Below are 57,671 nucleotides of genomic sequence, written 5' to 3' on the forward strand. Positions count from 1 at the left end.
TAAAAAACAAAAGCCCCGAAGTGGGCGAAATCCTGCCTAAAAAGAATTATTTATTTCATATCGAAGTAAACCCGATTGCCATTTTATTTTTTGGATTGATGAAATCAAATTAAAAGCGTTTTCAGTCCGAAAAGTTGATGTCAACACTTATAAATGACTGTTGATTTCTGTAATTTCATTTAGGGATTATAACTGAATGAATAGAGAGTAATTAACAATGTCGAAGGTTAAATGGGTGGGCATGCTTTTAGGTCTCCTGGGTTTTTGTCTGCCTCTGTTAGTAACGTTTCCGGGTCTATCGCTTGCCGGTCATTTTGCGATGAGTATCTTTTTACTGGCCGCCATTTTCTGGATGTTTGAAACTATTCCCATCTACTCAACCTCCATTCTTGTAATTTTGAGTCAGGTTGTTTTTTTGAGTTCACAGGGATTTATCGACTATTCCGGCACCATATATTCACCTCTGGATTACACGGAATTTTTGTCCACACTTGCGGATCCGATCATTATTCTATTCTTAGGCGGGTTTGTACTGGCTGATGCATCCGTGAAGTACGATTTTGATAAAAGTATGACACGATACCTGCTTCGGCCGTTTGGTTCTCAAACCAAATTTATAATGCTTGGCCTCATGATTGTAACCGGGTTCCTGTCCGCATTTATGAGCAACACCGCTACCACCGCTATGATGATTACCGTTATTCTGCCGATTATTGCAAAAATGGAACCGGGCGACCCGGCACGAATCGGGATTGCGCTGAGCATTCCTTTTGCAGCAAATATCGGGGGCATGGCAACACCCATCGGCACGCCGCCAAACGCCGTGGTCATCGCAGCCCTGAATAACCAGGGAATGAATGTAGAATTCAGCAGTTGGATGATCTATGCGGCCCCGCTTGCCATTGTCATGCTTTTTATCACGTGGCAAATATTAATCCGGTTGTATCCGCCGGCGATGGATGCAATATCCCTCAACCTGGAAGGAAAATTGAAAACCTCGCGGGATGCACTGATTCTTTACGGAACCTTTGCGGTAACGGTTCTTCTGTGGGTAACCGAAAGCTTCCACGGAATAAAGAGCGCAATTGTTGCCCTGATACCCGTTACGGTTTTAACGCTCACATCAACATTCCGGAAAGAGGATATTCGAAAACTTCCCTGGGAGGTTTTATGGCTGATTGCTGGTGGAATTTCGTTGGGAATTTCCATGAAAGAAACCGGCCTTGCTGAATGGATGGTTAGCGCAATATCCTGGGATCAGTTCGGGTACCTGGCTCTTCTCGCAGTGTTCGCCTTAGTGGCTTTGGCGATGTCGAACTTTCTGTCAAATACAGTTACTGCGTCTCTGTTGATTCCGCTTGCCATTACACTGGTCACTTCCGGTATATTGCAGGGAACGGCCGGAATGATGATGATTGGTTTAGTGATTGCACTTGGCTCAAGCTTTGCCATGATTCTGCCGATCTCAACGCCGCCGAACGCCATTGCCGTAAGCACAGGTATGCTAAAAACAAAAAATATGATAACGGCCGGGTTGATTGTAGGACTGATTGGACTTGGTTTTATACTGCTCTTGTCTATGATTTATTGGCCTTATCTGATGTAAAATGGAGAAAACTATGGAAGAAAAAATCTACATATTGGTTGTTGAAGATGAGCCCGAAGTACTGGATGCCATCGTACGGGATATATCGGATTTTGAATCGCACTTTGTGATAGAGATGGCCGATACGGCGGAAGAAGCCCGGGAGATTATTCAATCCATTTTAAAAGAGGGAGATCAGATCGGGTTGATATTGTGCGATCACGTTTTGCCGGGAGATAATGGTGTTGAACTGCTTGTGGAGATGCAGCATGCACCAGAAACCGAATCAACCCAAAAAGTGCTCATTACAGGTCAGGCCGGACTGGATGAAACCGTTCGTGCAGTGAACGAGGCTGATCTGAAACATTACATCGCCAAACCGTGGGAGAAAGAGAAACTGGTTGAAATTGTTAGAAATCAGTTAACTGATTATGTGCTTGAACATGTGTCTAACCCCATGCAGTATATGGCAGTATTAGATGGCGAAAAAATTGCCGAACAGATCAGAAAGGGAAAAAGTGTAACGGACAAATAGATCTTCTCATGAGTTTTAAATTAAGTAAACGATGGATCGAGGATAAAAAGCTCGTCACAAATCTCATACAAAGAGTATTTGATGAAACCGGAGAGTCGGAAAAATTTGTTCATAAAATCGACAAGGGGGTCACTCTTTTCGAAGAAGGGGATGTTCTGAATGATATTTACATCCTGCTGGATGGTGTTGTTGAGTTGTACAAGAAAAAGCCACATACAGGGGTAAACTTCCCTGTCATTCGCCTGGAATATGGGTCACTGATCGGTATTATTGCGTTTACTACGGGAAAGCCATCCCTTACTACAGCCATAACATCGGAACCTTCAACGGTCCTCAAAATTCCCGAACCAGAGATACGGTTATTGCTGAAACGTGATGAGCGGATGAAGGAGTACATTGACGAAATCATCCTGGCAAATCTGTCTGAGCGTTTTAAAAGCAATATCAGTCTGCAGATAAAGCTGGATTCTGTCAATAATAAATTGCGGGAAGAGAGGAACGAACTCAAAAAAGCATACCAGGAGTTAAAAGAAGCTCAGGACCGGCTGATCTACCAGGAAAAAATGGCTACACTGGGGCAGTTGGTGGCGGGGTTTGCGCACGAGGTGAATAATCCCACGGCATCTCTTCTGCGGTCAACAGAAACACTGGAAGATCGAATTTCTGAGTTGATTAACCGCGGTGATCAGGATCCCGAAAATCAGGAATTTGTCCGTAAAATTTACGAGGCCGGTAAAAAATCCGGTTATCCTGATACAGCTACCCTTCGTGAACGATCGAGGGAATTGAGAGCATATTTTCCTGAAGTGAAGGCTTCACAACTTCGTTTGTTAGCTCAGCTTCCCGCAGATCTTGTCCCTGATTTTCAATCTGAAAAAATAACCAATACAGACGATCTGGAATTTTATCTTCACTATTTCGAACTGGGAAAGATGTTCCAGAATATAGAATCGGCGGGAAATCGTATTTCGGGTTTGGTAAAAAGCCTGAAGAGTTACAGCCGAACGGATACTGATCAACAGTGGGAGCTGATCGACATTCGGGAGGGTATCCACGATACGCTGCAACTAACGAGTAATCGAATCAAATACTATGATATTCAGATCCACCTGGATGAAGTTCCAAAAATTCGGGCAAATCCAGCGGCACTGAACCAGGTTTGGACAAACATTATTCTGAATGCTGCTGATTCTATGGGAAAAAATGGTTCACTGGTTATTGAATGCAATTCTGATCATGAACAGATTCAGGTTACTATCCGGGATTCAGGTCCCGGTATTCCCGAAGAGATTATCGACAAAATTTTTGATTCCAATTTCTCGACAAAAAAATCGGATCTGAAATTTGGTCTCGGACTGGGGCTTTCCATTTCTAAAGATATCATCCAACAACATGGGGGTACCATTTCTGCTGAAAATGCGCCTGAAGGGGGAGCTGTTTTTACGGTTATTCTGCCTGTGGAATAAGTCATCAGATGAAGGTTTCAAGTAGAAATTGTGCAATTATCAACTATACTCACTCAATGACCACGCTCTTTATCGCAAAGAAATAGGACACACAAAACTTTTAAATGATCATTTTTTCTGCGATAATAGATCTCACTCAGCTAAAAAAAATGGACAAATATGAAATCAAATAACCTATTTTTCTTTTCAATCTCAGTTCTTGTTGTTTTACTGTTGGGCTCTTGTGCTCAAACCGAATCAAACGAATCACTTTTTGAGGACGGTCCGGAGTTGATAACCACGGGGTATCAGTTTACGGAGGGACCGTACTGGCACCCGGACGGATACCTGATCTTTAGTGACATACCGGCGAACACCGTTTATAAGTGGACTCCCGGCAGTCCCGATACTGAGGTATATATCGATTCCTCCGGGAATTCAAACGGGATTACCGCCATGCCGGACGGGACGTTAATTTTAGCGCAACATGCAGGTAAAGTATCAATGGTAAACGAGAATATGGAACTGGTACCCCTTGCTGAAGAGTATAATGGAATGCGGCTCAACAGTCCGAATGATGCAGTGGTCCGTTCTGATGGATTGATCTACTTTACCGACCCCACTTTTGGTGTGTCTGACGAAGATCAAGAGCTGGATATCACAGGTGTTTATCGTATTAATTCGGATACCACCCTAACACTGCTTTATGAAGAGATTGCCCTTCCGAATGGTATTGCATTCTCACCGGATGAATCCTACCTCTATGTCGCTGATTCAGAAAACGGACAAATAACCCGGTTTGATCTGCTTGAGAATGGAGATGTCGAAAATCCAACTGAATTTGCAAATATCGGGGCTATGACCGATATGGGCGGTGCTGACGGAATGACGGTTGATGCAGATGGCCGTCTCTATACAACCGGCCCAAACGGATTGATTGTGTTCGATTCGCAAGGAAACCAGCTTGAACAGATCGAATTTGATCAACAGGTTACAAATGTGACGTTTGGCGGTGCGGATGGCAATGAACTGTTTATTACTTCTATGGATGACGTATATAGAGTTCGTGTGAATAAATAAACTTTATTTACCCGTCTGACCGCTTGGAGCAGTGTACCTGTTTAGCGGTTAAAACTTACGGAGCGGTCTGACGGGTTTGAAAAGAGGGTTCGTGCGATGTTTTTTAGAATGGAAATTCCTTTCAAAAAGTTATGATATTTTAGAAATGTGATAATGTTTGTTCATCCTTTATCTTTCGTAAATGCTCAACACAAATCTTCTGATAGATAAATTTCCCTCAATCATATTGGTAATTCTTTTGGTGGGTTTATCCGCTTGCAAGAAGAAAGACCTGGGGCCGGCCGAGGTTTCGGATAATTACGTTCAGGAGGTTAAAGCTTGGAAGCAGGATCGGGTGGAGAGTCTCAAATCTCCCACCGGATGGCTTCGGCTTGATGGGATGTTTTGGCTCGATGAGGGAGAAAACAGCTTTGGCAGCGGAGAGAATCAGGATATTCAATTCCCGGAAAGTACCATTCCCGAAATGGCAGGCACCCTTACCTATGAAAATGGCCGGGTTTTGATGAATGCAGCTAAAGATGTACCCATTATGCATGAAGGTGAACCGGTCTCTGAAATGGTTTTGTATGATGGAGAAAATCAAAACACACCCCATGTTGAGTATGGAAGCCTGGAGTGGTTTGTAATTGTAAGAGAAGATTTGGTGGGTATTCGGCTTTTCAATAAAGACAATGAAAAGGCAGACCAGTTTACAGGATTTGATTCCTATCCCATTGATGAGAAATGGAACCGGCGTGCTCGATTCATTCCCAATCCCGAGGGTTCTGCAATGTCCATCGTAAATGTTTTGGGGCAGCAGCTTGACGTTGCATCGCCGGGCGTATTAGAGTTCAGTATTGACGGAAAAATTTATACTCTTGATGCGATTGACAGTGACGACGACATGTTTTTGATTGTGGGGGATCAAACGAATAAAACCGAAACGTACCAGGCCGGCCGATATATTTACGTTGATTTTCCGGAAGAGGGATCTCAATATACCAACATCGATTTTAATAAAATCTACAATCCACCTTGTGCATTTAATGTATTTACTACCTGCCAGCTCCCGCCGCCTCAAAATCAGCTGGACGTAGCCATTAAAGCCGGTGAAAAACGAGCCGAAAACTGGCAGGGCCTTCATTAATAGTTACAATCTGCCAGAAGTCAGCATCACTACTGGTGAACAGTGACCGGTGGGGGAAAGTTAATTGCTTGATATTTGTTGTTATAAAATCAAGATTATCACTTCAATCTGTGATATGCAGAAATAGAAACCCATCAAATTGCGATACTTATATATGTAAACTATATTGGAAAAAAAGGTATTAACATGTGGAAAAAATTAAAATCTTACATTCGATTTTGGAAGAAGAAACCCGAATATCACATGGAAGGGGCTGCTTATGGAGGATTAAGAATTGATATAGACAAGTACTATCAAGACGAATCAAATAGAAAAAAATTGGAAGAGATTAATAATTCTGCCTTCGGGAATATGTTTGATGAGAAAGGGAATAAAAAACAGGAGTTGCAAGAATCCTCATCTACTGTCTAAAATAAATGCTAACCTTAGATATATTTCTCATACCTGTACTTGGAGGATTTATATTTGTCAAGTATTCCTACTTAACACGGTTTAGGGCTATTAGGGATAACGGTTATGTGATACTTTTCAAGTCAGCAATTTTTGGATATTTCTTTTTTGGGATTGGATTCGTTTTCTGGAGAGCAGCTATTCTTGATAATAATACCAACCCAAGAATTTATGAATGGCTAAATGATTTGCATGCATTTTTTCTCAATCCTGAAATTGTTCCGGCTCTTATTTCTTTATTAATTGCAGGATTCGTTTTGGTTGCTCTAAATTGGGCTATAGATGAAGATGAAATGAAAAAGGTAGTAATAAGACGGGACGATGATGCATTAGAGATGACAATTCTTAAAGTATTCGAAGAGGAGAAAAATCTTCTTGTTACTCTTAATAATGGCAAAGTGTATATTGGAAAAGTAACAGATACCTATTTTAGAATTAATGATGAGATTCGTTCAGTACTGATAAATCCTCTTTCAAGTGGCTTTCGTGATCCATCAGATCATAAAATAAAACTCAATACATATTACGGGACTATATATAAACAAATTTTAGAAAACCCCGATAATTTTGATACTAAAATATCTGATTTTTCAGTAGCTATTCGATATGATAATATTGTAACAGTAAGTCCATTTGATCCGAATGTATATGCAATGTTTAGGGAGTCAGGGAATTAAGAAGGTGTGGTTTATGTAATTATTTTTTAATTAACTTTTTCTATGCTATCTCAAATATACCATCAAAGTCGGTAAGAAGAGACCCGTGGAGGAGATGGAGAGAGTTTACTTTCATTGAGTTTCCGTGTTGTACAAAAGTGCCGTCAATTCCTTACATTTCGGGATTGAGACTGAGACATAAACCGTGGAGTCTCAATCATCTATTGACAACTTGAAATTGAATTGAATCCCCACTTTGGATATGAATAAGCTGCAAGATTATATAGACGCTAATAAAGAGAAGTTTAGAGAAGAACTTTTTGATCTGCTTCGAATCCCCAGTATAAGTACCTCCTCAAAAAACAAAGATGACGTTAAGAAAGCTGCACAGTTTCTTGTCAACCAGCTTAAAGAGATCGGGCTGGATGATGTAACCATACACGAAACGAAGGGCCATCCAATAATTACCGCTGAAAGGTGTCCCCATGAGGATCAGCCCACTGTTTTGGTGTACGGACATTACGATGTACAACCATCTGATCCGGATGAAATGTGGAATTCACCCCCGTTTGAGCCAACTGTAAAAGAGGGTCGTGTTTATGCACGAGGTGCCAGTGATGACAAGGGACAATCCTTTACTCATATCAAAGCAGTTGAAGCCTACATGAAAACAGGGACAGAATTGCCGGTCAATGTTAAATTCATTTTGGAAGGTGAGGAAGAGATTGGCTCGCCACACTTAATTCCATTTATAAAGGATCATAAAGGCCTGCTCTCTTGCGATATGGTTTTGATTTCGGATACGGCCATGTTTGGAGAGGATCAACCCTCAATTACCTATGGATTGAGAGGTCTTGCCTATTTAGAGATCGAAGTGACCGGTCCATACAGAGACCTGCATTCGGGAGTGTATGGCGGGGCTGTTCAAAATCCGGCTAACCTGTTGTGTGAAATGATTGCAAAGCTGAAAAACAGCGATGGGAAAATTAGTATACCGGGTTTTTATGATGATGTTGAACCATTGACCGATGAAGAGCGCGAGGTTATCCATGAACTTCCGTTTGATGAAGAAGAATTTAAAAAAAGTCTCAGCCTCAATGAGGTGGATGGCGAAGAGGGGTACAGTTCACACGAAAGAGCTACAGTTCGCCCCTCATTGGATGTAAACGGCTTGTGGAGTGGTTACCAGGGTGAAGGCGCAAAGACCGTTTTACCTTCAAATGCCGGTGCTAAAGTGAGCATGCGTTTGGTACCAAACCAGGATCCCAAGAAGGTAGCAAAGCAATTTACTGAATACATACACTCTCTCACCCCCAATACGGTAGAAGTGGAGGTGATGGAGCATCACGGCGGGCATCCCATTGTAATTGACCTGGACTTTTACGGGTTGAAGGCCGCTGCAAAAGCGTTTGAAGATGTATATCAAAAAGAGGTGCTTTTCTCAAGAGAAGGCGGTTCAATTCCAATCGTGGCTGACTTTAAAAAGGTATTGGGAGTCAATTCTATATTGATGGGTTTTGGCCTCACAAAAGATGCCCTGCATTCACCAAATGAAAGTTTTTCTCTGAAAGATTTCCATCGCGGTATTAAAACCTCGGCGAGATTTTTTGAGATTCTGCCGGATTTTGTGGAGTGAAGAATTTCCCTCTCTTGAATGGAGTCCGCCTTTAGGTGGAAGGGATGTTCTCGTGATCAAAGTAACATGTTTTGAGTTCATACATGACCCAATGAAATGTTTGCCCATCCTTTTTTCAAAGGAAAATGGACACAAGTGACGCTTCGCTTAACACTTGCGCCAGTCAGGGGAAGAATTTCCCCATTCCAAGGGAGAGATTCCACCTTCGTCGCGCAAGTTATCTCGAAGAGATCCCTCACGGGGCAAACTTGCGCAAGGTTTAGATTTCAGAAGTTACCCCGAAATTTTTACTTAATAATCCATAAACCAAATAGTATCAACAAATTGTAGAATTTTACAAGTGGAAACTGGAAAAAAGAGAACGAATGTGCTTTGATACAACATAAACAGCCCTACAGCATTTCTTTCCTGATACTTTTGTACCAGCAAAAGTATCCAAAACCTCCCGGCTGTGAAGAATCTGTGGCGGCTGATTGTTCAGCGCGGCACCCTTCGAATGGTCCATTTCGTTTGTAAGTAGAATCAAGTGTATCACCGGTAACGAAGGCTGCCACAGCGCTTTACAATCCAGCCTGTTCCCACAGATTCTTCAAGGCCGAATGTATTGGAGACCTATGATCGATCCTCAGGTGTTTCGGGAATAGCGGGAAAGCCGTTGGAAACGGTAAAAAAAGAAGTGAATACAAATACACAGTCTAAAACTATAGACCGTGAACATCTCTATTCCCGATGCGTTTTTCGTCACCTGGTCTTCGAAGCTTTAGCGTAGTAGTCCTTTTTTCGCATTAAAAAAGAGACTACCACAAAACGTGATATATTTCGGATGAACAATGACGAGCAGAGCACTTGGGATTAGGTTCTATAGGATGGAGTAAAAATGGGGTAAGTCCTCTTAGATTTGCCTTGACAATAAAAAAAGCCTGTTCCGTCAATTCAGAACAGGCTTTCTTATTCGATCTAAACAAAAAAGTTAATTAGATGACTCAACCAAACCGCTTTCAAGATCGAATGATTTTCCATGTACGTTTTGTTCGAGAATTTTTTGAGGTTCATTCTTCTCATCTACAATAACCACAGTCGGTTTGTGATTTTTTGCTTCCTCAGGCTCCATCTGTGCAAATGAAATTACAATAATTCGGTCATTTACTTGTGTCAGGCGTGCGGCTGCACCGTTCATGCAGCAAATTCGGCTGCCTCTCTCGCCGGGAATCGTGTACGTTTCCAACCTGGAACCATTCGTGATATTAACCACTGAGACCTTTTCGTATGGAAGAATGTTTGCCATATCCAACAGATCTTCATCAATCGTGATGCTGCCCTCGTACATGAGGTTGGCCTCAGTGACCTTCATCTGGTGTAATTTGGATTTAAACATCGAAAGTTTCATATCAAAAAATCTTAAAATTCAAGCAGAATGTTATCTATCAGCCGGGTATCTCCTATCCATACGGCACCGGCTATGATGTATTGTTCATTTTTTGTTAACGTTTCTGCCGGAGTCAACGTTTTTTTATCAAAGACATTAAGATAATCAATTTCTAAACCTTTTGCTTCCAGTTCACTCTTCTGGTGTTCCAGTAAAAGCTTTGGAGTGCTCACTCCTTCAGCAATCTGCTTTTCGATATATTGAAGACTTCGGTATAAACTCGGAGCTTTTTGTCGTTCCTCTTTGCTCAGGTAGGCATTTCTGCTGCTTAATGCCAGGCCGTCATTAGCCCGAATAATCGGGCCCATTACCAGTTTAACCCCGTGATTAAATTCCGTAACCATCTGCTGAAGAATAATAAACTGTTGAATATCCTTCTGCCCGAATACAGCAAAATCCGGCTCAATGATATTGAACAACTTATTGACAACCAACAGTATTCCTTCAAAAAAACCGGGTCGAGATCCGCCGTCGATATACTTGTTCAATTCATCTATCTCAATTCTGAGGTACTGTGTATCGCCGTACATAACCTGATCCGTAGGTGTAAATACCGCTGAGACCCCCAGTTCCTGGCACTTTTTTAAATCAGTATCCAGTTCGCGCGGGTATTCCTCAAAATCTTCATCCGGTCCGAACTGTTCGGGATTCACATAGATAGATACAATCACTTCATCTGCTTTTTCCTGGGCCAGCTTCATCAGGGAAAGGTGACCCTCGTGAAGGGAACCCATAGTGGGCACAAATCCAATTGTTTTTCCATCTGTCTTTCTTTCTTTGATGAATGATCTTATTGAATCAATTTCTGAGAATACGTCCATAAACTTTTCTTATTTCTGCGGAAATCTATTATAAAACCTATGAATTTGGAAGGGTAAAAGCGATGTAGTAATCTCCTGATTTGGTTCCCAGTTTTCCTCCTCCGCAGGCAATCACCACGTACTGTTTGCCATCTACAGAATAGACACTGGGTGTGGCATAACCCGCAACCGGTAGTTTGTATTCCCATAAAAGTTCGCCGGTTTCTTTATCAAACGCACGAATTTTTTCATCAAGCGTAGCTGCAATAAATAGCACGCCGCCTGCTGTTACAACCGGGCCTCCATAATTTTCAGTTCCCGTGGTTGGTATTCCCTCCTCAGCCAATTTCGGATATTCACCAAAGGGAATTTTCCACATATATTCACCCGTATTCAAATTGATGGCATTCAGAGTACCCCAGGGAGGGCTGCTGGCCGGATATCCCTCAGGTGTTCGAAATTTATTGTAACCGGTCATTACGTATGGAGATGATTCTGATTCGCTTGTTAACTCCTGTTTGTCTGAGCTGCTCAAATCCACATCAAAATGAGTTTCGTTGAGTAGAAAGTTGACAACCGATTGTTTTCTTTCCTCCGAGAGGTGATTAAATCCGGGCATCATCCGCCGGCCGGTGTTAATCAGTTCAAGTATTTCTTCCGGGCTGTAGAGATCTTCGACACCGATCAGGGTTGGATTATTTCCCGTTCCTTCCCGGTCAGGCCCGTGGCATGCAATGCAGTAACTCATATAGGTACTCTCGCCAAAAGCGATGGAACTTTCGGCTGAACCGGGCGCTTGGGCTTCTGCCGGAACCATCGTGAGGGTCCACGGAACTTCATTACTGTTTACATATAGAATACCGGTTTCAGGGTCGAACGCACTTCCGCCCCATTCAGCCCCGCCGTCATACCCGGGAACCATCAGGGTTCCTTCAAGTGAGGGCGGCTCATACATGTGGGCTCTTTTAAGAGTTTGTAGTTGATTTTTCAGATCCTCTTGGATTTCTTCAGAGACGTAAGGATTTATGGCCGAATCTGGCAGATGCTGCCGGGTAATTGGTTCAGGAATGGTTGGCCTTGGCTGAGTGGGCCAGACTTCTTCGCCTTCCAGGTTCGTTTCTGCGGGAACAGGAACTTCTTCGATGGGAAAAAGCGGCTCTCCGGTTTCACGATCAAAAAGGAAGATATATCCTGTTTTTGTGGTTTGAGATACGGCATCAATCTCTTCGCCATTATGAGTGACGGTAACCAGGTTGGGCGCAGATGGCAGATCACGATCCCATAAATCGTGATGTACGGTTTGATAATGCCAAATTCGTTCACCTGTAGCTGCATCCAGCGCCAGTAGTGAGTTGGCAAACAGGTTCGAGCCCTTTCGGTTTCCTCCGTAGAAATCCGGGGAAGCAGAGCCGGTGGGAATGTAAACAATTCCTCGTTCCTCATCTAAAGCCATACCCGCCCAGCTATTAGCGCCACCTATTTTTTTCCAAGCATCGGGATCTTCCCAGGTATCGTAACCAAACTCCCCGGGATGCGGAATCGTGTGAAATGTCCACTCCAGTTCGCCAGTTCGAATGTTAAAGGCGCGAATATCACCGGGAGCTGCATCGTCTCCTTCTGATACGCGTGAGCCTATGATGATCAGATCCTCATAAACAATTCCCGGTGAGGTGGTTACCACGTAAAGATCTTCAGCCCGTCCCTGGAATCCGGCTTTCAGGCTGGCTTTTCCATTCTCACCAAATGATTTTACCCGTTCGCCATTGGCAGCATTCAGTGCATAAAGATCGGGACCGGCTGTAAAAAGAATGCGTTTATCGTTGCCACTCTCCCAAAAAGAAACACCACGGTTCACATTCAGCCAGGTTTGAATTTCAAGCGTATCTGGAAAGGGATTGAAGCGCCACTGTTGTTCCCCGGTTGAAGCATCCAGTGCAACAACATTCAATCGGGGAGTGGTGGAGTAGAGAGTTCCGTCGATAATGAGCGGATTGGCCTGGATTTGAGAATTTGCAACCGTATCTGCATCACCGCTGCGATAGGCCCAGGCAACTTCAAGCTGACTCACATTTTCGCGGTTAATCTGATCGAGCCGGGAATACTGACTGCTGTATTTATCACCCAGAGAAACTTTCCAGTCTTCTGAAGCACCGATTTCGTCGAATTCTGAGCTGCACGAAATTAACAAAAATGAGAAGACAAGCAGAACCAGAAAACTTAGTTGAGATGGCGCAAGCGTCCTCGCTTGTGCCACAGCGTCATCACCGGCACAAGCGGGACGCTTGCGCCATTCCTTGTTATGTTTCGTAATTAAGGCCATTAAGAGTAGTATTTAAATAGCCCGGTCGGTATCGAAGTTTTCGAGCAGATCTTTTACCCGGCTCATAAATGCACCGCCGTGGGCTCCGTCAATAATTCGGTGGTCGTAACTCATGGAGAGATACATCTTGTGGCGGATGGCAATTACATCTCCCTGGTCGGTTTCGAGAACCACGGGTCGTTTCTCAATCACACCGGTTCCTAAAATAGCAACTTGTGGCTGATTGATAATGGGGGTTCCCATCAGGTTGCCAACACTTCCATAATTTGTGAGTGTAATGGTTCCGCCTACGAGATCATCAGGATTCAGATCTCTGTTTCGTGCTTTATTGGCAAGATCGTGAACGGACTTTGCAATACCGGCCAGGTTTTTGTTTTGAGCCTGTTTTATCACAGGAACAATCAAACCGCCTTTGCCGCCTTCGCCCAGTGCAACCGCAATCCCAAAGTTGATATCTTTTTTGAGATGTATTTCATCGCCGTCAACCGAACTGTTAATCAGTGGGAACTCACCGATTGCCTGGATAAAAGCTTCAATAAAGATCGGAGTGTAGGTGAGTTTTACACCGGTTTGATCGTAAAACTTCTTTTTGTTGGCTTCGCGCCATTTCACAATCTTGCTAACATCAACATCGCTAAAAGTGGTAACATGGGCCGAGGTTTGCTTGGAACGCACCATGTGATCGGCTATCACTTTGCGCATGCGGTCCATTTTTATAATTTCAACATTCTCTTGTGGTCGATGCACATCCAATTCTCCGGCCGAAATTTTTCCTTTCTCCCCGGCTTTTTCGGCTGCTTTAGCAATTTTTTCTTTTCCTTTTGCGGCAGAGGGTGATTCAATCTTACCGGCTTTTTTATCCTCCACGTAAGCGAGGATATCCTCTTTTGAGACCCGCCCGTCTTTACCACTTCCTTCGATAGATTCAAGCTCTTCCTGGCTAATGCCTTCCTCACTCGCTATAGATCGTACAAGTGGCGAGTAGAACCTGCCGTCGGATCCTTTTCGCTGTGGTTTCGAAGCAGTGTCTTCAGTCGCTTCTCCCGACTTTTTAGCCGTACCATTACTGGCGGATGCTTTTTTAGATCTTTTCGCATCTTCGCTTTCATCTTTCTTCGCTGATGATTTTGAAGCACCCGATGGTTTGCCGGTGGTAATGATTGCAATCGTTTGCCCGACTTCAACGGTATCGCCCTCTTCAACTAAAATTTCTGCAAGATATCCTTCTGAGGGAGATGGAACTTCGGTATCCACTTTGTCGGTGGCAATCTCCAGGAGAGTTTCATCCACTTCTACTTTATCGCCCACTGCTTTGGCCCATTCAATAACAGTACCTTCCATCACAGATTCTCCCATCTGCGGCATCTCTACTTCAATACGTTCTCCTTCATCTTCGCCGTTGGAAGAATCTTCTGTATCCTCGGGCTCTTCTGATGACTTCTTCTCTTCTGTTTCGTTTGATTCTTCTGCGGTTTCTTCTTTCTCCTCTGCTGCTTCATCACTTTCTTCAGTCTCATCACTATCCGCAGTCTCATCATCTGAGGCAGAATCATCACTGCTATCAAAAGGCTCTCCCTCTGTATCAATGACGGCAATGGCCTGGCCCACCTCTACGGTCTCATCTTCTTCAACTAAAATTTCTACCAATACACCGGCTTCAGGCGAAGGGACTTCGGTATCCACTTTGTCGGTGGCAATTTCCAGGAGAGTTTCATCTACCTCAACTGCATCTCCCACCTTTTTTTTCCATTCAATAACGGTTCCCTCCATTACAGACTCGCCCATTTGGGGCATCTCAACTTCAACCTTTGCCATGTTCAGACCACTTTATTTTTTAATGTTACGAGCAATTTTTGTCGCAAAAATAGTACCTGTTAAGATCAGAATAATCGATATCAGATCAAAATGGAGGTGCTGCACAAAACGTCATTTAACATTCTGGAATGTTTTTACTTTGTGCTATTTGCAATTACCGGTTTTTGGTTTGAGTTTTGATTTCAAAACCATATTATCTGAAAAACTTTTCAACAAATATAATTCCAATGCGTGCCTTTATAGCAATTCTGTTTTTCTCCTGGTTATTGACGCTCTTTCTGCCGTGGTGGGGAATTATTATTCCGGGTTTAATATTTGGTGCCTGGTTATTACAGGGTGGACTTCAAGCTTTTTTGACAGGATTTTTAGCGTGCGGACTCGCCTGGTTCTTGCAGGCGCTCTACATTGATCTTGCCAACGAATCGATTCTGTCAACCCGAATTGCCGAGATGATGGGAGTTGGCTCTCACTGGATTATATTGCTTGCCACATTTTCTGTTGCAGCACTCACAGGCGGCATTGCAACATTGTCCGGCTATCTTGTAAAAGCAGTATTAAAGCCTGAAAAAGAGATCACCACAACTTAGCCCGGATTATGCACCAAGAAAATTTGGTTGTGCACAAGGCGAAGAGGAAATGGTGACGGAAGGGTACCTGAGTACCCTGAGTAAAGCATTTCAACTTCAACGCAGTGCACGGGCAAATTTCGTAGCCATTTGCCACAACACTCAAAATTGAGCTACCATCATTTCCCGATACATATAATAATATCAGTGTCTTAACTTATATTTTATACATTTTCGTGAATAATTCGGGTTAGTGTCTTGTCAACGCTGGAATGACAGATCATCATAGACTTCCGAAGTCTCCCGAACCGTTGCTAAAGTTAACTCCTCGTTACAATAAAGGAAGGATTAATCTTGTTCTGAAAGACTTCGGAAGTCTCATCTACATGACACGTTATTGTTGACACAACATTAGCTTCTATCTGCAGGGATCAGGAGAACAGGAATTTTACTGAAACGCGTAACCTGGCTGCTGACTCCTCCAAGGAAAAAATCATGGACATATCCTTTACCCTGGCTTCCCATTACCGCTAAGGTAACTCCCCTCTCTTCAATAGCTTGAATAATCTCTTTGCCGGGCGTTCCGAATGTGATAATGATATCTGCATCTTCACGCGTATGGTCAGATAATGAGTTTCGCATCTCTTCCAGGTTCTCCTCATTCATCTTCATCAGTTCATCATGGCTGACAGGATCTTTTAGTGCAATTGCATGATGGCCCTGCACATGAATCAGCGAAACCTTTCCAACCTTTCCATCGGATTCCAGATGCCGAACAACCTCAAATGCACGGTCGGCCGTATCAGAAAAGTCGGTTGCGTGCAGAACGTGATTGAGTATATTTTTAAATGAATGATTTACAACCAAATGCCGAACGCTTTTTTCCTCATCCGTATACTCCATACCCATATTAATAAGTAAAACGGGAAGGTGTGAGCGTTGTAAAACCTCAGTAGCGGTACTTCCCAATAACATCTCCTGGACCATGCTTTGTCCGCGGTTTCCTATCAAAATGAAATCGGCATCTTTTTCATCGGCTGTTTTCATGATCTCAGTTGGCGGGTAGGCATAAGAACCGGCCTTGATCTCAACATCAACGGTAAGGTCGTGCTTTTCTACAGTTTTTTTGTATTTCTCCAGCTTCTCTTCGTAGGGAGTCAGGTCCGGTTCTACTTCCCCTTCATCATCGGTGTATGCTACCGATACAACTGTAATCAGGGTTACCTTTTTCAACCCCATCTCTTTAAGGTGCGGTAATTGATCTAATATAATGTCACTGGCTTGCGAGTGATCTAACGCAACAACGGCGTGAGTAAATAAAGTTTTCATTGAATATTCCCTGTTTGTTAGCTCTTTTTATGGAGGCTTTGAAATACCCATCTGTCGGTTGTTTTTACCGGCTGATGGGTGTCTCCAACCCGTCAGCCCGCACATACAGCGTGCAGACGGGCAGTAATGCAAAGCCCTCTTTATGTAAAATAAGAAAGAAAAATGTGATTCTTCTATTTTTGCTTCATCAACCGTGATTTATAACAGTTGTTTTAACGACACTAAAATCATGCATGGTTTCGAATTCTATTTTCTCGTCCGAATCCGCTCTTCTTTATATAGCCTTGGGAAACATTCATTTATTGTAAGTGTTTAGCGTCCTGGCAGAGTGCGATAGCTCCTGCCAGAGTCGCGTGGATCGGTTTTTGAGGGGAATACCTTATCCCATCCCGAGGCCTCGGGAACAGGAACCGAAAAGCACGGTGCTCTGTCAGGTTGTTTGACTCAAACCGCTAAACAGATACCATTTATTTATGAATGTTTTGGAGATTTCTGTTCAATGGAAGTATTACGAAAAAAATCCGCACTGTGTTAGTCAATGCGGATTAAATTAATTTAGACTATAGGATTAAAAATCATTTAAAAAGAAGATCTGCTTACAGATCTGGATCGTCTCTGAGGATTACCCTGCTGCTGTTCAGATGGATCTACAACCTGGAGTTGATTTTTGAGATTTGTGGAAAGCTCTTCAACGTCATCTTCAGTCAGCACTTCCGAAATATCCTCCACTCCCGATTTAATAAGAAGGTTGAATACCATTCTGTTAAACAGCATCTGCTGGGCTGCCGACGTTAACTGCATAAACTGCTGCTGGGGAATTTGTGCACCGGAGAGTTTAATCTTGTTGATAACGGGCTCAAGCAGTTTCTCAATTTTAGAGTCGAGCTGCTTTTCCAGCTCTTTGGCCTGTTTATTCTCTTTACTGGTTACCTCTTTACCGGATGGGTCAACTAATTTCATAATTCTGTAAGTATAAGTTTCATTTTGATTTAATTCGGTTACTGCACTAAAAATAAGGCTTCTTGGCAAGCATTGAAAAAATTGGATTTAGTTGATAATTTTTTAATCTAAAGTGGTTTGATTCCCCTACCTTGGAGTCGGAAAAGACAAAAGTCCCCTTCGACACACTGAGTCTGTAAGCTCCGCTTTTGGTAAAAAGTCAGCAAAGTTTGATTCCTGTTAGTGGTATGATGGATTAATAGAAGCGGAGCTTTGGGTTGGCGTGAACAGATCTATTATTTGTAACCACAGTAATGGGTTACCGGCAAGTTTATTTCCCCATCTTAACCGAAAGAATTTCATCTTTTATTTAAAAATTCTAACGTTAGAATGCTTTAATTTAGAAGAATAATTGTCACAGAAGTCTCATATTCACTGATTGTTTAATCACTTACAATCAACAGTTATTCCTGCTTAAAAAAAGAGATTTAAATATGAATCACAGGCTATTCTCTTCTTTCACTAAGAAATTGTTAAAAGGACTTTTACTACCTCTTACTCTTTTTATAATAGGCTCATCTTTTTCTACAGCTTTTGCTCAAATAGATGCACTAACAAATAGCTTAGATATTGTAGAAGTAGTCTATGAAAAAGACGGCGTGTTCTATACGCAAACAACAGCAGGTACTGTTCCATCTGACCTAGACGATCCAGTAGTAATGATGCAATAAACATTTATAGAATTACCTATGACACAGCCGGAAATTAGGCAGTACATGATTTAATTGATGTATATCCAAAATCTGATGATGTTGGCTTTTTAAGCTTTGCAACTGAAATTACTGATAGTACGGCTAACCTGCTTCTGACATTAGCAGTGGTTGAACCGAATCCAGAATGGTGTTACAAATTACGACGATCTGCACAAGTGGCACCCGATGATGTTGTTACAATAACGGAGAAGACCCTTACGAACTGGCCATGCAGAGAATAACAGCATTTCCGGATGTTCGCTCCTATTGGACTGTTAGATGGAACCAGCACCTTGGTGGAACACTTCCAGAGTATCAGGATTTTATGTCCTTCCTCTTTTACATTCGCGGAACATTTGGTACTTCAGATGAGGCTCAAACATTTACAGAACCTGATGCTGTATTTCTGGTTACCGAGAGAAATGGGAATTCTCCCTTACTATTTACTCCACTCGATCAAAGCGGAAGTCCGATTTTAGATGCAAATAAAGTCGAAGTAGATACAAATACAGATCGGTAAACCTAACGATGTTGATTACCCGTGGAACACAGGTTTTACAAATTCAAATGACCCCAACAGCACTCAGCTACAACATCTCTTATTGTTTAATAATGAACTGTTTTTCAATGATAATCCTGGTTCAGCACAAAATATTTATGGATTTGACGTAGATTTGGAATATTCCTTACGCTGACGGTTCCGTTTTAGCGTTTAGAAATCCACAAACCCGTATTACCGTAGGTGAGTGTTGGAGGACTCTATCCTCAACCCCGATTACCGGTGCAACATATTCCGAACTTTTAGATAATATTTGGACGCAGGGAGTTCCCGGCTCGAAATCTGAACCGCCGGAAACTCCAGCTTCTGATTCGAATGTTCTTCTTTGGGATCGAACGTACAATGGTGAAGATGAAGGAGTCGGCTGGATGGACAACAGACTGCGAGGACAAGTAGCCCATTAGATTTAAATGATACAATTCGCGACAGGAACCGGTTTTCTACTTAGCGTATTTGCGGATGATGATTTTGATGGTACTGCCGATGATTTTCCAAAAGTACTTGAAGTGGAGGGGAAAGAAAATAATTCAACACGTTGACTCCAACCCATGAATAGTAACTCTGAATGGGTGGACGCTTTTGGGAAATCCTTATGGAGCACCATTGAATTGGAACAAAATTATTAACAATACTAACACTAATAACATAAACACCGTAGCTTATGTTTATGACAGAAACTCCGGTAACGGCCCTACAAATGGAAATAGTGGAAGTTGGCTATCCCACAATGGAACTACAGGTGATATTGAAAATGGTTTGATCGCTCCATTTCAAGGATTTTTTGTTCAAAATGATCGAATAGTGAAACATCATGTTACGCCATTTGTAGAAATGCAATTAGACGACCGTACTTCTTTAGAATTTGCATCTGGAAGTACCAATGAGTGGAAATTTTATGGCAAATCTGCTGATGAACAACTTCAAAGCATTCGCCTTGAAGTTGAAGGAGAAGGACTCCTTAATTCAGCTTGGATTTCTTTTCCAAGTGATGGTTCAAATCATCGTATCAAAGGTGATGCATACGAATTAACCCCTTTTTCAGAGCACTATGCTATGCTATCAACAAGAAAAGGAGATGAACTTTTTGATATTGGACAGTTTCCCTATAATGAAGAAACCACCATTCCGCTAAACCTTGAAACCACGCTTCCGGGTACATATAAACTCAAAATTACGGAATCTAACCTGATTGGCAGCGATCTTGTTTTCACGGACACCCAGGAGAATGTCACGCTTCCGCTGAATGAAGATTTTGAATATGAGTTTGAGGTCCGACAGGCAGCCAAGGCCAATCCAGACCCGCTGCGCTGCGGAGCAACAGGACAGGAACTGGCGGCCAAATTCAAGCCCAAAAAGGCAAAAGTTACATCAACAGTAGATCGCTTTATTATTCAACATGCAAGTGCGGTTGATAATCCCGGTGGCGGTGAAACTCCTTCTAAGGTCAAGCTCAACCAAAATTATCCCAACCCGTTTAATCCAACCACACAGATCAGTTATCAACTGCCGCAACAAAGTAATGTACTCCTGGAAGTGTACGATCTGACCGGCAAACTGATTACTACACTGGTGAATGAAACGGTATCATCAGGTACTCACAATGTGACCTTTGATGCGGCAAATCTCTCCAGTGGTGTTTACATGTACAGGCTTCAAACGGCGAATCGGGTTCTCTCAAGAAAATTGACTGTAATCAAATAACTAATAAACACAGGCTACAGACAACTTTATAATTCATTGGTTATAACAAGAAACTTAACTGTTTAAAATACAAATCATGAAAAGTGCTTTTTATTGGATCTTTTTTATCTCGCTAATAGCGATCGTTCTTATCATATCTGTAGATATAGTGTTTTCTCAACCTCCGCCGCCCCCACCAAGTAAACCTCTTCAAAATCCCATTGACGGAGGTTTAGGATTATTGGCAGCCGCTGGTGGTGCCTATGCCATTAAAAAATTGAGAGATAAGAAAGAGTAGCTTCTTAATAGTAAAATTTTTGAAAGCGCAACTGTTAGGTTTAGGTTGCGCTTTTTTTTTATGTAAATAACCTGACAGCACCGAGCGGATCTGTCTGCGTTGGGTCTTAGCGTTGGTCCGAAGAAATCCGTTGGTAAACGTTGAACCGACGCTGACAGGAGCTTCGCACGCTGTCAGGTCGCTTTTTTTAGATCTGCGATGGATCTACCAGTCTGGTATCAAAAAACTTCGGCGTTTCAACCGCTATACAGGTACTCACGTGGAAGTGATTCCATCAGGGGTGTGTTTAAGGGCGTAAATTAAGGAGGGAAGCAATGAATTCAGTTCTGTCGGTCAGCCTTGCGGGATACTCTTCAAAAATCCTCCACCGGTAAGCGGATTACTTAATTCTTTTTCATAGAAGGCTTTGCAAAACTCTGACCGTCATCCTGAACTTTCCCATCCCGGGGGATTCAGGATCTCCAGATACTGGCTATAAAGACGAATGGAGAATCTGAATCGAGTTCAGATGTGTGCCTTGAAGTAAAGGTTTAATTGCCATAGTTGGCAAGTGTTCTTTTACATGCTGTTGCAAAGATGGTAGTTGGCCTACCGGAGGCGCTGTCAGCCAGCGCCTTCAAACCACCTTCTGGTGCTCGTAAGCGGGTGCTGAGCGAGAAGGAAAAGGTGAGCTATGACTCATCAGGTAAGACTCGAACGAGCCGAACGCAAGTGAACGACTATTGAAGCATCGATACTCGTCAGACTCTGTCCGAACCGGGGAGGTATCTGAATCGCCGGGACAAAGTGCAGCGGGTGTAAGCTGATACTGGCTGCACGGCAGGCGGTGTTAAGGTCGCGGGACATCGGGTCAGGCTTTGCAACGGAACAAGGGAACCGACCTGCCGGGAGTGCAAGTGGGTGCAAGCAGAAACCCTGCGAGACCCAAGCTTGGTAGGCAGGCGGGGCGGATCAGCCCGTAGTAATGACGAGGTCCTGTGAAAGCAGGAAGGAGTGAAGGGGCTGAGTCGTTGGGCTTTATAGCTTCCGACAACCAGTGAAAGCTGGGAAGATTGGCAGAAATAAGGCAAAATCGCCACAGTGCGATTCAATGACAAGAGCCGTATGATGGGAGACTATCACGTACGGTTCTGCGAGGGCCTTGGGGTGAAATTCCCCTTGGCTACTCGACTGACCAATAACCACGGTTTTGCAAAGCCCTCTCATATTGAGTATTGTTTTTGATATCCTTTTTTGGATATCTACTATAGCTTATGAAAAAGATCTTACTAATCATCGTTCTTACGATTCCAGTTTTTGGAATGAGCCAGGCTGCTTATTCCCAGGATGCCTTCAGTGAATTGAAATTTACCCTTACCGGCAACGGTATTTTAGGCGGAAATACCATTCAAAAAAGTTGGTCGCCCACGGGTGGTTTTGGGGTAGAGTTCAGCACACCCTACTATTTTGGTAATTTTGAGTTTGGTGCGCGTTATACCCGTTATAATGAACTTGAATTTGAAGGTTCAGGATTTCACTCCACCTACATTTTTGCGGGATGGCATTATACTCACTACGTTTCGGGTGAGGAAGACCTGTCCATTGTACCGGGCATTCGATTCGGCAGCCGGTATATGATTTTCGATGAGCAAAAAACCTATCGCGATGAATATCGATTCAGCCGGTATGAGAGTGAATTTTCCTATGAAGTGCTGTTCAGAATTCAGTACAGAATCAATAAACGTTTAGAGTTCTATACCTCTGCTGCAATTAATCAAACCCGTTTTAACATTCCGTATGCCGAATGGATAGGCACGGCCGGTTTTACATTTATTTTTAACACTTCTGATGGAATGCAGAACTTTCTCAAATGATCATAAAAGTTCTCTTTGTAGCGCTGTTCCTGTTTACCGATTCATCGGTTGATGCACTCTCACCCGGACCGGTTATTCAAACCGGGGTCAGAGATTCAATTGAAACTGAGATGATTGTACGAACCGAAGATCTTTTCTGGGATTCGGACTGGACTTTTTTCTCGCTGGATCGCATCTCTTTCAGAGTAAATACGGGTGATTTTGGCTACTACGGTCCTCAACCCGACTACCTTCTGGACGGAATTCCGGTTGATCCTGCTTTTTTTGGAATGAATTTTCCGCAGATGTTGCCGGTCCCTCTCAATCAGATAGCTGAAATAAATACGCTGAACGGAGCCGGAGTATCCGGAGGTGTACCCTATCACTCGGGATTATTGAAATTAGAATCGAATCCTGTAAAAGATGGTCTGTCGATCTATTCATCAACCCAGTTGGGACACAACTCACAAGAACCCGGTCCGTGGATATTTGATCAAGAAAGTGTAACTCCCAATATCGATCGGTTTGGACACTGGATGGATGCGGGGTTTTCCCTGAAATTCGGCCCGTGGTATTCAAAAGGCCATCTGCAACGGCTCTCTTTCCTCCACTCAAATCCTTTTGTTCAGACACGAATTCGTAACTTAATTGGATTTCCCGATGAGTCGGAGTGGCCGGATGGCCGTTCCACAACACACCTTGCTTTTCTGGAAACCGGAATTAAAACGGATCGGTTAAATTTTCGGGTGCAGGGAATACAATCGGAGAGCAAAGAGTTTCTCTTTTTTCAGCCTTTGGGCAGAGAAATTCCCACAGATTTGAATATGGATCAACTGACGGCTTCGGGTGAAATCTCAGTAAGCAGCAGATTTGGGATTCGTGCGATGGCACAATATAGGGAGAAAGGCACTGGTTATCGCCGGAACCGATTGCAAGAATCGTTCGACTGGCAACAAACCCGCCAAACAGGACGGGCGTCTGTATACCTGGAGACAAATACATTTGAAATGGACCTGGGTTCAGAATATGTAATAGTAGAAACAGAGGCGAGTGGTTTAGAAGATGATGAGCAGAAATATATGGATCTGTTTTTAGATCAAACCACAAAAATAACTCCCTGGATGACGTTTGGATCCTACACAGCGCTAACCTTTCACGAAGATGAGAGGCCCATGCAGCTTCGTGGATTCTTGGATTTTAAATTTACGGAAGGATGGAGTTCGGGTTTTGAGGCATCATACAGTGAGCTTCTACCTGAAACCGCCAATCCCGTAGATGAATGGATTAGCGACGGTTACAACCTGTTGGATCGATTGGATATTTACAATTTAGTACCGATTGAGATATCAAACACAGAGTTAATAAAACTCTCTCATCGGCATCAATTCCAATTTTTAGAAAAGTATAAAACTACAGTTGAGGCTGTCTATTTCGATCATCAGCAACTAAATATTCCATTCCAGGATGCTTACTATTACCTGTTTTTAAGTACACTTCCGGGCGGATACTTTCTGTTTCCCGGCAATAGTGGTCAGCGGTTAATGGTATCATTGAAAACAGAAGCCGATTGGTCAGATAAGTTATATCAATCCATTGGAATTTACAGAACTGAAACGCTTGAGGGTACACCCGCTTACAGAAGATACTGGAAAACTGTTCCGGAATATATCATCAGGCATACGTCGGTTTTTCAACCCTATCCTGATCTGGAGATGCGCCTTAACCTGGAATATCAAACCGAAGCTGTTTGGGATGAATTCAGAAGACTGGATGGTGAGCTGAACCGTTCCTTCAATGTTCAATTTCCATTCGAACTCTACCGATTCAGCAACACACTTTCGCCCGGGGTTAACATGGATCTCACTTTTGCCAAATGGTTTTGGGAGCAAAGGTTGAGAGTTGTCTTTATGTTAAACAATCTTTTCAACCGGGATCTGCAGAGGCATCCTATTGGTTCAGTAGATGGATTTGGATATATGGTGAGGTTTGAATTGCGTTTTTAAAGACCCCATCAGACGGTTGTTTTTTCCGTCCGATGGGTACCTTGGCAACCCCTGAATTTAAATCCGGTTCTTCCTACATCCATATCCTTATCCTTTTTAAAATATTTTGGAGAGGGCTTTGCATTACTGCCCGTCTGCACGCTGTATGTGCGGGCTGACGGGTTGGGGACACCCATCAGCCGGTAAAAACAACCGACAGATGGATATTTCAAAGCCTCCTTGGATAGATATATTTTTTACCAATATCGCACAGATAGTTTTAACTTTTAGCGATTAGTAAATTATCAGAACACGTTTACCGGTTAAACTATAATAAAAGTGTCCTTTCAGAGTGCGATAGATCGTGCCGTGCAGGGATCCACATGGGAAAGAGTCACTTGGCATTATGTCGAACTCTGCGAGGACCTATCGGACTCTCGCAGGTTCTTTATAAAGATACTTTTTAACTGGTAAGCGCATGATCAGAAATAACATAAAAAATTTCAGCAGTTAGTTTGATTGAATACCATGGTTGATAAAAAGGAATTGAAGGAAGAGCGATTGAAGATTGATCAGATCGACAATCAAATATTGGATCTGCTCCAACAGCGCAAAGAAGTGGTGCAGGATGTACTGAAACGAAAAGTTGAAAAGCAGCTCCCGGTATTTGTGGCTCATCGTGAGCATGAAAAAACGGATGTTTTTCGGGAGAAGGCAAAATCGCGAGGCTTAGACCCCGATTGGGCGGAAGATTTTCTGCGGATGATTATGGCAGCCTCTCGTGCAGCTCAGTCGGCCGATACGTTTCCCAGGTCAACATCAGAGCCGAAACATATTCTTTACATTGGAGGAGAGGGGGGCATGGGTTCGCTCTACAGGAAATTTACAGAAAGCAGTGGCCATGTTGCCTACAGCATCGACAAGGGAAACTGGTACCAGTTGGAAGAGATACTTCCCAAGCTCGACATGGTAATTGTAACTGTGCCTATTCATATTACAGAGGATGTAATTCAGCGGGTAGCGCCAATGCTGAACCCGGAAACAATTCTGGCTGATTTTACCAGTAATAAAACCAAACCGTTAAAAGCGATGCTGGATGCACACGACGGTCCGGTCATATCGCTTCACCCTATGCACGGTCCTGATGTTCCTAATCTCTCAAAGCAGTTGATGGTTTTCTGTGCCGGTCGTGATTCTGAGAAGGCAAACTGGTTTAAGGAGCAATGTGAACTCTGGGGAATGAGGATCATAGAAGCGGATCCCGAAAAACACGACCACGTGATGCACCTGGTTCAGGGCCTCCGCCATTTTGTAGCACTGCTTCACGGATCATTCATGAAAGAATACGATTTGAACCCGGCGGAAATGTTGGAGTATTCAAGTCCTATCTACAGAGCAGAACTCATGATGACCGGGCGTATTTTTGCCCAGGATGCAGAACTCTATGCCGACATTGTATTCTCAAATAAAGAACGCCGGGATCTTTTATTGTCGTTTTTTAATCATCAAAAAAAGTTGATGGAGATGGTAGAAAAAGATGATAAAAAAGGATTCGTTAAAGAGTTTGAATCCGTTACAGATTTCTTTGGAAGCTTTGCCTCCCAGGCATTAAAAGAGAGTGGTTACCTGATTAACCGGCTGGCCGATCGGTTTTCGTAAAAGCATCTTTTTTGAAATGGGAACCAATAAGAAGAATTAAGCGCTTAAGATATATTTTTTGGATGAATTATGTATTTTGGATCATTCCTCGCATCATGATTTAATTTAGTTCGACTTATGCAGTTTTCTTCATTTCGGTTTCCAATTCTTTTGTTCGTACTCACTTTCCTAAGTTATTCTGGCTACAGTCAGCAGATAGAACCAGAACATGTAATGATACTTGGCGAGGAGTCTTATGCAGATTTCTGTATTCTTCACCCCACCGATGTAAGTACTGACTTTAAATATTTACCCGAGCTGCCTTCACGCAGAAAGGGGTTACCAACTGCAGAGAAGACAGCATCATTTAATATTGATTATAAAAGTAATTGTGAGGGAGAGGTTTGGCCTGAAGATGCAAAAACGGCATTTGAATATGCCGTTAGCGTATGGGAATCTCATATCAACAGTTCTATTCCAATAAAAATAGAAGCCAACTGGCTTGCACTTGGTGAAAATGTGTTAGGCAGTGCCAGTCCAACAACGTTCATTGCTGAACTGGGAGAAGAGGGAACACTTTCAAATACCTGGTACCCGATAGCTCAGGCGAGTGCAATTACTGAGACAGATTTGGCATCTCAATTCGATGTAGAATACGATGTGGTAGTAAATATGAGCTGTGAATTTACAAATTGGTATTTTGGTACGGATGCAAATACTCCGGCTAATTCCTATGATGCAGTTACGGTGTTATTACATGAAATTGGACACGGTGTTGGATTCATCGGAAGCATGACAGGTAATTCCACTGCTCAAATAGCTGATTGGGGGCTTGGATCACAGGATTACCCATTTATATTTGATCAATTTACTTTAGACGGAAGTTTTAGACAGTTGATCAACGAGAATGTTTTTCCCCGCCAGACCGGGGAACTATATGATGCTTTAGTGGGACAAGATGGAGGGGTTTATTTTAGCGGTACGGATGCCGAATTTGCGAACGAGAATTTACGTGTACCACTATATTCCCCTGAGCCATTTGACGAGGGCTCAAGTTATTCCCATCTGGACCAACAATACTTCACCAATTCTCCAAATGCTTTGATGAGGCCACAACTTGAACGGGGTTTAGCAGTACATAGTCCGGGTCCGGTTACTTGTGGAATTTTCCGGGATACAGGGTGGCCGCTGGCTCAGACATGTATCGACCTGTTGCCGGAGGCTGAATTTTTGGACAGACCTGAACTTACCAGTCCATTTAACGGCTCGAATGGTAACTCAGTAAATCCTACGCTGGCCTGGAGTTTTGTTGAGGGAGCTACAGAGTACAGGTTACAGCTATCTCAAGATTTTTCATTTACAAATCTTTTAGCTGATGAAACTGTTACAAATAATTTCTATGAGGTAGATCAGACTCTTGATTTTAATACCCTCTATTTTTGGAGAGTCCAGGCAATTAGTCCGGGTGGAAATAGTAATTTTAGCGGGAAATTCAGATTCAGGACTGCACAGGAACCGCCGGAGGCTATTCTTCTAAGCATACCAGAAGATGGGGCTACACAGTTACGTCCGGGTTTTAATTTTACATGGCAGGAACAGAACAGGGCTGAGGAGTACGAATTGGAAATTGCGAAAAACGAAGATTTTAGTCCACTTACGTTTAACAGAACGGTTACGCGTCCGCGATTTGGCGGTACTCAAAATCTTGAATTTTCAACGACCTATTACTGGCGTGTTCGCGGACTGAATGCGGCCGGAGCAGGAGACTGGAGTGATACGCGTTCATTCACTACCATTATTGAAAAACCTGAACCTGTTACGCTGAAGTTACCCTCAGAAGATGAAAACCAGGTACCGGTTCAGGCAATGCTCTCATGGCAGGAAAGTGCTCGTGCTTTTGAATATGTGATTCAAATTTCTGAAGACGAGAGTTTTCCAAGAGAACAATTGATCGAACTGACAAGCACCGAAGAAACAGCAACTGTTGAGGATCCGCTGGAATACGCTACCATCTATTACTGGCGTGTAAAAGCAACAAATGTGGGCGGTGAAACTGAATTCAGCCCACCCCGCCAGTTTACAACGGTGGTTCAGGAAACTGCAATTAAGCCGAACTACCCAAACCCGTTTAATGCCTCAACCACAATACGGTTTCAACTGTCTCAGTCCAGTGAAGTGACAATTGATCTGTTTGATACAGTGGGCAGACGAGTTGCCATTTTAGTAGATGAAGAACGGCAGCCCGGTGTTTATTTTGAACGTTTACAGGCAGCCGGATTTGCTTCGGGTACCTATTTTATTCGAATGGTAGCGGGGGATTTTATGGAAGTCCAAAAGATGGCTATCATCAAATAAGTCAGGGATTTATCCACCAGATGGTGCCATTGAGAACAGTTGCAAATCCAACCCATAACAGATAAGGAACCATGAGCCAGGCAGCTAATTTAACTTTATTTGAGAACAGATAAGTGGTTATTAAAATGGCAGCCAGCAAAAGAAATATTTCTCCAAATGCCCAGCCCGGCACCTTCAGCCCAAAAAAGAGTTGAGACCAAAGACCATTCAGTATCAGTTGAATGAGAAACGCTGTCAATGCGGATTTTGCATATTGAAAACCAAATTTTTTCCAAACCAGCCATGCAGCAATACCCATTAATGTGTATAGTGTAGTCCAGACCGGTCCAAAAATCCAAGCCGGTGGATTCCAGGATGGTTTGTTTAACGCATTATACCATTCAGGGGAGGCAATACCCGGCGAAACCTGTGCTCCCGTCCAGGCTACGAAATAACAGATTCCAACCCAGAATATCAGTCCGCCAATGTTAGACAGTGTTGATCTTTTTATTTTTGAATTCATCGGTTGTGGTTTTAGATTTTTGTGGATTGATATAAGAAGTTCAGATTAATCTAAAGTGGTTAAATTTCCCAACCTTCTGGGTCGGAAAAAAATAAAGTCCCCCTTTGAAGGGGGAAAGCGAGCGGAGCGAGCAGGGGGATGACTTTCTACGTTTTGTATTCAAACCTTGGTTCTGAGGCATTACACCCCTCCCGGCTAAAGCCGTGCTCCCCTCAAGGGGAGATTGATCATTCCCCATTGCCCTCTTACAACTACGCCAAGGCTTCATTGCACAGGTTGAAGGGGGACACTCACAAAAAAGCTCATACTTTTTAAAAAATTATGGATTATAAGTTGAAACCTCGTAAGCTCTGCCCCGAGGTAGTTCATTTATACTTGATAAACTGAAAACAAACCGGGTTCGTTTAAAAGCGAAAAAATTCTGAGATTACCACGAAATCTTGTAACATCAAGAATCCTTTTGGTTTTTTAAATTGAAGGATTGCTAATTAATTGCGAACATTCGGTATCAACTTTTTTAGATCTCAGATATTGATCCCGGACAAACAGTATAGATTGTAAACAGATGCTCAGGAAACTTTTTATTCTAATTCTATTTTGTCCGGTTTTTATTATTACCCTGTTGCAGGCTCAGGGTATTCCTGCTGTTGAGTTCGAAATCATTGATTCCCGCGCTGGAAAGCATGTTTGTAAACTGCCGTCTACCAATATCAACGCTCACTTTTTTGTTCAGTCAAACGAAGAAGTTTTAGAGAGGATCAGGAATAAAGCACAATCGAACTTTGAGGTCGATTACTTTAGTTCTTGCAATGGTGAAGAGTGGCCGCAGCAAGCTATCACCGCGTTTGAATTCGCCCTGTCGATCTGGTCGGAGCATATCTCATCTGATGTTCCCATTAAAGTAAATGCCAGCTGGATAGAGTTGGAGGAGAATATATTGGGGAGTGCAAGGTCACCACAGGTTGTACAGGTAGGCAGCAATAATTCAGCAATTATTGATGATACATGGTACACACTCGCTCAACTGAGTGCCTTAACAGGCCAGGCCATTCGGGAGCAACTGGATGATGTAGAGTACGACATTGAAATGAACGTACAGTGCGATTTCGAGGATTGGTATTTTGGGACAGATGCTCAAGTGCCTGAAAACAGGTCCGATTTTGTGACGGTTGTTCTTCATGAGATCGGCCACGGACTTGGATTCCTGGGCAGTATGGATGGCAATAACGATACAAACAGGGCAGAATGGGGTATAGGGAACAACGAGGTAAATCCCCTTATTTATGACCGCTTTACTGTTGATGGAGATTTCAATGAACTGATCAATACCTCTACCTATCCAAATCCTTCAAATAAACTATATAGTGCTCTGACCGGAGAGAGGGGCGGTATCTTTTTTGATGGTCAGGATGCAAACAGAACATTAAGCGGGCCGGGCCCCGACCGTGCCAAATTATACTCTCCCGATCCCTTTGATGAAGGTTCCAGCTATTCCCATTTCGATCAGGCAACATTTCGTCAATCTATTAATGCACTGATGTTGCCGTTTATCGACCGAACATTTGCTGTTCATAGTCCCGGCCCTCTGTTTTGTGGCGTATTGAGTGATATGGGTTGGCCGCTCGGTGAGGGTTGTATCGACTTTATTCAATCCGGTATTCTTGTGACGAATCAAACAAATCTGAACTTTGGTGTACTGAATTCCGGGGAAACGGAACAGGCCACACTTTTAATTTCAAACAGAGAGGATGCCGAAGATACTCTTACGGGATCTGTTTCGGTAAATAGTGATCAGTTTTCCATCTCAGGGAACACCAGCTTTTCTATCACACCCGGTGCTTCACAGGAGTTTACTATCAACTACATTCCTAACGAGGATGACAGGCACCAGGGGAGTCTGTCCATTTCTCACGACGCAAGCAATCTGCCCTCACCGTTTGTAATCTCTTTACAGGGCGAATCCCTGAAGTCAGGCCAGGTGGTGGAGCTGAATCAAAGCTACCCGAATCCCTTTGTGGTGAACAACTCTTACAATGCAGCTATGCCGATTATAGAGTTTGCCATTTCGGAGAACTCTCACGTTAAGCTCGACTTATTTACAATGTCTGGGCAGCATTTACAACCCATTGTGGATGCCAATCTTAACGCAAACAGATATGCCGAATCTATCGATATGAGCGGACTCTCCAGTGGAATTTATATCTACCGGATAGTGGTGAACGGAGTGGCAAAATCCGGTAAGTTGATGTATGTGAGATAAGCTAACCCGGAAGTTATCCACAAAAAATGTGGATATCCCGGTGGAAAAGTTGTGGAAAAATAATTACCCACGGGTATTGACAAATGTTGCGGAATTGTGCTAATTACAAATGAGCACAGATGCTAAGAACGCTACGGCGGGATTGGCGTTGAAGCCGAAAAATTGCCGCGGCTTCGCTTTCATAACTCTTTCAAACCGAAAAGTTATAAAGATGTGTTCCGGTTCTTTTTTTATTTATGCTATTCGTTTTCTACTGCTACAGTTAGATGATTGCAATCAAATAATAGTGGATCTCATCCCTCTATATTTAAGATAAGTTACCCCAAAATTTTAAATTTAAGTAATTTAAAGTAATAAATAACAGTAGTTTAAGATCTTTAACAAGTGGAAATGGTGATTTTTTCGTTCTTTTGTAGAATCTCCGACCACCGGCGGATCAAGACAAAAGAACAAGGCATGTACAACAATTTTACATCATAAAAATGGGGTAAGTCCTCTCTATATTTAACCGTTGGACTTTAGGTTTACCGTGCCAATTTCCTCAAAAAAGTTTTGAACTCTTCTGTATCGTATTTTGCAAATCCTTGCTTTTCCAAAACAATTTTAGATTCAGGTGAGATGACATAAGTAGTTGGAATTGCAGAACTTTGATAGGTTCCCGGAGCCCTTGTTTGATAGTGATAGATAGGCAAGTCATATCCTCTGGTTTCCATAAACTCTTCTGCTTTTGAAAAATCTTCATCCATGGATACCATAATGAACGAGATATTCTCATTATCTTTAAAATCCTGATATAAAGAGTTTATTGAAGGCATTTCTGCAATACACGGCGGACACCATGTAGCCCAAACATTCATAAAAATCAGATCTCCCTCAAAATTTCTGAGTGAGCGTACAGTTCCGGTTTGGTCTTTGAAATAAAAATCGAGACTTGCTAATTCAGCATTAGCCATCTCTTCCGGAATATCCGGTTTGATGAGCCCGGTAGCCAAAAGGCCTCTCTGCAATGTACCGATTACTTGGGTATGTAAACCGGTCAGATATAGAACAAGAACAATGGAAATCAAAACTCCCCACTCTATGAGGGAGCGTCTCCATTTATTCTGTTTTTGAGGTGAATTTTCAGCCATGCTACAGGAAATCAGAGATCTTTATGGACGAATTTTAATATCAATTTTCTCCGTATCGCCCTGTTCCTGTTTGCGTACAGCAAGTATTTGTTGAACACGGTTGGCGATCTCTTTCAGACAAATTCCCGACGCCGAGGTCGGATCGTCTGCAACGATGGGAGTTCCGGAATCACTGGTTTTTCGAACATTATCGCGAAGAGGTACTTCGCCTAAAAACGGAACCTCCAGTTTTTTTGCAAGATTTCGGGCTCCATGTTTGCCAAAAATGTAGTACTTCTTCTCGGGCATATCTTCCGGCACGAAGTAGGCCATATTTTCGATGATTCCCAACACCGGCACATTTACTTTGCCAAACATAGCAACCCCTTTACGGGCATCATCCAATGCTACGTTTTGTGGTGTGGAAACAACAACGGCACCCGTCAGTGGTACGGTTTGTACAATTGTTAACTGTATATCTCCCGTTCCGGGCGGAAGGTCCAGGATCAAATAATCCAGTTCTCCCCACTCCACTTCCTGCATAAACTGTTTTACCGCACTGGTTACCATAGGGCCGCGCCAGATCATCGCCTGATCGGGGTCTACCAAAAATCCCATGGAAACCAAATGGACTCCATGTTTTTTAATGGGTACAAGCTTTTTTTGCGTTGTGATGTTGGGTCTTTCAGAAACACCAAACATTGTTGGAATACTTGGACCATAAATGTCTGTATCCAGTAATCCCACTTTTGCACCCGTTTGGGCAATACCAACGGCCAGGTTAGCAGCGATTGTTGATTTACCCACACCGCCTTTGCCGGATGCCACAGCAATTACATTTTTTACACCGGGTAAAATCGGCTGCTCATTCTGTTGCTGCTGTTTTTGCTCATTTTGGTCATCTCCTTCAAGCTCTCGCTGTCTTGAAATATTAATGCCAACGGTAATATCAACCACGGCTTCCGGGTCAATAAATTTTTTAATGGCCGTTTCGCAGTCACTCGAAAGCTTATTGGCCAGTTGGTCGTCTTTTTTAGGAAGCTCAAGTGTAAAAGCCACATATTTATCCTGTGTAACAAGATCCTGTATTAAGTCCAGTGTAATCAGGTCTTTATTATAGGTTGGATGCAATACCTGGGAGAGAGCACTCTTTACCTCTTCTTTGTGGATAGACATAAATTTATTTATTGTTTGTAAGAAAAATCAAAGTGTCCTGAGAAAACATCAATGTCAGCACACGCGAACACCGAAAAAGCGTAGTGTACAACTTGTGCACGGGAATTTCTGGAACGGGTGAAACGCAGAGATTGACGATTTCTTAGAAACACTATTTAAGTCTTAAAGTTTTTACCTTTCAAAGATAAGTAGATTAACATGCAAACTAAACGGTATATTCAACCCGCTCGTTTCAATAAGTTGTTATAAGATTTTTAGATTGGTTAACTTGAGATAGATCGTTAGAAAATGAGACGTTTTACAAATTGAATGAAATAATGAATCAGGAATTCATTCTGCTTCTTAAAACAAAGAAACAGGTTACAAGACAGTAGAAGTTTAAAATAACTTTCATAGGAGTTCTCAGAAATATGCAATCCGAAACAATGTTAAAACAAACACCGCTACACTCAGAGCATGAGAATCTTGGCGCAAGAATGACAGATTTTGGCGGATTTGAAATGCCTGTTCAATATGCAGGAATAAAAAAGGAGCATAATGCCGTTAGGAAACATGCAGGCCTTTTTGATGTATCACATATGGGCGAGATATTTATTTCCGGCGCAGATGCACTGTCGCTCATTCAAAAAGTAACCATTAATGATGCATCTGTGTTGAAGCCGGGCAAAGCACAATATTCTGCCATGTGTTACGAGGATGGCGGAATTGTTGACGACTTGCTGGTATATATGCTGGAGGATGAAAAATATATGTTGGTTGTGAATGCCTCGAATATTGATAAAGATTTTGAATGGATTCAGAGCCAGAATAAAACGGAGGCTGACGTACAGGATCGGTCGGAGGAGTTAGGATTGATTGCACTTCAAGGCCCGAAATCTGTTGATATTTTGCAAAAACTAACCGGTACCGATGCAGGTTCGATACGATTCTACACATTTGAAGAAGGTACAGTTGCCGGTGAAGAGGGGATAATTATTTCATCAACCGGTTATACCGGCGAAAAAGGTTTTGAATTGTATATAGATACCGGGAAAGCTGATATTAAAAAAGTCTGGAACGAAATTTTAGATGCTGGTGAAGAGTTTGATATAGAACCGGCAGGCCTGGGAGCCAGAGATACCCTGAGGCTGGAGATGGGATATGCTTTATATGGAAATGATATCAGTAAGGATACAACTCCAATAGAGGCAAGAATGAGCTGGTTGACTAAATTTGATAAAGGAGATTTTATCGGTAAAGAACGTTTGTTAAAGCAGAAAAGGGAGGGAGTTCCCCGAAAACTGATGGGCTTTGAACTACAGGAGGATAGAAAAATACCCCGGGCCGGTTATGAAATTCGAGATAATTTTGGCTCAAAAATCGGTTCTGTAACAAGTGGAACACTTTCCATCTCTTTAGATAAAGGGATAGGAATGGGGTACATAGAAACAGAAAAAGCTGTAGAAAGCGAAAAAATATTCATAAAGATCAGGAAAGATCAGGTGCCGGCTCTCGTCGTTAAACCTCCTTTTTTAAATAGATAAATAAGAAATATTGCAGATGGTTGATCTAAAAAAATTAGATGTATTCTACTCTTTACACTCATTTCAGGAAGATGAGTTGAGAGATAAAACAGTTGTCATTATTGATGTACTCCGGGCATCTTCTACTATTGTATCGGCTTTTATGAATGGTGCCAAAGCCATAATTCCTGTGGGAGATATGGGCGAAGCAAGTAAGATTGCACAAAATGTAGATTCCGACAATTACCTGCTATGCGGAGAAAAAGATGGTGAGAAAATTGAAGGATATGATCTTGGCAATTCACCCCTCGAGTACACCAGGGAGATTGTGGAAGGCAAGAATCTTATTTTTAATACCACAAATGGTACAAAAGCAATTAAAAAATCTCTTGGCTCTTCTAAGACCTTTATAGCCTCTTTTCTGAACGTGGGGGCTATTGTTGAAGAGTTGAAAACCCAGGAAAACGATGTTGTTTTGGTGTGTGCCGGCTGGAAAGGTAGATTGGCGTTTGAAGATATGCTGCTGGCTGGCAATATTATACATCTGCTGGGCGATGGCAATTTAACAAACGACTCCAGGGATGGTGCAAAAGTTGCATTTGGTTTATATGATAAATATGGTGATGATATATCAACAGTAATTCACCAATCAAATCATGCAATGCGGCTTAAGGATATCATTGGCACAAGTGATATTGATTATTGTTGCCAGGTTGATATAACTGATATGCTTCCGCGACTTAAAGAGGGGATGATTACCCTTACAGATGGCTAAAAAAGGTTCAAATACGTTGTTTAAAGGTTTCGATTATTCCCGGAAAATGGAAATAACCGGAATCCTGATTATGGCAATTTCTGTGCTTCTGCTGCTCAGTATTGCATCCTATCACCCGGACGACTACGCCATCGTGCAATCGCTTTCCTATGATAGTTTACTTCAGGTGGACCAGGGGGCGGCACTGCGCGTGAATAACTGGCTGGGGGTATTTGGAGCTTACATATCTTACTTTTTTGTAAACACGCTTTTTGGTTATGTAAGCATTTTAATCCCGGTCATTATTTTTTCAATTGGCTGGATAGTTCTGAGACAGCAACAAGTAAAAGATATGGCCTGGCCTGTTACCTATGGGTTATGGATGATATTTCTCATATCAACAACGGTAGGCTGGTTTTATACCCGATATGAGGCATATTCTACAGCATGGAGCGGAAACTCGGGAATCTATTTTTCAAGTGTGCTTCAAAATCTGACTGGAATCGGGTCCATCATCATCCTGTTTGTCCTTTTGTTTGTCTCCCTTTTTATCCTGATTGATCGCGATATTCAGAAAAGCATTGATCGGATTCAGGGTTGGTCGCCCAACTTTTCCTTCAATTTTTTAAATCGCTTAAAATCAAAAAAAGAAAAAAGTCCGCAGACTCAAGTTCAAAGCTCTCCAAAACCTCAAACGAAAGCAGAACGGCGGCGGAAGGCTGAAGAAGTTCAGAAGAGAAATTCTTCAATTCAGAGAGAAGAAGAGCGGCGGGAGCGGACGATTGATGAGATTGTTGAACAATCGCAGGAGGCTGACCGCAAACGAGAACTGGAACGCAAGAAAGAGAGTGCAGATCTTGAAGGCAAACCACCCAGAGCCGTTCTTGAACGAGCCACAGATTCAGAAGTTGATCCAAAATCTGAAGACGACGATGTAGAGATCTCGGTGATTGTTGGGGAGGGGGATGAAGAAGCGAATGAAAAAGAGCTGGATCGAAAAAATAAGCAGAAGGCTAAGGAAGTTCCCGTTATCAAATATAAATTTCCGCAGGTTGATCTGTTGGATTCTCCCCCGAATGAGGGAAATGATGTGGATCTCGAGGAGATCAAAATCAACAAAAAAATTATTCTCGAGAAACTGAAGCGGCACAAAATTGAGATTCTGAGTATCAATGCTATTGTGGGGCCAACAGTTACACTGTATGAAATTGAGCCGGCCCCTGATGTAAAAATCAGCAAGATTCAGAGTTATGCGAACGATCTGAAGATGGCAACAGCCGCCCACGGTTTGCGGATTATGGCGCCCATACCTGGACGTTCGGCAGTTGGTATTGAAGTACCGAATAAAACTCGCGAGACGGTTTTTATAAAAACCGTTCTGAACACCAAGAAATTTGTAGAGACCAATTATGCACTTCCAATTGCTTTGGGTAAAACAATTGAGAATGAAGTATTTATGGTCGACCTCAATAAAATGCCTCACTTATTGATAGCCGGTGCCACGGGATCGGGTAAAACGGTGGGAATTAATACTATTATCACCTGTCTGCTTTATAAATGTCACCCGGATGATCTGAAATTTGTTCTGATAGATCCGAAGAAAATCGAGCTTTCGCTGTATAGAAATATTCAAAATCATTTTTTGGCTTTTCTGCCGGGCACAGAGGAACCTATTATCACAGATACAGATACAGCTCTCGAAACTCTGCAAAGTATTACCAAAGAGATGGACGAGCGCTATGATCTAATGAAAATGGCGATGGTTCGCGACATAAAAGCGTACAATGAAAAATTTGATAACGGCGAACTTGAAGAGGATCTCGGGCACCGCCACCTGCCGTATATTGTGGTTGTGATTGATGAACTGGCCGATTTGATGATGACCGCCGGCAAGCAGATTGAAGAGCCTATTGCCCGAATTGCACAGCTTGCCAGGGCTGTTGGAATACATCTTGTAGTTGCAACACAGCGACCGTCAGTGAATGTAATTACGGGAACGATTAAAGCAAATTTCCCGGCGCGAATGGCATACCAGGTAGCTTCAAAAGTGGATTCGCGTACAATTCTCGACACAGGGGGTGCCGATCAGCTTGTGGGTAGCGGTGATATGCTGTTCTCAAACGGAGCGGGGATGACCCGAATTCAGAATGCGTATGTTTCAACGACAGAGGTTGAGAAAATCACCTCTTATATCGGAAATCAGAAAGGGTATAAAAAACCATTTCACCTGCCGGTTATCGAGGAAGAGGAACCCGGAATTCCCGATCCTCTGGATGAGATTGATGAGCTTTTCAAGGAGGCTGCCAAACTTGTGGTTCTGCATCAGCAGGGCTCCGTATCGCTTCTGCAGCGTAAATTAAAGATCGGTTACAACAGAGCCGGCAGAATTATTGATCAGTTATACAATGCCGAGGTAGTCGGGCCGTTTCAGGGAAGTACTGCACGCGACGTAAAAATTTCTGAAGAAGAGGAACTGGATGAGATATTTGATGAACTTGGCATTTAAACCGACAATTCTCCTGCTGATTTTTGTCCTGGCTCCAGCTATTGGATTTGCACAGGGTACACCTCAGTTCGATCAGTTGAAGCAAAAATTTGAGAATGAACTTGTATTCAAATCCAACTTTGTACACGAATACAACGATACATTTACGGGAGATCAGCAAGTAACAGAAGGTGCCATCTGGGTAGGCAAGGAGCAGTATAAAATGCGCAGTGGTGAAAGCATTATGCTGGTGGACGGCGAAATTTCAAAAGTGTACGACAGTACAAAGAACAGGGTAATTACCAGTGATTATATTGAGGAGGAAGACGATTTTGCTCCCTCAAGAATGCTTCAGGGTGTGGATGATTCGTACTCGGTTGAAGAGCATAAAAAAGAGAATGAAACTGTTATAGAATTAACATCAGATGATCCCTTCTCTATTTTTATGCGCGTGTCTATCTTTTTGAATCCATCCGGAATACCAACCCGAATTGTTGCGATCGATCAGGTGGAAAATGAGCTGATTACTACATTCAACCAGGGAGAATTTATCCCAAAAACTCCTGAGATATTTCAATTTCAGTATCCCGAGGATGCAGAGGAGATCGATTTACGCCACGATTCCTGATGAAATCTAAGCTGCTTAAAATTACCGGTTCCATACTGATAGGCGGACTCTTTCTGTGGCTGGCTTTTCGAAATGTTGAGTTTGCCGAATTATGGGATAAAATTTCCGGTGTAACCTTCTACTGGCTCCCCTTTTTTGTGATAACGTTGATTTTGAGCCATTACCTGAGGGCAGAACGCTGGCGGTTACTCCTTGTGGATCACGGGCATAAAATAAACCGGTCAACCCTGTTTGCAGGTGTGATGCTTGGGTATGTTGTGAATACGTTTGTACCGCGATTAGGTGAAATTTCGAGGCCGGTGTATGTGGCCAGGAAAGAGGGCATAAGCAGCGGAAACCTGATTGGTACAATTGTAGCGGAACGTTTTTTTGATCTTTTGACGATGTTTTTTTTAATCCTGGTGATATCATTTCTGCTTGTCAGCGATTTTGAAATCCTTCAAACCGTGTTTGGTGTAGAAAACTGGTCGTGGGAACAATATATCTGGATTCCCATTGTATTTATTGTCATTGGAATTGGCATGGTTCTGTTTTACAAATTTATGATTTTCCTGGATCAGCAAAAGATCATAGAAAACCCGGTACTTGAAAAGATTATAGCAGCAGCAAAATCTTTTGGTGAAGGGATGATATCGCTCCGGCGAATCCAGCATTGGCCTGCATTTTTATTATACACAGCAGGTATTTGGATCGGTTATATTTTAATGACCTATTTGCCGTTTTATATGATGAGCATGCAAGAAGCCTATGGACTTACATTCAGCGATGGTATTGTAATTACTGTTGTTTCAACGATTGGAGTGAGTGTACCTACGCCAGGTGCAGTGGGATCGTACCACCTGTTTATTCAGCAAAGTTTACACCTTTTGTATGAAATACCTTTAGTTGAAGCACTTACATATGCTACAGTTACTCATGCAGCAACAATTTTATCGGTCTTGTTAATCGGGCCACTCTCTTTGTGGTGGGATAAGTATTACACACTTAAAAATGCTTGATACGGATACTTGTTTAAATTACCTGACGAGGATAAACTGTTATACACTTATAAACGTCTGAAGTGGATACTTGTTAAATTTTCCCCGAACAAATCGTATCTTTAAAAGTTATATATTCAATGAGCTCGTATTTGCAGCAATATTGTATTAAAGCCTATAGAATCATCTCAACTATGCAGAAAGGCATTATCATTGGAATCGTTTTATTAAGCTCTCTGTTAAGCTGTAGTCAGGTTTTTGCTCAGCAAACCCAGAATGATCAAGATCAGTCATTGCTGCCGGAGATCAACCCGCAGGATATTGAAATTCGAAGCCAGTTTCAGGCGCAGTTTCCGGGCTTGCGGCGTCAACCTATTTTGGGATTTAATCCCCGTCCCCGGGTTTTCCAGGTTGATCCCAATCGCATGCCGTTTATTGAAGATGAGGAGACTGTTGTTGCTAACTTGCCAATAGACCAGCTAAGCCGGCCGGATCCTCCGGAGTATGATATGCTCGATTATGCGTCGCCTAAAAATGCATTTATTCGAGCCGGTGTGGGTAACTATATCACCCCGGAAGTGGATGCATTTGCAACCGCAAAACTCAGTGAGAGTAACTGGATTTCAACGGACCTCCATTTTACATCATCCGACGGACACGATGAATCGGTGAACACTTCGTACAGGTTTGCAGATGCCACACTAAAGTCTTTCAATCGCCTTTCTGAACGGACCAACCTGATTTTGAGAGCCGGGGCGATCTCTGATTTTAATCACCAGTTACAATTAGATTCGAACATTGAAGATCTGCTGAATACGAACACAAAAATCACACGACTTGGCTTTAATGGCTCGGCTGATGTTGATGTTGCATCTACATCTCTGACAGGAACGAATATCTCAGCAAGTGGTTTTTTTGATGAGTATTCTACCACATCCGGCTTGAGTGCCTTTGAGGAAACAGCTATGGAGGCGGGAGGTGCTATTGAGGCTGCATATTCACGGCTTGGAAATCATCTCTATGAAATTCATTCTTTAAATCTTGATGCCGAAGTTGGTTCAACAAGTCCTCTTTTTTCAGATAGCTATACATGGTCTGTAAGTACTCTTTCTGCAAACTACGAACGTCTTTTTAACTATAAGACGGATGTTCAGGTAAGCATTGGGGCAAGTGCAGTAACCGATGATCTGAATGATTTCACTGTTTATTTTGCCCCAAAAGCACAAATTAAGCATACCTTGTTTCGGGGACTGGAGATTAATGCAGAACTGTCTGCTGCTCCCTCGTATAAAACCTATTCAGAACTCCGAAGCGAAAATCGGTTTTTTAATGTAAATTCTACGATAGAGCATCAATATGAAATGCAGGCGCTTGGAGAACTGGAAATGGAGCCATTTTATGGAACCAAGATTGTAAGTGGAGCTTCTTTTCAGGATATAAGAAATTATCTTTATTATAGCCGTGAAACCCAACCGATGGGGATAGCAGACATTGATGCCGGTTATTATTCTGCAGAATTCCGGGATGCCACGATTTTCAAAGTTTACGGAGCATTTACCCAGGATTTGAAGCCTGATGTGCTTTGGTTCAGTGCCGATGGTTATTGGCAAATTCCAACACTTTCGAATGATGATCGAATTCCTTATACAGAAACAGTTGGAATAAATGCGGCATTGTCTTTTCGTCCTAAAGATAGTCTCCTGCTGGAGGGATGGGGAGAATTTGCAGGCGGCAGGCAAGATCATAATGGTGCAAACTTAGATTCTTACTTGTTGATTGGCGGACGTTTTGAGTTATCTTTAACCGATCAATTCGGTGTATACGGCAAACTTGTTAATTTACTAAATGAAAACTATCAACTCTGGCAAGGATACGAGGAACGCGGATTCCAGGGCTATGTTGGTTTGACCTTTCTATTTTAAACATTTATGAACAGAGAATTCTTAATAGCGTTTAAAGATGTAATGAGAGAGCAGTTTGTCAACAAAAACCGTGTTGAACTGGAGGGGTTAGGGCAATTTGAAGTTGTTCATAAAGAACAACATCAGAAAACATACGATAATGGAAAAGTTGTGATGATGCCGCCGGAAGATGTTCTTGAATTTAAATCAAATATCAGGATCTCTTATGACAATTGATAAGAAGCAACTTGTTGAACTGTTGGTTGAAAAAACCAGCATGAATGAAGAAGAAATTAAAACTCAGTTAGATCAGCTAATTGAGCGGATTTTAGATGCTGCAAAACGGGGTAAGGCGTTAGAGATTAAAGAGTTTGGTCTGTTTTATTTTGATGAAGAGGGAGAGTTGCGGTTTGATCCGGCTGATGAATTAAGTACCGAAATTAGTTTTAAGTACGCCGGTATGAAACCTGTTGAACTGAAGCCTGAACGGGACACCTCTATTCCTGTTGAAAAAGATACTGAAGAGAAGGTTGATGAAGAGGTGGATAAGACGGAAGGAGAAGATGAAGATGATCCGTTTACCACTCCTTTTGAGGAGCCTGAGACTGATGATATTGGAGAACCGGAAGAGGTGACTAAAAAAGCTGAAAAGCCTGCAGAAGAGGACGAATCGCCCTTTGATTTTGAGAGTGAAGAAGACGACACCAAAGAAAAAGAGGAAGCAGATGTTGATTTTATATCTGACCCGTTTTCAGATGAAGCACTTGAACCACTTGAAGAACCGGTTGAAGAAGAAGAGGAGACGAAGAGGACAAAAATTGAAGATATTAAGCCCGCCACAAGGGAACCGGTTAAGAAAAAAGATAATACCGGTGTATTTATTTTAATCGCAATTGTTATTATTGCTGTTCTTATTGGTGGCTATTTCTACTATATAGGAACCCAGTCGCAAAGCATGGATGAGACAATTTCTCCTACGACAAACCAGATGGAATCCGGCGTAAATGAAAGTAATGATACAGGCGCGGAACAATTGAATCCGGAAGAGTCTCAATCAGGTGGAGGTGAAACTGCTCCAAATCAACAGATGGCGTCTGGAAACCAGGGAACTTCGGAACAAGCCGGTTCGAATCAGAGTACAGATGATGAGATCCTATCAGGCACAGGTGTTTCAGTTACAGAGACCGACCAGCCCATGTATGGTTTAAAAGGAACAATTATTGAGGAAGCAAATAACGGCTACTCCATCGTTGTACACTCATTCAGAAACGAAAACAACGCAATGCAGACTGCCGAACAGCTTCGGGCAGACGGTTACCGGGTCATTGTATCCTCAAGAACTGTATATGAGAACCAGGTTTGGCGCGTTAGCGTAGGCCAGTTTGAAACACTTGGGAATGCGCAAGAAGCTGCTACACAGCTGCCGGCACCTTATAACACTCAAAATTTCATCCAAAGAATACGTATTAATTAAGAATCTTCATGAATATCATCTACATTTTTCTACTCCAGGCTCAGCCAACAGAAGCCGATACACTTGCTGAAATGTTACAGGAGGATGCTACCATGTCCTTCTTTGATATCCTGTCCCAGGGCGGCATCTTGATGATTCCGCTTTTTCTGTTATCCATAGCTGCCATTTATGTTATTGCAGAGAGATGGAGAACAGTTGAAAATTCTAAGATGGATATCAATCAAACCCTGAACAGTATTGAAACACTATTAAAATCAGGGAGCCAGGAACGGGCAATCCAGTACTGCGAACAGTTTGATAAGCCACTGGCGAGAATCCTGAAATCCGGTATTCGCCGGTTAGGACGCCCCATAAGCACTATTGAGGATGCGATACATCATGCAGGAAAAAAAGAGATTTTTCTTCTTGAAAAACGAATGAACTGGCTGGCAACTATTGCTGGTGTGGCTCCGCTGGTCGGGTTTACGGGAACTGTAACCGGGATGATTCGTGCATTTATGGATATCCAGTCACTCCAGGGAAATGTAAATCCAAGCGTGCTGGCAGGTGGAATCTGGGAAGCTCTTATTACCACAGCAACCGGACTGATAGTAGGAATTATTGCTTATGGCTTTTACAACTACCTGCTTGGTAAAATTAATCGCATGATTTTTGAACTTGAAAATGCATCTGCCGATTTCGTAGATCTTCTCCAGGCACCTTCAAATAATAAACGCCAGGAAAAGGAGGCTTAAGATGAATTTTCGTGAAGACAGGAACGTCATGGAGCCGCTCTCCATGTTCTCGCAGTCATCCCTGACAGATATTATTCTATTACTCCTGATTTTTTTCCTGTTGACATCCTCGTTTGTAACAAATTTCGGAATTCGTGTGAATGTGCCTCAAGCTGAATCGAGTGTGAGTTCGCAATCGCAGCAAATTTCCGTTGCTGTAACACCTGAGGGTAACTTTTTTGTGGATGGAAACCAGGTTGACCGCGTTTCATTATCAAATGCTATCAGGCAGGCATATCAGGAAAAGCCCGGAGCTTCGTTAGTAGTACGTGCCGATCGTGATGCGAGGGTTGATGATGCCGTTCGCGCAATGAATATCGGGAAAGCACTGAATATGAATATTATAATGGCAACCGAGAGAAATTAGAATTGATGGTTGATTGGATAAAGAACCATATCGATGAAGAAGACCGCTTTGGAATAGCTATTACGGGAGCTATTCATATTGTGCTCCTTATCATCGCTCTTCTTTATACAATTGAACCCAACATGAACCGTGCGGCTTTTATGGAAGTGACTCTTGGAGAATTCAGGAGCGGTACGCTTGCCCAGCAGTCAGAGGTTCAAAATGAGCAGGTTGCAACCCGTCCCAATCCCTCTGAAGTTGAACCTGAAGAAGTAGATCCTGAAATTACCCAGCCTGTAGAAACACCTCAAAACCCTGTTGAAGAAACTACAAAACCGGTAGATCTGCCCGATCAGGAAGAGGACGTACCGGATGATGAAACCGTTCAAACACCAGAAACGGATGTTATTAATCCTGAGAATGAGGAGGAGACTGAAGAGGTGATAGAGGAGGTTGTTCCCCCGCAAACCCAGGAAGATGAAGAGATTACGGAAGGAGTGGAAAACAGTGGAGATGAGCGTGGTACATCCGGTGATCCTAATGTGGACCAGGGTCCGGGGAATACGCCCGATAAATCAGCTCCGTACGATCTGCAGTGGGAAGGAGAACTCAACCGAACTCCAATGGTTCAGCCCCTGCCCGACAATCAAACCAATGAAGAAGCGGTTATTACGATTCGCTTTGAAGTACATCCCGACGGTTCACTCGGGCGAGTTATACCTCTCAAAAAAATGAACCCTGAACTGGAGCGCGAAGTGATGAGAACCCTGCGAAGCTGGCGATTTTCACGACTTCCATCCGGCGCCCCACAGGAACCGCAGTGGGGTACCATTACATTTAGATTCGTTCTGGAGTAATAGAATTGAAGGATGATGGCGCAAGCGTCCTCGCTTGTGCCCGAAATTACACTTGTTTGTTATTCATTTTTTGACTCGTTCCGACGCTCCGCTTCTAATGACTCCCCATAAACAAATTTTGTAAGGAATGACGAAATTTCGGTTCATACAGATAAAGAATAAAGCAAAAAAGAACACCTGTTATGACTGATTTTAATGATTTATCTTCATTTCAAGACGATGAGGAACCGGAAATTTGGGATGAATACCAATGGGAAGAGTTTATGAAAGAGGCTGATAAACGGACGGAAAAGTACTCTCGTCTTTTAGAAAAATACAGGAATCATCCTGATCGCGACAATATTATTGCAAGAGAGATGGGGTGGGATCACCTGTTGGATGAAACTGAATGACGATGAATGAATTGGGATGAATTCCTTGATGTAAATTTTGTTGAAGAGGGAGAGGAATGGAAACAGGTTACAGGCTATGAGCCCACAGAGTTCGACAGTGTAGAAAATCTGCCAGTGTACCAGTTAGCCTATCAGTTTACAATTGATTCCATTAACCTGATTGAAAGTCGGTTTGAGAATAAAAATGATGAATCTATCAATGCCTTTGCACAATCTGTAATCATTCCGGCGGCTAAAATTGCTGGTGGTTTTGGGATGGGATTTGAATTGGAATTTATCGGTGGGAACATTGCCAACTGCAAGCGAGGTTTAAATGCTGCCAACAGGGTGCTCACGGCTCTTCAGGAGATGAGGGATAAGAAGATCCTCGATCAAAAAACTTTCCAGAATTTTTACAGCCGCGGCAAGGAAGTACGCGACGAGTTAGGAATTTACATCGTTGAACTACGCGAGCGGTTTCGCAGAGGAATTCCATGATTAAGATAGCCGTCAGACCGCTCCAAGCGGTCAGACGGCTAATAGAATCTACTGGATAATTACCGATCCACATCAACACGCCAAATCTCTTCGGCATAATCCCGAATGGTACGGTCAGATGAAAACTTACCAACGCGAGCCGTATTTAAGATCGCTTTTCGATTCCATTCATCCTGATCTTTGTAAAGCTTATCCACTTCGGCTTGTTTATTGATGTAAGCCTCATAATCAGCCAGTACAAGGAAGTAATCGCCTTTGTTGAGTAAAGAGTCCACAATCGGGTGGAAGAGCTTTTTATCCTCATTAAAGAATCCGTCACGAATCTGATCAATCGCTTTCTTCAGTTCAGGATGTCCTTCGTAAAATTCCCACGGGTTGTATCCCTGGTGTCGAAGTTTATCCACATCATCAACCGTGTTTCCGAAAATGAAGATATTTTCATCTCCAACTTCCTCCTTGATCTCCACATTAGCGCCGTCCAAAGTACCGATGGTCAGAGCACCATTCAGCGCGAACTTCATATTCCCGGTTCCCGAGGCCTCGAATCCCGCTGTTGAGATCTGTTCAGATAAGTTTGCAGCAGGAATCATTTTCTCAGCCAGTGTGACGCTGTAATTGCCCAGGAAAATAAATTTGAGCTTACCGTTAATCTCCTTGTCATTATTAATTTTTTCACCAACATCGTTCATCAGTTTAATGAACAATTTAGCCATTGTATAACCTGGTGCGGCTTTTCCGGCTACAAGGATGGTACGCGGAACAATGTCTAAATCCGGATTTTCCTTGAGACGATTGTACAGCGTTATGGCATAAAGTGTGAGCATCAACTGACGCTTGTACTCGTGAATCCGTTTGATCTGGATATCAAACATAGAGTTAATATCTATATCAATATCACGATTCTCTTTGATGTAATCGGCAAGGTGCTGTTTATTTTCTTGTTTGATCTCAACAAATTTTTCCACAAACGTATTGTCCTCAGCAAACTCTTCAAGTTGCTTTAGCTGATCAAGATCGGTAATCCAGCCTTCCCCAATTTTGTCTGAAATCAGATCTGCAAAACCGCGGTTACACTGCCGGAGCCATCGCCGGGGTGTAATTCCATTGGTTTTATTGGTGAACCGCTCAGGAAACATCTCATAAAAATCACGGAACAGTGTTTTCTTAAGCAATTTGCTGTGGAGTGCTGCTACCCCGTTAATTTTTCGTGAACCTACAATTCCCAGGTGGGCCATATGCACAACGGGATCTTCTCCTTCGCCGATAATTGACATACGGCTGACTTTGCCTCTGTCATCTCCAGATTTGGCTTGCACTTTTTCAAGGAATCGGCTATTGATTTCATAAATAATCTGGAGATGCCGTGGCAGGAGATTTCTAAGCAGTGAAACCGGCCATTTTTCCAATGCCTCAGGCAGAAGCGTATGATTGGTGTAAGCCATTGTTTCCGTTGTGATATCCCACGCCAACTCCCATGAGAGATCTTCCTCGTCTACCAAAAATCTCATTAATTCAGGAATAGCCAGGTTGGGATGGGTATCATTGCACTGAATGGCAATCTTTTCAGGCAGTTTACGCCAGTCATCTTCAGTTTTTTTGAATCGTTTTAAAATATCCTGCATAGACGCAGCTACAAGAAAGAACTCCTGTTTCAGCCGAAGTTCTTGTCCCACAAATATTTTGTCATTGGGATAGAGAACCCGTGAAATATTTTCATTCAACTGTGTATCCCGTACCGCATCTATATATTGTCCCTGGTTAAAGCTCTTCAGATCAATAGATGATGATGAGGTAGCTCTCCAAAGCCTTAGGTTGTTAACCACATCATTTTTGTATCCGGGAATAGGGGTATCGTATGCTACGGCAAGTACATCATGTGTGTTTTTCCATTCGAATTGCAGTTCGCCTTCTTCATCATGGTAGGCATGTGAATTTCCATAAAACGGAACATCGTACTGAATTTTTGGGCGGACAATATCCCAGGGATTTCCATAGCGCAACCAGAGATCCGGCTTTTCAACCTGGTATCCATTCTGAATGGATTGATAAAAAATTCCATAATCATACCGAATGCCATACCCTGTAGCTGGAATTCCAAGTGTAGCCATCGAATCAAGAAAACATGCTGCAAGACGTCCCAGGCCACCATTGCCAAGACCGGCATCCCATTCAGTATTCCGGATATCATCATAATCCAGGCCAACATCTTCCATCGCTTCAGCAGCTACATCCTGCAATCCAAGATTGATGAGCATGTTGTCCAGTAATCGCCCAATTAAATATTCCATTGAGAGATAATACACACGCTTTACATTGTCGGTATAATAGCCTTGTTGTGTATCGATCCAGCGTTCATGAAGTCGATCCATCACGGCCAGGACAATACTCCGGTAGTTGTCCCACTCAGTTGCCGAGTATTTGTCTTTAGAGAGGGTATATTTAAGATGTTGCTTGATATCTTCCCGGAAGGAATCAATATCCATTCCGCTGCGGGGGTCAATTTTGTTCTTTTTATTCATGTAGTTAAATGTTTATGTCGTTTTAAATTTTTTGACTGCTCAGAATCTCCCGGAGAGTTTAGAATTAGGAGATTCTGTCCCAAGGACTCCTTTGGTGAATAAAGTTCAGAATGATATTCATTAGATATATTGGCTCAAACTTCTTTTAGATAGATTCCATAATCGGGTGTAAATCCCGGTTTCGTTAAATTTGTTGCGAATCCAAGATCATGAAACGATTCGTAGGCTTGAATTGCAACAAAATCTTGTTCAAAAATCCCAAAAACTGAAGAACCACTTCCGCTCATCGCAGAATAGGCTGCGCCAAAATCATAAAGTTGATCCTTAATATTTCCAATCAGGTGATTTCGGACAATGACCGGTGGTTCAAGGTCATTTTGAAGAAGATACCGCCATTCCTCAAGCTCCTCCTCGGTTAAAATTCTTTTGATGGAAAACTCCGGATTTGGATTCGGTTCGCAATTCTTATACGCTTCTGCTGTTGAAGATTCAAAATCGGGATAGATTGTTAAAATCCATCCGTCAGGCTGTATATCAAGCGGTTCAATTTCGTTTCCTAATCCTGTTCCAAGTCCGGTTTTTCCTTTTATAAAAAAGGGTATATCTGCTCCAAGATCCCGGCTCAGATCGATCAGTTCTTCTTCCGAAAGGCCGATTTTTTCCAGTTTATTCAACATCCGAAGAGTTAATGCAGCATTACTGCTTCCGCCGCCGAGTCCTGCACCTGTCGGGATATTTTTTTTGATATTAAACGAGTAGTGATTTTTCAGTCCGATATAGCGATTGAAGGCGTTGTACGCTTGTGTAATTAGATTATTTTCGTCGGTAGGTATAGAGTAATTGGTAAGTTTCAGATTGAATGAATCACTCTCTTTCACTTCAAACCGGTCGTTCCATTCGATAAAGCAAAACCCGGTTTCAATATTATGATACCCGGTTGGCAGCCGTTCCAACACATGAAGTCCGAGATTTATTTTTGCGTACGAATTGGCTATCCACATAAAACAGGCTCAATTAGTCTTTAAAACTCAATTTAAAATATAAGATACTTGATGCCAGAATCATGGAAACAACATTCGTGAGAATGATAGGAATATCCTGAATCATAATTCCGTAGGTAAGCCATAAAAGTATGCCTGTGCAAAATACAGAGTACATTCCTAAGGACAGATCTTTAGCTGATTTGGTTTTCCAGGTTTTTAAAGCCTGGGGCAGAAATGCAATTGTGGTGCAAAATCCGGCAGTTAAACCGATAATGGTATGAAAATCCATACAGAAAATTGTTAGAAGTAAGTTGAAATAAGGATAATATTTTTGAAATCTCCCTTCTTGAGAGGGGACAGTTTGTGAAGCGTTTAGCGAAACAAACAGGGGTGTGTTCATGCCTATCGCTGAATTCACAAAACACATCCCTCGTCAAATCACTGAACGAGATTTAATCTTTCCCCTCTCAATAGGGGAGACTTAATCCTCCATTTTATTTTGAAATTTTTCTTTAATCCGAAGCAGGTATTGGTAGGCTTCATCATGGTCGTTGGGAATTTCTCCATCCAAGATAGCATTTTTTATGTTCTCTTTTACTTCTCCCACAATCGGTCCGGGTTTTACACCCAGTACGTTCATAATTTCATCACCACTGATAGGATTTTTCCATTTCCTGATTCGATCTTTCTTTTCAACCTCTTCAATCTTCTTTTCAACCCGATCAAAATTCTGGAGATATTTTTTAACTCTCCACTCATTTTTACTGGTGATGTCGGCACGGCAAAGAGTCATTAAATCGTCAATTTCATCACCAGCTTCGTAGATTAACCGGCGGATGGCACTGTCGCTGACTTCATCTGATACCAAAGCGATCGGGCGGAGGTGAAGCCGTACCAGTTTTTTAACGTATTTCATTCGGTCATCAAGGGGAAGGCCAAGACGCCTGAAGATTCGGGGAACCCATTTAGCTCCAACTGCATCGTGCCCGTGAAACGTCCATCCCGTTCCTTTCACAAATTTCTTGGTAACAGGTTTAGCAATGTCGTGCATGATAGCCGCCCACCGAAGCCAGAGATCATTGCTGACCTCAGCAACATTGTCGAGTACTTTCAGAGTATGCCAGAAATTGTCTTTGTGCCGTTGCCCCTTTTTTTCATCAACTCCTTTTAATTCTACCATCTCCGGGAAAAACTCATCCAGTAAATTCGATTCCAATAATAAAGTAAATCCAATGGATGGTCTTGGAGCCATCACAATTTTATTCAGTTCATCAATAATTCTCTCTTTTGAAATAATTGATAACCGGTGTGCCATCTTTTTGATGGCGTCCATCGTTTCATTCTCGATAGAAAAGTCCAGTTGTGTTGCAAAACGGACCGCACGCATCATTCGCAGCGGATCGTCATCAAATGTTTTTTCCGGGTCGATCGGTGTGCGGATAATCTCATTCTGAAGATCCCGGATTCCCTCAAACGGGTCATGTAAAACGCCAAAAGAATCAGGGTTCAGGCACCATGAAAGTGCGTTAATGGTCAAATCGCGCCGAAGCTGATCATCCTCAAGCGTACCGTCTTCAACAATCGGTTTGCGTGAATTTCGGCGGTAGCTCTCTTTTCGGGCCCCGACAAATTCAAGATCCAGGTCGTTGTATTTTACCTGGGCCGTTCCAAACTGTTTGAATACCGAAATGTTCGATGCATTAAGACTCTCAGCCACTTTTTTGGCAAGTTGAATACCGGAACCAACTGTTACAAAGTCGATATCTTTAGTCTCGGAATTCCGGTTTTGTAAATAATAATCACGGACGTAGCCACCTACCACAAAAACCCGCTGATCCAATGAGTCTGCAGCTTCGCCAATGGATTTAAAAATTGCTTGGTGTTTTTCAGGAATATCGATCAAAATCATTCGTTTTTTGTTAGCTTGTAAAAATAAAAACATTCAGCAAAGCATTCAGAACTAATTGAGGTTTGAGGTTCATTGTTTAAAGTTTCAGTTAACTTTAAACTTTGGATATTGAATATTGAACATAAAAATTGATTTTTAAATCCATGCAAGATCAAAATCGTGTACGTAAAGCATTAACTATCAGTTTTTTGATCTCCTTTCTGTCGCTGTGTGCCAAGATGGTTGCCTATTATTTAACAGATTCAACCACAGCAATGTCAGATGCTGCCGAGTCTGTTGTGCACGTATTTGCAGTCGGTTTTGTTTTGTATGGATTTTTTCTGAGCATGAAACCAGCCGATGATGATCATCTTTACGGACATGAAAAAATCGAATTTTTATCCGTAGGAGTAGAAGGTGCAGTTATTATTCTTGCTTCATTTTCAATTCTGTACCTGGCTATTAATAATCTCATTTTTGGGTTCGAACTCCAGAACCTGGATACAGGCATATATTTGGTTGGATTGGCAGCTGTGATCAATCTAATTCTTGGGCTCTATCTCAGAAAAGTTGGCAAAGAGGAAGACAATGTTATTGTAAAAAGTAACGGTAAACATGTTTTAACTGATGTTTGGACAAGTGCCGGTGTTATCATCACGTTATTGCTTATTCAATGGATTGGATGGATTTATCTCGATACGATTGTAAGTATATCTATCGCAATCTTTATTTTTTATGAAGGGTTCAAGCTTATTAAATACTCTGTAAAAGGAATTATGGATACCAGAGATCCTGACGTACACAATGCACTCCTGGATGTTTTAAAAGACAATCTGCCCGGTACTATTAATAGCTGGCACCACCTCCGCCATCGTACTTCGGGCCAGACAACATGGGTTGAGTTACATATTGTTTTTAAAGCGGATGTGAGTTTGAAAAAGGCTCATGATGATGCAACAATACTTGAACGCAGGCTCATTGATGCCATAAATAGTGATGCTATTGTGACTCTTCACCTTGAACCCGAAGAACCCTATGATGATATTCACGATCTGCTGGAAGGAGCGAATAAGAACAGGGATCTGGATGATTTTATTTGAGAGAGGTAAACACATTCATCGGAGGTATATTTTAGACTTGAACCGAAAAAAAGCTATCAACACTCTTCCGATAACTTTGACTGATGGCTTTTTATTTTTGTCCATCTAACTGAGCTTTCAGCCATGAAAGATCTTCTTTATCTAACTCTTCCTGAGAAATTGTTGTGTCCTTTTTTAGATCAACCTCACTCATCTTCAGCATTTGCTTTTGTTCCTTTGTTAACGGCACAGTTTCAGGCTGATTTTTGAATGAATATTCCAGGTTTCTATTTCGGTGTGATGTCGGTTCCTATAAAATTCAGCTGCCAAGATGGACTTGGCAGCCGAGAAATATTTATACGGGTGTTCCTACCTCTGATCGATTATCGAATGATCCCCAATGTGAAACGTTCCTTTCGCACGCTTGGTTTGAGCATGTTTTCCAATCGTTGATTTCTCAAGATCGGAGTTTTTAATGGTAGCCTGCTCCTGGATGATGGAGCTTTTGATGGTGCTATTCTGGATGGTTGAACCGGCTTCAATGCTTACATTCGGCCCGATCTCACTTCCGGTAATCGTCACATCATCACCAATAAAAACCGGGGGGTGGATGATGGTATCTTCATAAGAACCATATTCATGCTTCTCTTTCTTCAGGATTTCACCGGTCGTTTCCAGCCATGCGGGTAGAGTTCCGCAATCCAGCCATTCATCAACCGTAGCCTTTTTGAACACTTTACCGCCTTTTAGAAGTCGGTCCAGGGCATCCGTAAGCTGGTATTCATCGCCATGGCCTTTGATCTCGTTATCGAGCAAATACTGAATCTCCTTCTGCAGATCTTTACCCTCTTTGAAATAGTACACGCCAATGATAGCGAGGTTGGAAATCGGTTCACTCGGTTTTTCAACAAAATCGGTAATGGTTTCTCCCTCATGAACGGCTACTCCAAATCGAGACGGGTCTTCCACCTCTTTTAGCCAGATGACGCTGTCGGCTTCTTCAACAGACACCTTGTCATACGAGTCGAAAATTGTGTCGGCAAATACGATAATCACTTCGCCATCAAGATCTTCCTTTGCGGAATAAACGGCATGAGCGGTTCCCAGAGCTTCTTCCTGCACACGAAAGGTTGCTTTGGCATTCTGCCGGTCACTCATATTCTTCAGGGTGTCTTTGATCTCCTGCCCAAAGTCGGGTCCAAGAATAAATACAATCTCATCGATTGTGCGATCGAGTGTGCGCCCAAAGGTTTCCACAATTCGTTCTACAATCATGGTGCCTGCAACAGGTAATAATGGTTTTGGTGTGGTATGAGAGTGAGGCCGAACACGGGTTCCTCTGCCGGCCATGGGAATAATCAATTTCATCAGTTTAATTTTTTGAGTTATTAAGTAATGTTTTCGAAACCAATTTTCCCTCCTTAGATAAGGAGGGGCTGGGAGTGGTTGGATTGTGCTGTCGGATAGCGGGAGGATAGACACCCCTCCCGGCTTCGCCATACTCCCTCAAGGGGAGAATATCCACTCAGACCCTTTGATACGGGGGACTTATTAATGTTACGGAAAACCGCTCTCCGCGAAAACTTTCCGACTGTTTTTTATATCTTATACATTCGTTTAGCTGAAAGGTATTTTTAACACCTTTGCTGGTTCAAGTTTGTAAGCTGGACTATCTTAGCACAAGTTACAAACTTGAACCAGTGAAAGCTCAGGCTTGGCTAATATAAAGGATTGAGGAATCTAATTCGACCTGCTAATAATCTATTAATCTTCGATTTACTGAATTTGGAATTTTATACGTTACTGGTAAACGGTTTTGTTTTTTTATTGATCGCCGTTTTTATTCGCCATTCACTCTATCGCCTTCGGTACCACCTGCAGATGTTCCAGCAAGTGGGTTACAAAACTCATGAATTTCGTCAGTGGTTTTCTACACACCTTTTTTCGAAAGGAGTTACGATAGAGCATTTGTTGTTCAATGTTGTCATTTTGGTGATGGTCTATCTGTTGGCCGACAGAATCACTTTAACAGCGGGGGCCATTGTAATGGGAATATTTGCCCTGTTTTGGTTTGCCGGTACGTCAAAATATCGCGAAGAAAAAGAGAAAAAGCCGCTGGTTTATACGCCGAGAATGCTCAGGCTCTCCATTCCTATTGTAATCGTTCTGTTTTTTCTTTGGTATCTATTGATGGATCTGGGATACCAGGTATTAAGGCTCCGCGATTTTGCCGAACCGTTTGTGGAGCTTGAACCCTATTTTATGAGTTTCGGAATGGTATTGGTTGATATACTCATCCCCGCCTTTGTCTGGATTTTCGGATGGATATTAAAACCGGTAGAGCTCTACATTCAAAATGGTTTTAAAAAACAGGCCCGAAAGAAAATTGCTTCACTGCCCCATCTCAAGGTAATCGCGATTACCGGCAGTTATGGAAAGACCAGCACTAAATTTGTGATCGATGCTTTTTTGAAAGAACGAATGAGTGTCTGTACAACTCCCGGTAGTTACAACACGCCAATGGGAATTTGTAAGGTGATTAACAACCGGCTTGAAGCAAATCACAAAGCTCTGATTCTGGAAATGGGTGCTCGATATGAAGGCAATATCAAAGAGTTGTGTGATCTTGCACAGCCTGATATATCAGTGATTACCAACGTGGGAATTGCTCATCTTGAAACATTTGGGTCACAAGAGATCATCGCGTATGAAAAAGCAACATTGGCCAGAGAATTGAAAGAGAATGGAACGTTGATTTTAAACGGAGAGGACCCTCTCGTTCGGGAAATGGCTGATCTTCGGGATGATGTTAAAACCGTTTTTGTCGGAAGGGATGGATCGATTCGTGCATCTAATATTCAAACCGGATCTGAAGGTACATCCTTTCTGATGGAGTGGTTTGATGAGAATGGGAAACAGGTTGATAGCGAGACAATTAAAACCCGGCTTTTGGGACGCCATAATATTCAAAATTTCCTGATTGGTGCTGCCGTAGCTCGCGAATTTGATATTCGTCTGAAGACCATCGCTCTTGCCGCATCAAGAATGGAGCCGGTGGAACATCGTTTAGAGCTAAAGCACCGCGATGGTTTTGTAATAATTGATGATGCGTTTAACTCCAATCCCGTTGGTGCAGAAAATGCGGTTAAAGTATTGAGTTCATTTCAGCAGGGACGAAAATTTATCATTACACCCGGAATGATTGAATTGGGTGATAAAGAAGAAGAAAAAAACGAAGAGTTTGGCAGACAAATTGGTGAATCCGAAATTGATGTAGCTATTCTTGTAGGTGAAGATCGAACAAAACCGATTTTGAGAGGAATTCAGGCAACGGATAAAGGAGAAGAGAAAGAGGTGAGGGTTGTCAACTCACTGTTTGAAGCCAATGATCTATTGAAAAGCGAAGGCCAAAAGGGAGATGTAGTATTGTACGAAAATGACCTTCCGGATACGTATAATTCGTAAACGTACAACGGTCAGCCTGACCGTTACTACAAATTTTATTTTAATAATCAGTGGCCGGAGAAGCTGTCTGGTGTACATGTACAACGGGCTGCCAGCCCGTTATTAATCAACTCAAAACTATTGATGCGTGTGGTACAGGATGTCTGATTATCTATTAAACATACACTTGGACATTGCCAATACTAAAGTCTTTCGTGACGGACAAGCTGTCTGGTGTAATTGCATCGCCTGCCGAATCGCAGTGTCTAAGTCCGTGAAACTCGTCCAAAAAAGGACTGTGCAGATGAGGGAAAGCTGCTCGGCGAATCTCCGATCTCAATTTCACGAATACGGCTGCCAAGAGAGCTTCACAGCCGACAACAGAAGCTTCTAAACATTCTGGCAAAAATCGCAAGGCTGTTGTAGTTCATTCGAGTCAGTACTTAGCTATGGAAGTAACGGCAGACTTACCGTTCTTTCAGGCCTTAAATCAAGTTTCAGATGATGAGGACTTACCCCCATTTTTTAATTCAAAACGAACTGCAACTTACACTCGTCTCGGTGCTCTGCTCCGAGATGGTAGTCTGGGCTGCTCTGCTTCCTGTTTAAAGAAAAAATGCATTTCCATTTATATAAAGTGTTAACGATCTGATTTTTAATAACATATATCTCATATGAAATAATTTTCGGGGTAACTCCACTCAGATGATCGGGCAAGCTGCCCGATGTACATTTTCAAAACCCATCAAATGGAATTTCAAGTTGCTTTCCAATCACCCCGCTTTTTCTGAGGTTTAGGCTGGATACCGATATACCTAACAATCGCACTTCTCTTGCTCCGGCTTCGGTCTCTTCAAGGAGTCGAATTGCCACTTCCGCAAGTTCTTTTGCATCAGCCGTATAGTGGTGCAGTGTATAGCTGCGGGTAACCGTTTCAAAATCTTCATAACGGACTTTCAGGGTGATGGTCTTTCCGGCCGCACCCAGTTTTTCCATCGATTGTGAGATTTTCTCAGCCAAGTCTCGTAAAAATTCACGAATCCATTCCAGGTCGGAGACATCTTCTGAAAACGTTCGTTCTTTGCCAACCGATTTGCGTGTTCTGTCTGTTTTTACCCGTCGGTTATCAATCCCACGAACAATACGGTAGTAGTGATGACCTGATTTCCCAAACTGTTTCACCAGGTCCACTTCATCCCACTTCTTTAAATCGGCCCCGGTTTGAATACCGAGAGATTCCATCTTACGCTGAGTGGCTTTGCCAACACCAAAAAAATTACCGATTTCAAGCTGCTCGATAAACTCTTCAGCTTTGTCGGGTGTGATAACGCTGAGTCCATC

The 57,671-nt window shown here is 42.5% G+C and carries 50 protein-coding genes (1 of these 50 running past the window's edge); 34 read left to right on the forward strand and 16 right to left on the reverse strand.

The genetic code is table 11. The features are described 5' to 3' along the window. Positions 1-217 precede the first annotated feature (217 nt). From U5K72_19375 to U5K72_19410, 8 genes are all read left to right on the forward strand, one after another. Positions 218-1,606 (forward strand): DASS family sodium-coupled anion symporter, encoded by a 1,389-nt coding sequence (locus tag U5K72_19375; GenBank protein ID MDZ7720990.1) that lies wholly within the window; start codon positions 218-220, stop codon positions 1,604-1,606. Positions 1,607-1,619: 13 nt separating this feature from the next. Further along, positions 1,620-2,120, forward strand: coding sequence for a response regulator (locus tag U5K72_19380; protein ID MDZ7720991.1), 501 nt, complete (start codon positions 1,620-1,622; stop codon positions 2,118-2,120). Between the two features lie 8 nt (positions 2,121-2,128). After that, positions 2,129-3,586, forward strand: a complete 1,458-nt coding sequence (locus U5K72_19385; GenBank protein ID MDZ7720992.1) for an ATP-binding protein — start codon at positions 2,129-2,131, stop codon at positions 3,584-3,586. A 159-nt stretch (positions 3,587-3,745) separates the two neighbouring features. Next, the gene (locus tag U5K72_19390) at positions 3,746-4,645 is read left to right on the forward strand and encodes an SMP-30/gluconolactonase/LRE family protein (GenBank protein MDZ7720993.1); all 900 of its coding nucleotides are present in this window, start codon (positions 3,746-3,748) and stop codon (positions 4,643-4,645) included. A 181-nt stretch (positions 4,646-4,826) separates the two neighbouring features. Continuing rightward, complete coding sequence (locus tag U5K72_19395) at positions 4,827-5,771, forward strand: DUF1684 domain-containing protein (protein MDZ7720994.1); 945 nt, start codon at positions 4,827-4,829, stop codon at positions 5,769-5,771. Positions 5,772-5,957: 186 nt separating this feature from the next. Beyond that, positions 5,958-6,182, forward strand: coding sequence for a hypothetical protein (locus tag U5K72_19400; protein MDZ7720995.1), 225 nt, complete (start codon positions 5,958-5,960; stop codon positions 6,180-6,182). A gap of 5 nt (positions 6,183-6,187) precedes the next feature. Next, positions 6,188-6,898, forward strand: a complete 711-nt coding sequence (locus tag U5K72_19405; GenBank protein MDZ7720996.1) for a hypothetical protein — start codon at positions 6,188-6,190, stop codon at positions 6,896-6,898. 241 nt (positions 6,899-7,139) lie between these two features. Beyond that, positions 7,140-8,513 carry a dipeptidase gene (locus U5K72_19410; protein MDZ7720997.1) on the forward strand — a complete coding sequence of 458 codons (1,374 nt, stop codon included), beginning with the start codon at positions 7,140-7,142 and terminating at the stop codon, positions 8,511-8,513. Positions 8,514-9,483: 970 nt separating this feature from the next. Here U5K72_19410 and panD read toward each other — a convergent pair. Genes panD through sucB form a run of 4 tightly spaced genes read right to left on the reverse strand, consistent with a single transcriptional unit; the run spans position 9,484 to position 14,874 of the window. Next, positions 9,484-9,900, reverse strand: a complete 417-nt coding sequence (gene panD, locus U5K72_19415) for an aspartate 1-decarboxylase (protein MDZ7720998.1) — start codon at positions 9,898-9,900, stop codon at positions 9,484-9,486. An 11-nt stretch (positions 9,901-9,911) separates the two neighbouring features. After that, complete coding sequence (panC, locus tag U5K72_19420) at positions 9,912-10,760, reverse strand: pantoate--beta-alanine ligase (protein ID MDZ7720999.1); 849 nt, start codon at positions 10,758-10,760, stop codon at positions 9,912-9,914. Positions 10,761-10,797: 37 nt separating this feature from the next. Continuing rightward, positions 10,798-13,059, reverse strand: a complete 2,262-nt coding sequence (locus U5K72_19425; GenBank protein ID MDZ7721000.1) for a pyrroloquinoline quinone-dependent dehydrogenase — start codon at positions 13,057-13,059, stop codon at positions 10,798-10,800. Positions 13,060-13,071: 12 nt separating this feature from the next. Next, positions 13,072-14,874: a 2-oxoglutarate dehydrogenase, E2 component, dihydrolipoamide succinyltransferase gene (sucB, locus tag U5K72_19430; protein MDZ7721001.1), complete on the reverse strand. Its 1,803-nt coding sequence runs from the start codon at positions 14,872-14,874 to the stop codon at positions 13,072-13,074. Between the two features lie 227 nt (positions 14,875-15,101). Between sucB and U5K72_19435 the strand changes: the two genes are divergently transcribed. Further along, positions 15,102-15,461: a hypothetical protein gene (locus U5K72_19435; GenBank protein ID MDZ7721002.1), complete on the forward strand. Its 360-nt coding sequence runs from the start codon at positions 15,102-15,104 to the stop codon at positions 15,459-15,461. Positions 15,462-15,851: 390 nt separating this feature from the next. Here U5K72_19435 and U5K72_19440 read toward each other — a convergent pair whose 3' ends face one another. Beyond that, positions 15,852-16,769, reverse strand: a complete 918-nt coding sequence (locus U5K72_19440; GenBank protein MDZ7721003.1) for a universal stress protein — start codon at positions 16,767-16,769, stop codon at positions 15,852-15,854. Between the two features lie 579 nt (positions 16,770-17,348). After that, a complete protein-coding gene (locus tag U5K72_19445) occupies positions 17,349-17,729 on the reverse strand; it encodes a hypothetical protein (protein MDZ7721004.1) in 381 nt (126 codons plus the stop codon). 473 nt (positions 17,730-18,202) lie between these two features. On the opposite strand from U5K72_19445, the gene U5K72_19450 reads away from it, so the two are divergent. The 9 genes from U5K72_19450 to U5K72_19490 all read left to right on the forward strand — a co-directional run bounded on the left by U5K72_19450 (position 18,203) and on the right by U5K72_19490 (position 28,804). Continuing rightward, positions 18,203-18,439, forward strand: a complete 237-nt coding sequence (locus U5K72_19450; GenBank protein ID MDZ7721005.1) for a hypothetical protein — start codon at positions 18,203-18,205, stop codon at positions 18,437-18,439. 250 nt (positions 18,440-18,689) lie between these two features. Beyond that, positions 18,690-18,980 carry a hypothetical protein gene (locus U5K72_19455; protein MDZ7721006.1) on the forward strand — a complete coding sequence of 97 codons (291 nt, stop codon included), beginning with the start codon at positions 18,690-18,692 and terminating at the stop codon, positions 18,978-18,980. Positions 18,981-19,429: 449 nt separating this feature from the next. Then, complete coding sequence (locus U5K72_19460) at positions 19,430-19,558, forward strand: hypothetical protein (GenBank protein ID MDZ7721007.1); 129 nt, start codon at positions 19,430-19,432, stop codon at positions 19,556-19,558. A gap of 64 nt (positions 19,559-19,622) precedes the next feature. Next, a complete protein-coding gene (locus U5K72_19465; GenBank protein ID MDZ7721008.1) occupies positions 19,623-20,720 on the forward strand; it encodes a T9SS type A sorting domain-containing protein in 1,098 nt (365 codons plus the stop codon). A gap of 76 nt (positions 20,721-20,796) precedes the next feature. Beyond that, entirely contained in the window at positions 20,797-20,997 is a 201-nt protein-coding gene (locus U5K72_19470) for a hypothetical protein (protein MDZ7721009.1), read from the forward strand. A 1,253-nt stretch (positions 20,998-22,250) separates the two neighbouring features. Further along, entirely contained in the window at positions 22,251-22,850 is a 600-nt protein-coding gene (locus U5K72_19475; GenBank protein MDZ7721010.1) for a hypothetical protein, read from the forward strand. Further along, positions 22,847-24,832, forward strand: coding sequence for a hypothetical protein (locus U5K72_19480; protein MDZ7721011.1), 1,986 nt, complete (start codon positions 22,847-22,849; stop codon positions 24,830-24,832). The genes U5K72_19475 and U5K72_19480 overlap by 4 nt, the downstream gene beginning before the upstream one ends. Before the next feature lie 507 nt (positions 24,833-25,339). Then, complete coding sequence (tyrA, locus tag U5K72_19485) at positions 25,340-26,470, forward strand: bifunctional chorismate mutase/prephenate dehydrogenase (protein MDZ7721012.1); 1,131 nt, start codon at positions 25,340-25,342, stop codon at positions 26,468-26,470. Between the two features lie 213 nt (positions 26,471-26,683). Next, the gene (locus U5K72_19490) at positions 26,684-28,804 is read left to right on the forward strand and encodes a T9SS type A sorting domain-containing protein (GenBank protein ID MDZ7721013.1); all 2,121 of its coding nucleotides are present in this window, start codon (positions 26,684-26,686) and stop codon (positions 28,802-28,804) included. Position 28,805: 1 nt separating this feature from the next. On the opposite strand, the gene U5K72_19495 is transcribed toward U5K72_19490, so the two are convergent. Then, positions 28,806-29,306, reverse strand: coding sequence for a TspO/MBR family protein (locus U5K72_19495; GenBank protein MDZ7721014.1), 501 nt, complete (start codon positions 29,304-29,306; stop codon positions 28,806-28,808). A 565-nt stretch (positions 29,307-29,871) separates the two neighbouring features. On the opposite strand from U5K72_19495, the gene U5K72_19500 reads away from it, so the two are divergent. Continuing rightward, positions 29,872-31,566, forward strand: coding sequence for a choice-of-anchor D domain-containing protein (locus U5K72_19500; protein ID MDZ7721015.1), 1,695 nt, complete (start codon positions 29,872-29,874; stop codon positions 31,564-31,566). A 524-nt stretch (positions 31,567-32,090) separates the two neighbouring features. On the opposite strand, the gene U5K72_19505 is transcribed toward U5K72_19500, so the two are convergent. Further along, the gene (locus tag U5K72_19505; GenBank protein ID MDZ7721016.1) at positions 32,091-32,696 is read right to left on the reverse strand and encodes a TlpA disulfide reductase family protein; all 606 of its coding nucleotides are present in this window, start codon (positions 32,694-32,696) and stop codon (positions 32,091-32,093) included. A 21-nt stretch (positions 32,697-32,717) separates the two neighbouring features. Beyond that, complete coding sequence (locus tag U5K72_19510; protein MDZ7721017.1) at positions 32,718-33,851, reverse strand: Mrp/NBP35 family ATP-binding protein; 1,134 nt, start codon at positions 33,849-33,851, stop codon at positions 32,718-32,720. Positions 33,852-34,276: 425 nt separating this feature from the next. Between U5K72_19510 and gcvT the strand changes: the two genes are divergently transcribed. From gcvT to U5K72_19575, 13 genes are all read left to right on the forward strand, one after another. Then, complete coding sequence (gene gcvT, locus U5K72_19515; protein MDZ7721018.1) at positions 34,277-35,374, forward strand: glycine cleavage system aminomethyltransferase GcvT; 1,098 nt, start codon at positions 34,277-34,279, stop codon at positions 35,372-35,374. 16 nt (positions 35,375-35,390) lie between these two features. Further along, positions 35,391-36,128, forward strand: coding sequence for a 2-phosphosulfolactate phosphatase (locus U5K72_19520; GenBank protein ID MDZ7721019.1), 738 nt, complete (start codon positions 35,391-35,393; stop codon positions 36,126-36,128). Continuing rightward, complete coding sequence (locus U5K72_19525; protein MDZ7721020.1) at positions 36,121-38,613, forward strand: DNA translocase FtsK; 2,493 nt, start codon at positions 36,121-36,123, stop codon at positions 38,611-38,613. Before U5K72_19520 ends, U5K72_19525 begins: the two co-directional genes overlap by 8 nt. Continuing rightward, a complete protein-coding gene (locus U5K72_19530; protein ID MDZ7721021.1) occupies positions 38,597-39,220 on the forward strand; it encodes an outer membrane lipoprotein carrier protein LolA in 624 nt (207 codons plus the stop codon). The genes U5K72_19525 and U5K72_19530 overlap by 17 nt, the downstream gene beginning before the upstream one ends. After that, positions 39,220-40,218 (forward strand): lysylphosphatidylglycerol synthase transmembrane domain-containing protein, encoded by a 999-nt coding sequence (locus U5K72_19535; protein MDZ7721022.1) that lies wholly within the window; start codon positions 39,220-39,222, stop codon positions 40,216-40,218. The genes U5K72_19530 and U5K72_19535 overlap by 1 nt, the downstream gene beginning before the upstream one ends. 173 nt (positions 40,219-40,391) lie before the next feature. Then, positions 40,392-42,119 carry a hypothetical protein gene (locus tag U5K72_19540; protein MDZ7721023.1) on the forward strand — a complete coding sequence of 576 codons (1,728 nt, stop codon included), beginning with the start codon at positions 40,392-40,394 and terminating at the stop codon, positions 42,117-42,119. Between the two features lie 6 nt (positions 42,120-42,125). Continuing rightward, positions 42,126-42,335: an HU family DNA-binding protein gene (locus U5K72_19545; GenBank protein ID MDZ7721024.1), complete on the forward strand. Its 210-nt coding sequence runs from the start codon at positions 42,126-42,128 to the stop codon at positions 42,333-42,335. Further along, complete coding sequence (locus U5K72_19550) at positions 42,325-43,572, forward strand: SPOR domain-containing protein (GenBank protein ID MDZ7721025.1); 1,248 nt, start codon at positions 42,325-42,327, stop codon at positions 43,570-43,572. Before U5K72_19545 ends, U5K72_19550 begins: the two co-directional genes overlap by 11 nt. Before the next feature lie 8 nt (positions 43,573-43,580). After that, positions 43,581-44,306, forward strand: coding sequence for a MotA/TolQ/ExbB proton channel family protein (locus U5K72_19555; GenBank protein ID MDZ7721026.1), 726 nt, complete (start codon positions 43,581-43,583; stop codon positions 44,304-44,306). Between the two features lies 1 nt (position 44,307). After that, the gene (locus U5K72_19560) at positions 44,308-44,712 is read left to right on the forward strand and encodes a biopolymer transporter ExbD (protein MDZ7721027.1); all 405 of its coding nucleotides are present in this window, start codon (positions 44,308-44,310) and stop codon (positions 44,710-44,712) included. Positions 44,713-44,717: 5 nt separating this feature from the next. Then, the gene (locus tag U5K72_19565; protein MDZ7721028.1) at positions 44,718-45,548 is read left to right on the forward strand and encodes a TonB family protein; all 831 of its coding nucleotides are present in this window, start codon (positions 44,718-44,720) and stop codon (positions 45,546-45,548) included. 182 nt (positions 45,549-45,730) lie between these two features. Next, a complete protein-coding gene (locus U5K72_19570) occupies positions 45,731-45,940 on the forward strand; it encodes a hypothetical protein (GenBank protein MDZ7721029.1) in 210 nt (69 codons plus the stop codon). Positions 45,941-45,946: 6 nt separating this feature from the next. After that, on the forward strand, positions 45,947-46,417 hold the full coding sequence (locus U5K72_19575; GenBank protein MDZ7721030.1) for a hypothetical protein: 471 nt from the start codon (positions 45,947-45,949) through the stop codon (positions 46,415-46,417). Between the two features lie 59 nt (positions 46,418-46,476). Here the strand turns inward: U5K72_19575 and U5K72_19580 are convergent, their stop codons facing one another. From U5K72_19580 to U5K72_19595, 4 genes are all read right to left on the reverse strand, one after another. Then, positions 46,477-48,936 (reverse strand): glycogen/starch/alpha-glucan phosphorylase, encoded by a 2,460-nt coding sequence (locus U5K72_19580; GenBank protein ID MDZ7721031.1) that lies wholly within the window; start codon positions 48,934-48,936, stop codon positions 46,477-46,479. Between the two features lie 134 nt (positions 48,937-49,070). Beyond that, complete coding sequence (gene ispE, locus U5K72_19585) at positions 49,071-49,937, reverse strand: 4-(cytidine 5'-diphospho)-2-C-methyl-D-erythritol kinase (GenBank protein ID MDZ7721032.1); 867 nt, start codon at positions 49,935-49,937, stop codon at positions 49,071-49,073. Between the two features lie 13 nt (positions 49,938-49,950). Then, positions 49,951-50,208, reverse strand: a complete 258-nt coding sequence (locus U5K72_19590; GenBank protein ID MDZ7721033.1) for a SemiSWEET transporter — start codon at positions 50,206-50,208, stop codon at positions 49,951-49,953. A gap of 192 nt (positions 50,209-50,400) precedes the next feature. Further along, complete coding sequence (locus U5K72_19595; protein MDZ7721034.1) at positions 50,401-51,828, reverse strand: HD domain-containing protein; 1,428 nt, start codon at positions 51,826-51,828, stop codon at positions 50,401-50,403. Between the two features lie 143 nt (positions 51,829-51,971). Between U5K72_19595 and U5K72_19600 the strand changes: the two genes are divergently transcribed. After that, positions 51,972-52,907 (forward strand): cation diffusion facilitator family transporter, encoded by a 936-nt coding sequence (locus U5K72_19600; GenBank protein ID MDZ7721035.1) that lies wholly within the window; start codon positions 51,972-51,974, stop codon positions 52,905-52,907. Positions 52,908-52,998: 91 nt separating this feature from the next. Here U5K72_19600 and U5K72_19605 read toward each other — a convergent pair whose 3' ends face one another. Beyond that, positions 52,999-53,136 carry a hypothetical protein gene (locus U5K72_19605; protein ID MDZ7721036.1) on the reverse strand — a complete coding sequence of 46 codons (138 nt, stop codon included), beginning with the start codon at positions 53,134-53,136 and terminating at the stop codon, positions 52,999-53,001. Positions 53,137-53,255: 119 nt separating this feature from the next. Continuing rightward, on the reverse strand, positions 53,256-54,254 hold the full coding sequence (locus U5K72_19610; GenBank protein ID MDZ7721037.1) for a sugar phosphate nucleotidyltransferase: 999 nt from the start codon (positions 54,252-54,254) through the stop codon (positions 53,256-53,258). A gap of 417 nt (positions 54,255-54,671) precedes the next feature. Between U5K72_19610 and U5K72_19615 the strand changes: the two genes are divergently transcribed. After that, complete coding sequence (locus U5K72_19615) at positions 54,672-56,351, forward strand: Mur ligase family protein (GenBank protein ID MDZ7721038.1); 1,680 nt, start codon at positions 54,672-54,674, stop codon at positions 56,349-56,351. Positions 56,352-57,065: 714 nt separating this feature from the next. On the opposite strand, the gene dinB is transcribed toward U5K72_19615, so the two are convergent. Further along, positions 57,066-57,671, reverse strand: the 3' portion of a protein-coding gene (gene dinB / locus U5K72_19620) for a DNA polymerase IV (protein ID MDZ7721039.1). It continues 495 nt past the right edge of the window; the window shows 606 of its 1,101 coding nt (coding positions 496-1,101); its start codon lies off the right edge, out of view; it ends in the stop codon at positions 57,066-57,068.

This window comes from Balneolaceae bacterium (assembly GCA_034521495.1).
Lineage (GTDB): Bacteria > Bacteroidota > Rhodothermia > Balneolales > Balneolaceae > Rhodohalobacter.

Excerpts from the sequence above, each read along its gene's own strand:
- U5K72_19375 (MDZ7720990.1), top strand. The coding sequence starts at position 218 with ATGTCGAAGGTTAAATGGGTGGGCATGCTTTTAGGTCTCCTGGGTTTT.
- U5K72_19380 (MDZ7720991.1), top strand. The coding sequence starts at position 1,620 with ATGGAAGAAAAAATCTACATATTGGTTGTTGAAGATGAGCCCGAAGTA.
- U5K72_19385 (MDZ7720992.1), top strand. The coding sequence starts at position 2,129 with ATGAGTTTTAAATTAAGTAAACGATGGATCGAGGATAAAAAGCTCGTC.
- U5K72_19390 (MDZ7720993.1), top strand. The coding sequence starts at position 3,746 with ATGAAATCAAATAACCTATTTTTCTTTTCAATCTCAGTTCTTGTTGTT.
- U5K72_19395 (MDZ7720994.1), top strand. The coding sequence starts at position 4,827 with ATGCTCAACACAAATCTTCTGATAGATAAATTTCCCTCAATCATATTG.
- U5K72_19400 (MDZ7720995.1), top strand. The coding sequence starts at position 5,958 with ATGTGGAAAAAATTAAAATCTTACATTCGATTTTGGAAGAAGAAACCC.
- U5K72_19405 (MDZ7720996.1), top strand. The coding sequence starts at position 6,188 with ATGCTAACCTTAGATATATTTCTCATACCTGTACTTGGAGGATTTATA.
- U5K72_19410 (MDZ7720997.1), top strand. The coding sequence starts at position 7,140 with ATGAATAAGCTGCAAGATTATATAGACGCTAATAAAGAGAAGTTTAGA.
- panD (MDZ7720998.1), bottom strand. The coding sequence starts at position 9,900 with ATGAAACTTTCGATGTTTAAATCCAAATTACACCAGATGAAGGTCACT.
- panC (MDZ7720999.1), bottom strand. The coding sequence starts at position 10,760 with ATGGACGTATTCTCAGAAATTGATTCAATAAGATCATTCATCAAAGAA.
- U5K72_19425 (MDZ7721000.1), bottom strand. The coding sequence starts at position 13,059 with ATGGCCTTAATTACGAAACATAACAAGGAATGGCGCAAGCGTCCCGCT.
- sucB (MDZ7721001.1), bottom strand. The coding sequence starts at position 14,874 with ATGGCAAAGGTTGAAGTTGAGATGCCCCAAATGGGCGAGTCTGTAATG.
- U5K72_19435 (MDZ7721002.1), top strand. The coding sequence starts at position 15,102 with ATGCGTGCCTTTATAGCAATTCTGTTTTTCTCCTGGTTATTGACGCTC.
- U5K72_19440 (MDZ7721003.1), bottom strand. The coding sequence starts at position 16,769 with ATGAAAACTTTATTTACTCACGCCGTTGTTGCGTTAGATCACTCGCAA.
- U5K72_19445 (MDZ7721004.1), bottom strand. The coding sequence starts at position 17,729 with ATGAAATTAGTTGACCCATCCGGTAAAGAGGTAACCAGTAAAGAGAAT.
- U5K72_19450 (MDZ7721005.1), top strand. The coding sequence starts at position 18,203 with ATGAATCACAGGCTATTCTCTTCTTTCACTAAGAAATTGTTAAAAGGA.
- U5K72_19455 (MDZ7721006.1), top strand. The coding sequence starts at position 18,690 with ATGCAGAGAATAACAGCATTTCCGGATGTTCGCTCCTATTGGACTGTT.
- U5K72_19460 (MDZ7721007.1), top strand. The coding sequence starts at position 19,430 with ATGATACAATTCGCGACAGGAACCGGTTTTCTACTTAGCGTATTTGCG.
- U5K72_19470 (MDZ7721009.1), top strand. The coding sequence starts at position 20,797 with ATGAAAAGTGCTTTTTATTGGATCTTTTTTATCTCGCTAATAGCGATC.
- U5K72_19475 (MDZ7721010.1), top strand. The coding sequence starts at position 22,251 with ATGAAAAAGATCTTACTAATCATCGTTCTTACGATTCCAGTTTTTGGA.
- U5K72_19480 (MDZ7721011.1), top strand. The coding sequence starts at position 22,847 with ATGATCATAAAAGTTCTCTTTGTAGCGCTGTTCCTGTTTACCGATTCA.
- tyrA (MDZ7721012.1), top strand. The coding sequence starts at position 25,340 with ATGGTTGATAAAAAGGAATTGAAGGAAGAGCGATTGAAGATTGATCAG.
- U5K72_19490 (MDZ7721013.1), top strand. The coding sequence starts at position 26,684 with ATGATACTTGGCGAGGAGTCTTATGCAGATTTCTGTATTCTTCACCCC.
- U5K72_19495 (MDZ7721014.1), bottom strand. The coding sequence starts at position 29,306 with ATGAATTCAAAAATAAAAAGATCAACACTGTCTAACATTGGCGGACTG.
- U5K72_19500 (MDZ7721015.1), top strand. The coding sequence starts at position 29,872 with ATGCTCAGGAAACTTTTTATTCTAATTCTATTTTGTCCGGTTTTTATT.
- U5K72_19505 (MDZ7721016.1), bottom strand. The coding sequence starts at position 32,696 with ATGGCTGAAAATTCACCTCAAAAACAGAATAAATGGAGACGCTCCCTC.
- U5K72_19510 (MDZ7721017.1), bottom strand. The coding sequence starts at position 33,851 with ATGTCTATCCACAAAGAAGAGGTAAAGAGTGCTCTCTCCCAGGTATTG.
- gcvT (MDZ7721018.1), top strand. The coding sequence starts at position 34,277 with ATGTTAAAACAAACACCGCTACACTCAGAGCATGAGAATCTTGGCGCA.
- U5K72_19520 (MDZ7721019.1), top strand. The coding sequence starts at position 35,391 with ATGGTTGATCTAAAAAAATTAGATGTATTCTACTCTTTACACTCATTT.
- U5K72_19525 (MDZ7721020.1), top strand. The coding sequence starts at position 36,121 with ATGGCTAAAAAAGGTTCAAATACGTTGTTTAAAGGTTTCGATTATTCC.
- U5K72_19530 (MDZ7721021.1), top strand. The coding sequence starts at position 38,597 with ATGAACTTGGCATTTAAACCGACAATTCTCCTGCTGATTTTTGTCCTG.
- U5K72_19535 (MDZ7721022.1), top strand. The coding sequence starts at position 39,220 with ATGAAATCTAAGCTGCTTAAAATTACCGGTTCCATACTGATAGGCGGA.
- U5K72_19540 (MDZ7721023.1), top strand. The coding sequence starts at position 40,392 with ATGCAGAAAGGCATTATCATTGGAATCGTTTTATTAAGCTCTCTGTTA.
- U5K72_19545 (MDZ7721024.1), top strand. The coding sequence starts at position 42,126 with ATGAACAGAGAATTCTTAATAGCGTTTAAAGATGTAATGAGAGAGCAG.
- U5K72_19550 (MDZ7721025.1), top strand. The coding sequence starts at position 42,325 with ATGACAATTGATAAGAAGCAACTTGTTGAACTGTTGGTTGAAAAAACC.
- U5K72_19555 (MDZ7721026.1), top strand. The coding sequence starts at position 43,581 with ATGAATATCATCTACATTTTTCTACTCCAGGCTCAGCCAACAGAAGCC.
- U5K72_19560 (MDZ7721027.1), top strand. The coding sequence starts at position 44,308 with ATGAATTTTCGTGAAGACAGGAACGTCATGGAGCCGCTCTCCATGTTC.
- U5K72_19565 (MDZ7721028.1), top strand. The coding sequence starts at position 44,718 with ATGGTTGATTGGATAAAGAACCATATCGATGAAGAAGACCGCTTTGGA.
- U5K72_19570 (MDZ7721029.1), top strand. The coding sequence starts at position 45,731 with ATGACTGATTTTAATGATTTATCTTCATTTCAAGACGATGAGGAACCG.
- U5K72_19575 (MDZ7721030.1), top strand. The coding sequence starts at position 45,947 with ATGAATTGGGATGAATTCCTTGATGTAAATTTTGTTGAAGAGGGAGAG.
- U5K72_19580 (MDZ7721031.1), bottom strand. The coding sequence starts at position 48,936 with ATGAATAAAAAGAACAAAATTGACCCCCGCAGCGGAATGGATATTGAT.
- ispE (MDZ7721032.1), bottom strand. The coding sequence starts at position 49,937 with ATGTGGATAGCCAATTCGTACGCAAAAATAAATCTCGGACTTCATGTG.
- U5K72_19590 (MDZ7721033.1), bottom strand. The coding sequence starts at position 50,208 with ATGGATTTTCATACCATTATCGGTTTAACTGCCGGATTTTGCACCACA.
- U5K72_19595 (MDZ7721034.1), bottom strand. The coding sequence starts at position 51,828 with ATGATTTTGATCGATATTCCTGAAAAACACCAAGCAATTTTTAAATCC.
- U5K72_19600 (MDZ7721035.1), top strand. The coding sequence starts at position 51,972 with ATGCAAGATCAAAATCGTGTACGTAAAGCATTAACTATCAGTTTTTTG.
- U5K72_19610 (MDZ7721037.1), bottom strand. The coding sequence starts at position 54,254 with ATGAAATTGATTATTCCCATGGCCGGCAGAGGAACCCGTGTTCGGCCT.